Source organism: Paenibacillus sp. 4624, assembly GCF_050435065.1.
Taxonomy (GTDB): domain Bacteria; phylum Bacillota; class Bacilli; order Paenibacillales; family Paenibacillaceae; genus Paenibacillus; species Paenibacillus amylolyticus_D.
The window spans coordinates 115,344-173,014 of record NZ_JBNDJR010000006.1; the positions used below are offsets into that span (position 1 = coordinate 115,344).

The window sequence follows — 57,671 nt, forward strand, 5'->3', positions numbered from 1 at the left end:
ATATGATCTGGCAGCACTGCTGGAACAGCATCTGACCAAGGAGGATTTGCAGCAATTCCGTCAGGTGATTTTAGACAAAACGGCTTCGTTACATAGGGATGCCTTCGTATTCATACCGATTCATCCGTGGCAATGGGAGCACGCGGTGGAATCTATATTTGCCAAACAACTCATGGATGGAGACATCATTTATCTGGGGGCTTCGGCCTCGGCCTATCGTGCGCAGCAATCCATTCGTTCCCTCTCGAATCGTGAAAATCCAGAAGCACCTTATATCAAGCTGGCTTTGAGTATAACGAATACATCTAGCACACGTATTCTCGCAGAGCATACGACGCAAAACGCACCCCTGATTAGTGACTGGCTGAATCGACTGGTGCGCGAGGATGAGGTGTTACAGCGGGAGCAGTTTGCCATTTTAAAAGAAATCATGGGTCTGTCGTTCCGTTACGAACAATTACCTGTTACGCAGTACGGCCGTGCTTACGGCACCCTGGGTGCGATCTGGCGGGAAAATGTATCTGTTCACCTAAATGCGGGCGAGACGGCTTGGCCACTGAATGCTCTTATGCTGGTGCAACGAAACGGCGTTCCTTTTATCCAGGAGGCGATCGAGCGACATGGGGTTCAACCATGGGCAGAGGCCTTGGTGCGTAAACTCACATTGCCTGTCATTCATCTTTTGTATGCGCACGGAATTGCGTTTGAATGCCATGCACAGAATATCATTTTGGTGCTGGAAAATGAGTTGCCGAAACGCATCATCCTGAAAGATTTACATGATGGCGTTCGTTATGTCCCGGATCAGCTATTACACCCGGAACGTGCACCGAAACTGCATCCTGAACCGGAAACTCATCGCAAATTCAATCGATATTCGTTCATCTATGCCGGAGATGTGTCGGAGGTACGCGACTATACGTACGATGCGTTCTTTTTTATCTGCATGACGGATATTGCGCTGTCGCTGGAGCCGTATGGTTTGTCCGAAGAAGCCTTTTGGCAGCTGTGTACTGGTGTAATTCTGGATTATCAGCGGCAACATCCCGAGTATGCCGAGCGGTTTGGCATGTTTGACCTTTTGGCAGAGGATGCCTTGATTGAAGAGATGACGAAGCGGCGTTTGTATGGGGATGGAGAGTTGTATTTTCGCAAAACAAACAATCCACTCCGGCTAGCAAAGGATATGCTTGAACAGAAGGAAGAACTCACACAGAAGGATGAAGACGAACAGAAGGCAGCAAACCGATGAGGAAGAATATACTTCAGGAAAAGATTGCTCGCAAGCAGCAGGTATTTGGTCTATTTGTATCGATTCCACATCCGATCATCATCGAGATGATTGGTCATGCCAATTATGATTTTGTCATCATTGATCTGGAGCATACGTCAACGTCGATGGAGTCGGTCGAAGAGTTGATTCGTGCAGCCGAATTGGTTGGTATTACACCGCTTGTACGCATTGCTAAGGTCGAGCGCACAGAGATTCTAAAGGTACTGGACTGCGGGGCACAGGGGATCGTGATTCCCCATGTGGAGACGCTCTCGCAAGTGAAGGAAGCCGCACATCATGCATATTACCATCCATTGGGTATGCGCAGTCTTAACAGTGGACGTCCAGGTGTGTTCGGTAAATTCCCGCTAACGGAATACATTACGGAAGCCAACTCGCAGGTGATGATCGTGCCGATGATTGAAAGTGTGAAAGGGGTGCGTCAAAGCGCGGAGATTTTATCTCATCCGCAGGTGAGCTTTGTGCTGGAAGGTGCAGCGGACTTATCACAATCGCTTGGTGTGCCTTGGCAGACCGATCACCCGGATGTAAGAGAAGCAATAGGCGTATTGCACGAGAACGCGCAACAATTCGGCGTACCTTATGCAACAGTCACAAGAGGCATCGAAGATATGGCGGTATGGCGTGAGCGTGATGTGCACATCTATGTGCTTGGAGATGATCGGAACACGGCATTTCGGGCCTACGCCCAAAAGCGGAATGACTACGGAAGCGCAGGTGGACAGTAATGAAAACCAGTGTACAGCAAGCGTTATATGCGATTCAACGCGAAATGCATGAGCCGATCTGCGCGTACATTTACGATCTGGCAGGTATGCAGGAGCAGGTACGCAGCATGTTGCAAACGATGCCATGGAATACGAAGTTATTTTATGCTATCAAAGCCAATCCCGATCCACGTATTATTGAAGCGTTACTTCCAGTGGTGAAGGGTTTTGAGGTGGCGTCCATTGGCGAGCTGCTCAAGGTTCGGGCGGTGAGCCGTGAAGTTCCGATTCTGTTTGGCGGCCCGGGCAAGAAGGAAAGTGAGTTGAAGCTGGCGATCGAGCATAACGTGAGTTATATCCATGTAGAGAGCCTGCTGGAGCTGCGCCGCATTATTGCGATTGCCAAAGAGAGAGAGCAAGGAAAAGTGCAAGGAAAAGAAATCAGGCAAGGTGGAGAGGAACAGGAGCAAGCACAAGCGAAATCGCAAGCGAAACAGGGGCAAGAGCAGTCAAGAGAAGCAAAGCCCGAGGTGCGTGTGCTGCTCCGTATCAACTTGCGAAGTAACACTTTGCCACAAACCAAAATTGTGATGGGCGGTGGCCCCAGTCCGTTTGGTATCGATGAAGAGGCAGTGGAGGAAGCGATTGAGCTGATTCGTGTGGAAGGTACGGGTGCGGTTCGGTTATGCGGATTCCATTTCCATTCCCTGTCCAACAATATGGACGCAAGGCTGCATGCCGAGATGATTGAGCTATATTTGCAAAAGGTGGAGCACTGGCAACAGCAATATAACTTGCAGGTGGACGTGGTCAATGTAGGCGGAGGCTTTGGTGTGACGTATGACGGGAGCCCGGGGTTTGACTGGTCTTTGTTTACCACGCTTTTGCAGCAGAGTGAATCTAGAAATCGTCTGGCTATCCGAGGGGGAGAATTGTTTTTTGAATCAGGTCGCTTGTTAGTGGCGGATCACGGTTATTATGCAACCGAGGTGACGGATATTAAACGTTCGCACGGACAGATGTTTGTCATTTTAAGGGGAGGGACACATCATCATCGGCTGCCTGCGTCATGGGGACATAATCATCCTTTTCACATTGTATATACGGATCGATGGAAGCACGAGTTTACAAGACCCGAGGTGCGAGGAGAGCGAGCCCATATTGTAGGTGAATTATGTACGCCGAAGGATCGTATGCACTCCGATGCAGAGATTGACCGTTTAAGAGTCGGCGATGTGATTGTGTTTGAGAAATCCGGTGCGTACGCCTGGACAATCTCGCATCATGATTTCCTGGGGCATCCGCACCCGGCATTCCACTATTTGATGGAGGGTGATGAACATGTCAACGTTAATGCAACGTTCCAGTCGGCAAACTGCTGAACAGCAGGTGATGTCCGATCTGATGAATAGTCTGCTCGCTGAGCAGTTACTTCCGCTACAAGGTCATCGCTTTGTTGATTTTGCTACTGCACCTGCACAGCTTCGACAGTTATATCAGGGGATTGAAGCGGATTGGGAAAAGAACCATGAGAAAAAACGTACAACTCATCAAGTATCTGATATGCAGAACTATATTGACTATAACTTAAGTGAGTTCAACTCCAGTGAGCATAACTCTATGGAGAATCACTCCAATGAGAATAACTTCATTGCGAGCAATTACAGTGGCAATAACTTCAACAACAATAACTCAAATAATAACAACTTCAATAAGGTTGACTCTGCTCGGGATACATCCGCAGTTACGCTGCCTTACAGTCTGGGTTTGCATACCGAAGGCGTACTTTGTCTGGTTGCAAATGGTGTAAGGCAAGGCATTCAGTGGGTTCAGGGATCACCGATCTATCAGCAAAATTCAGACGGTAGCTGGACGATGCTTGATACTCCGGCGGCCGTTGGGCGTGCGGTGTTGCAACGGGCATTATCCAAAGATGCATACGGGCAACCAGGTGTGGCAGACTTTCTGGCAAGTTTGGACCTGGCTGTAGAGCAGTATGAACTTGGCTGGGATCAGGTAGAGACGTTGTCTGCTTACCATCCGAAGTCTGCGTATGAATGGTTTGTGAAAAGTGAGCGCATTGCTGCGCTCCGGGATCGCCCGTTCCATCCGACTTCCAAAGCGAAGGTTGGATTCAGCGCCGAAGATGTTAAGGCATACGCAGCCGAGTTCGGTAAGGCGATTCGATTGCGCTGGGTGGCAATCAAACGGGATGCTGTGCAGCAAGGATGTGAGGACGGCTTGTCCATTCTCGATATGCTGTATGATGCCCAGCGGGAGGAAGTTCAGGAGGAATGCTCCCGCAGAGGCTTACCGATGGATGAGTACTTGCCTATGCCCGTGCATCCTTGGCAGCTGGAACACGTCATTTTGCCGCGTTTTACGAAAGAAATCGTAGAAGGAAGCATTGTGGTGTTGGATGTGCAGATTGGAGATGTATTCGCTACGTCATCTCTACGGTCGATGGCTCAAACTGCTGAGTCTGCACTCATGCTCAAGTTGCCGGTTAGTGTGCTGTCACTCGGTGCCGCGCGATATCTCCCGGTTGTTAAGTTGCTGAACGGACTTGTGGGAGAAAAGATGTTAAGGCAGGCAGTGGCTTGTGACGAGACATTGAAAGAGAAAGTGTACATGTGCGAGGAGCAGAACTGGTGGGGCTTCATGCCGGAGTCCATGGGATTGTTCGACGATCACCCGCGGCATCTGGCGGCACAGATTCGTGTCTATCCCGCAGAGTTACTGGACGATGCTTACAAAATTGTTCCGATGGCTGCACTTGGCGTAAATCTGGATGGGCATCATCTGCTCACCGAGATAATGGGCAGGAATCTGAGTGCAGGGGATGTCTTGGAGTTCTACAATCAGATTGCGGCTACATTCTATGATATCGTGATGCGTTTGTTCCAAGTGGGTGTTGTACCGGAGATTCATGGTCAGAACTGCTGTCTGGTGTTAGAGCATAATGAGGTGAAGGGACTATTATTCCGGGATCATGACTCTGTGCGTTTGCATCAACCATATTTGGACAAGCATGGGATTGCCGATCCGGGATATCATATTCGTCCGGGGTATTCGAACAGTCTCTATAATGAGACGATCCAGAAGCTGATTTTTTATGTGCAATCCCTTGGAACGCAGGTGAATCTAGCTGCGATCATGGAGGCGATGAGCGAAGTATACGACATCCCGGAAACGAAGTTCTGGGAAATCACGGAGCAGGCCTGGCGGGAAGCGCTGCACCAGGTGCAGCTTCCCGAGACGGATCGGGCCACGCTGGAGCGCGTGATCTTCGAGAGCGAGGCGTGGCCTGTGAAGTTAGTTGTCCGTCCGCTGCTGGAGGCGGACGGTGTGCCAGGCGCGATGCCATCGGGCAAAGGCCAAGGGTGGAACCCTTTTTACAAGGCATAGGATTGGGTGGGGAGTATTCTTCCGATACCTTAAAAACGCTAACGATCTCAGATGAGCTTATTTGAGTGATATAGGGTTCTCTGGAATTCTAACGTTCACCAGGAAGCTTATTTCGCAAAAAACACAGGAATATCACCTATTTTTGCTTCGTTCTTCCAAATTAAGCTTCCCTGTGATCGTTAGAAAATAAAACGGTGTGATTTTGCCCAAATAGCGTCTCTGGTGATCGTTAGAAAAAGTGACAGGTGGATAGGGGAGGGGCTGAAGTTAGTGAGGCTTAATTAGAGAGGTAAATACGTTGAGCTTAAAGACAGAATTTTAACTGGTATCAGCCATTAAGAGGTGGCCCGTGCGCGGGTTGCCTTCTTTTTTTGCCTTTTTTTTGATGTTGGTTTCGTCGTAGATCGTGAGATCAGATTTAGGCAGCATGCGATAAAAGATGAATGTTAGACATGAAAACGTTCACTTTTTTGTTTGGATCTTTAGATTAAATTACGTTACAAATATGAGACAAATGATATAATTATTGTATTGTTAACTAGCGAGAAGTATCTTACTTTTAATTTTCGAAAAGGTTTTCGATTAAAAGTAAAATAGGGCTGTTTTAACGTAATAACTATTCAACCAGAAGAGAGTGAGAAATGACATGAATGTGAAGAGACTTTTTAATGATGGATGGCAATTTGCCAAAAGTGACTTGAGCGTTACAAAGCTGACGGAGCCTAATACAGGTACTGTTCTTACTGAAGATGCGGATGTTACTGAGCAAACGAATCTCACTGAGCGAACGAGTCGTATTGACCCTATTAATGCTAGCGATTCTAATGAAGCTATTGATGCTACTGATGCTACTGATGCTACTGAACTTACTAACTTTACCGATCTTCCCAATCCTACTGACCTTACTGCTGCTACTGTTGTTACGAATGCTACTGAACTTACCAAACTTATTGATTTTAATAAGCTTTCCTTCGAGGCGGTTGAGCTCCCTCACGATTGGCTGATCTACAATACGCTGGATTTATATGAGAACAGTATGGGGTGGTATCGCAAGACGTTCGAATATACGAAGGATGAGCAGCAGGTGATTCTGTGTTTCGACGGGGTGTATATGGATTCATCCGTTTATGTGAATGGGCAGTTTGTTGGTGAGTGGAAATATGGTTACTCTGCGTTTGAGCACGAAATTACGAATGCATTGTTGGACGGGGTTAACGAAATTTTGGTCAAAGTTGTGCATCAGAGCCCAAACAGCAGATGGTATTCCGGGGCTGGGATTTATCGTAATGTGTGGCTGAAAACGAGGAATCGCAACCACATCGTAACGGATGGCATCTATGTCTCCATGCGGCAGCAACCGGAGGGTTGGCAGGTGGAGGTCGATACAGAGCTGTGTCTGAAACAAAATCAGCGTGCCCAGTTGATGCATACGATTTTGTACAACGGTGAGGTCATTGCATCCTCTCAGGCGGAGATTGTGGAGAGCGCTACAGATGGACGCACTGAAGCACATGAATATCCAATACAGTTTACAAACGGCCAGCAACTTAATGTCCTCAATCCAATGCTATGGAGCCCGGATGTTCCCCATTTATATGATCTCGTAACAGAGTTGCGTCTGATCTCGGAGGATCAACCTGAGAAGGTTATCGAGTCTGTCCCACAGCGAATCGGGTTCAAACAGGTCAGACTGGATGCCAGCGAAGGCTTCTATCTCAACGGTGTCAAAATGAAATTGAATGGTGTCTGCGAACACCATGATCTCGGGGCATTAGGATCTGCGTTTAATGTGACAGCGTTGAGAAGAAGGTTTGTTTTACTGAAAAAGATGGGAGTTAACGCGATTCGAACCGCGCATAACATGCCGGCGAAAGAGTTCATGGAACTTGCCGATGAGATGGGCATGCTGGTGGTGTCCGAAGCCTTTGATATGTGGGAACGGGCGAAGACGCCGTATGACTATGCCAGGTTTTTCACCGAGTGGGCGTATGCCGACGTACGAAGTTGGGTGAGACGTGATCGGAATCACGTCAGTCTGATCATGTGGAGTATCGGGAACGAAATCTATGATACCCATGCGGATGAGCGCGGCCAGGAAGTGACACGTATGCTGATGGAGTATGTACAGGAATTTGATCCGAAAGTTAACGCACGTGTGACGATTGGTTCGAACTACATGCCTTGGGAGAATGCTCAGAAATGTGCGGATATCGTGAAGCTGGCAGGCTACAACTACGCTGAAAAATATTATGACCAGCATCATGCCGAACACCCGGACTGGATTATCTATGGCAGTGAGACCTCTTCGGTCGTGCAAAGCCGGGGCATTTATCACTTCCCGTATGAACAACCCGTTCTGGACGATGATGACGAGCAGTGCTCGGCACTCGGAAACAGCACGACCAGTTGGGGAGCGAAATCGCCGGAATATTGCATCATCGCTGAGCGAGATCATCCGTTTTCGTTGGGGCAATTCCTTTGGACAGGATTCGATTACATTGGCGAACCGACGCCGTATCATACGAAAAATTCGTATTTTGGACAGCTGGACACAGCCACGTTCCCGAAAGACTCTTATTACATCTATCAAGCCGCATGGACGGATTATAAAAAAAATCCAATGGTGCATCTATTCCCGTACTGGGATTTTAGCCCTGGTCAGATCATTGATGTACGTGTGTGCAGTAATGCGCCCAAAATTGAATTACAGCTCAATGGTGAAACAATCGGCTCATATGATATCGACCATGCTCATGGAACCCAATTGTCCGGCTGGTGGAAAATACCCTTTGAAGAAGGTGAGCTGAAAGCCATTGCTTATGATGAGCATGGTAAGGTGATTGCAACCGATGTACAGCACTCCTTTGCACATGCGAAGAAAGTGCGCCTGTTGAAAGATCGTCAGGAGTTGCAGGCTAACGGAAAAGACCTCGTTTTTGTAGAGATTACAGTGGAAGACGAAGCAGGCCATCCAGTGCACAATGCCAATAACCGTGTGCAGGTGAAGGTGTCCGGTGCGGGACGTTTGCTCGGTCTGGATAACGGGGATAGCACAGACTATGACCCGTATAAAGGGCTTAGCAGAAGGTTGTTCAGCGGTAAGCTGATGGCGATTATTGGATCGACGAATGAGGCAGGAACAATCCAGGTCGAAGTGTCTTCGGAAGGATTAGATGGAGCAACAACAACATTCGAATCTACAGTAGCGGATGAAGGGCTCGAATTCACAACAGTGGGTGAGAATCGGGACAGAAGAGAAAGAGGAAGATGTGTACATGTGCATGCTGATTCGAACCTACAACAACCTGTTTTCATGAAAAATGAAGAACTTCCGGTACTGACGGGCAACGCTCAGGAGATTCCTTTGCGGAAAATTGAAATCATCAGTGAATCAGGACAGATTCTTGATGCCTCTAACCCGGAAGTGATGGTTACAGCCAAACTGTACCCGGAGAGTACTTCCTATCGGGATTTGGAATGGTCTGTTGTAAATGATGCCGGCATCGTGTCCAATATTGCCAAGGTGGAAGTGATCACTTCTGGAATGGGTGACGAGCCAGGTTCACAGAGTGTAGACGTAGACGAGAAAAGCCATGTGGTCAGAGTATCAGCTATGGGCGACGGGGCGTTCCGCCTGCGTGCAACCAGCAAAAATGGTACAGACAAACCCAAACTCATCTCCCAACTGGAGTTCAAAGCAGAAGGTTTGGGTACAGCCTATAAAGATCCGTATGGATTTATCTCAGGTGGTCTGTATGACTATACCCAAGGTGATGTGGGCAACGGTAATGAACGTGGCGTAGCTACCAGCAGAGACAGCGAAACTCATGTGGGCTTCCGCAATATCGACTTCGGCCCATACGGCTCGGATACGATCACGATTCCCATTTTTGCGCTGTCGAGTGAACATTACTTTATTCAGATCTGGGAAGGCATGCCAAGTGAAGAGGGCAGTACGATGATTGCCGATGTCGTATACGACAAGGAATCGATATGGAATGTATACCAGGAGGAGACGTACCGTCTATCCAAACGACTCAGCGGCATTACATCGATCTGCTTTGTGCTGAAACAGAAGATTCATATTAAAGGTTTTTCGTTTGAACGCCAAAGCAGGGCTTTTGAAACCAATGCAGCTGCATCTTGCGATCATCTGTACGGTGATACGTTCACGATTGAGGACGGCCGTGTGGCAGGCATCGGAAATAACGTTTCGCTGGAGTTTGAACAGATGAATTTCACAAGTGAAGGCACGTCAAAACTAGTGATCTATGGCGCTTCAGCGATAGACAAAAACACGATTCATATTCGCTTCTCGGGTGCGGACGGGCAGAGCAACCAACTGGTGGAGTTTACTCAATCCGAAGGGTACGAGGAGCGGACATTTGAATTAGAGCCGGTATACGGGGAGCAAAAAGTAACCTTTATTTTTCTGCCCGGAAGTCAGTTTGACTTTGGCTGGTTCCGGTTCGAGAAGTAATAAGGAAGAGCACATATACACAAGTACACATGCACAAGTATACGTACGAAATATACGAGCATATAAATAATAAAAAACACCTCTAGCAACAATAAATAAATAAATCCTCCTGAGATCTTAGATGCTGGTTCTTAACAGCCAATGATTTCAGGAGGATTTTTTCAGTTCGTGTGTATGCTTAGCTCTCTAAGCCTTCTACAAGTGTTAATTAATTTGTCCATGTGCGGGTATTATCTTCCGCTATTTGACTTCATCAATCGTTACTTTGGCGGTGTTGCTGTCCCAGGTTACGTTCAGCCCAAGCCCCTGTAACATGTCATACGGTGCTGTGGTAGCCCCCGAATAGATGCCAATGGGTTCACGTAGTGATATGACCTGTTCTTCTTGCGGGTCAAGCTTATTCAAGCTAGATACTGTGTATTGGAGTTCATTCGGTTTAATCGTAATGATCCGATCGTTATATTTTAAGGTATAGTGACTTATTAATCCTTCTGCGGTGTGCACCTCAAATGTTGCTCCAAGTGCTAACGCAATCGTTTTGATCGGAAGTTGGAGCGTTTCGCTCGTTTCTACCGCAGGATATATGGATTGCAGCAGTCTGCCGTTCACATAGATATCTGTGCCTAGCTTAGCTTGAACAGGGGTGTACACCATGCCTCCCGAAGATGTGGCCGGCGCACCTGCCTCCTGATATTTGTCACCACCCCATCCCCAGACGTTTCCATCGGAGGAAAGTGCAAGACTATGGTAGTAACCAGCAGACACATTGGTGATATCCGACAACTGCTTTATTTTCCCTTGTTTGCCCGTTACAGTGTTCCCGAAGCTGTATACCTCGCCTTTTGTAGTCACCAGAAGTACATAATTGGAGCTTGCATCCAACGTTTTCACTTTAAGTTCGTGGTGATATGGAATCCGTTTTCCGTGCACATCCATTCTCCAGACTCTACCTTTCGAATCGAGCGCCATCAGTTGCCCGCCTTTACTCGTGATGAACGTGATATTGGTCAGGCCTTTGACTGGCTTTGCTTTGGACGGGGGACTGTCCGCGTTATCCGCTTCTTTCCATGTCCAGACAGAACCGTCTTTTTTCAACGCATATCCATCGTAACCAGAAAGCGTGGTTTGCACGACATTTTTCAATCCGCTGATTCGGTGCAGGGTGGGCTTGTTCCCAGCATCCTTATTCATCGTGTTAGGAAGCTTCTGAGGCGGGGTCTGCCAGGATTGAATGGTCCCATCCCGAAGGAGGGCTACACTCATGAAAGATCCTGCAGTAACATGTTTAGCATCGGTAATGCCAGGAACTTGACTGGGGGTTCTGCCATCACCCCACTGCCACACGGTTCCGTCTGCTTGAACAGCTAAACTGTATCCCCCACCGGAGTTAGAGATTGCTGTGACAGTGGATAACTGCGGAATACGGACAGGGCTGAATGTATGGCGATACCTCACCGTGTCGCTGATTCCAAGCTCTCCTAACAGGTTTCGTCCCCATGTCCAGACAGAACCGTCACTTCTTAACGCCACCGTGTAATAGTACCCCCCTGCTACTTGAGTGTAGTGGAGCTCCTGAGCTGTATTGGAAGTTTGAGAGGATTTAGGGGAGAAGCCCGAAGAGAAAGCCGAGACTGCTCGATCCGGAACGCTCCCTGCAAAAGCTTGCTTGTCATTGGCTGCATACGTAGTAGACACCGAAGAGAGCGTAGCTATGAGCAGACTAGATACAACACCAGCTGAAAACATGATTTTACTGAAGCGGCGAAGGGATGTACTTTGTTGCTTGCACGCCGGTTTGACCAGTGAGGAAGAGGGTGCTTTTTCTGTTGTTACATGACTAACTTGATTATCGGAACACATAAGATCGCCTCTTTTGGAAGGATAATGGTAAAAATGGCTGTACTGTTAAATAAACGTAGGAACTAGGATGAAGGTTACACCACATAGAGAGATTTTTTTACTTGTTTGACTTGGAAAGTTTCAGGGCTAAGTTGTACATACAGACATCCATTTTCAAAAATGTAACCTATCCAGTCTTGGTCACGTTGTACATATGAGGTGATTGCAATGGGAAAATATTTTATTATGTTGTGTTTGGTAGCTGTACTCGCAACAGGCTGTAGTCCGAATGATCCACAGCAGACTGCCGATCCGGTAGAGAAAAGAAGCCCTTTTCCTGCCATAGTTGAGCCGCATAAAGCGGAGCAAGCAGAAGAAAGTGGAGATGTTGTCTTTATTTTGGGGGAGATGCGAAACCGAGATAAGTGGGAGTCTTTTATGCAAAAAGTGAAAAAGAATCAACCGGATCACGTCCGGGTCACCATGTATACGATTGAAGGCGATCCCATCATCCATGAGCTAATCTATGACGGTACTCTGTTTCAATCCACCTATGATGCCACAAGAGATAAGTATGGCTCCAGAGAAGAGATTACGACGAATACTTGCAAGGGATTGGAACTGACCAAAGTCGAGCGAGGAGAATCAGTGTACGTTTTAACCGATTGTGAAAAGCAAAATGGTTTCTACATTCCGAACATGTAGAAGGAAGAAAAGACTTACGAATGATGAATCATGGATGTGGATGGAAGGACTCTGAGAGGATGAAAATTGAAAGGCGCATCGATGAAAAAGAGGCGCTTGGTTGGATTCTTTTGGGATATGAACAGGTTTATATAGAGTAGGGTAGATCACTGGAATTTTATTTTCACCTATGAAAGGGGTCATCACATGAGATATGTACTAACAGATGGACATGCTTCATCTCAGTTCTATCATTCGGTTCTTGTCCAGAGACAGCTGGCCCCGATCTTGCAGGAGGCATGGTTGAAGCAGCTTATGAAACTGATCATGTGGGTGCTTCTGGGCATCATTGTTGTTCAATTGCTGTTATGGGTGAGGGGGCGCTTGAGCAAGAGGCCGTTCAGAGACGAAGAGGTGGAGCAAGCAGATCCATTGTTTCTCGCCTATTTGCGGAGCAAGGGCAGGCTGAAGTTGAAGGACACTCAGGCGACCATGTTCCAGTTAATTCGTAAAGGCATATTGTCCATGACAATTGTGAAAATCAAGGGGCGATACCGGAATGATCCGGGGGAAAGCAATCCTCAACTTAGACCCAAAACAACACTGGAGTACAGTGTACAATCCTCTGCTGTTAACGGTACGCCGGATGAACAGGGTCTGCTAGATTGGTTGTTCTCTACCTATGGTTTCGGTAAACAACGGCTGAGGCTAGATGCTTTGGCTGGACCAAGTAACGGGGAAAGTAAGCGGAGAGAGGCCATGAAATACTACCAGCTTAAAGAAAAGGCGCTGAGCAAAGGCGTTCAGTCGTGGAAGGAACAAGTCGTAGAGACGAGAGACTGGGGACAGCTGATTCGAACGCCGATGCTTTTGCGATTGCTTGTCTATGTTATGTTTCCTATTCTGATGCTTCTGACAGGTATCGTATGCTTTGCAGAACGTGTGTATGTGTCAGGTGTGATGGGTCTGGCAGTTACAGTGGTGATCTGGTTCTTGGTTATTCGGAAAATTCATGTGCGTTTGCTCTATCAGGCGGCTTGTGTAGGATTAATGATCAGCCTCACCGTGGCGATCGACGGCAATTCAACGTTTACTTCATCGCTGTACGGTATTATTTTTCTGTCCATTTTTGTTCGTCTGTTCTTGCCTGCAAGAGAAGTGGCTCCGTCTGCGAGAGATTGGGAGGCATCGATGCGTCACTGGCGTAAACGATACAGAAAAGGCATTCCAGTCGAGCGCCTGAGGGAGTCGGCAGAAGTGCTGGAACAGATTATTCAGACTGCTCTGGTGCTGGGCATTGGATCACGATGTGTGCGCAAAACGGATTGGTCCGTACTACAGCAACACCATGATCCAGAGCTCAGACGCCTTGCAGATCGTAAACCTGCATCAGATAATAGTGTACCTGGATCAACAACATTAAAACATACACCTCTATTGGTGCTAGCTTTGCATCTGCGAGGCATATTCAGGCCGATGTTTGCGGCAGAGTTTCCGTTTGATCGCACCAATTATGTCTTCGCCACGATATTCCCTGAATCGGGTGGAAGCGGAGGTCACGCGCCGGTATATACGGATAGCTATAGCGGGGGCGGTCATCATCACGGATCAGACAGCGGGGATTCCGGCGGAGGCGGGGACTCGGGCGGTGGTGGAGATTAATTATCATGGATTGAAATGATGCCTCCGCTGGATGCCTGATCTTCTTGTGGATAAGACAGAATAATATAACAAATGGGTATGCGTACATGTGCAAGCTTGGCTGACTAGAGTAGTTACCTAATTACCGAATTGTTGAGGGAGAAAATGATCCTTCTGTTCAATTCCAAAGACAATTTCCATTTGTTAAAATTTAGGTATAAAAACTATGAACAGGTTTGGTGGTGAAAACGGCATGTTGCGGATTCAGGTACACCCCGATGAATTGGATGCCAAGGCACGTTATGTTCAGCAATGTAAATTGGATTTGGACCGAATGGTTCGTGAACTGGATAAATCTCTGAATATGCTACAATCCGAATGGTCGGGGGTTACGCAAGAACGATTCTTCTGGGATTTTATGGAGGTCAAGCATGTTTTCCCGTCAACACTCGGCATGCTGGATAATATTCAGAAGGAGTTTACCTTCATTGCAAATAATTTCAGGACGACAGACAGCACAGGTGAGGTGGCTCTGTACATCCCCAATGAGTTGAAACCAAGTTTTTTCACTGGAGCCGTGGACAAAGCCATTGGTGACACAGTTACAGGCGTAGGCGAGACAGCCGAAGCACTCATTTATAATCCGTTAAGCACATTAGGCAGTTTGGCTTATGCGATGACTCTAGGTAAGGTAGTTGACGCTGGACGTGGACTCGCCTTTGCTTGGGATGCGGCCTGGGGCAACGGAACAGCAAGGTCTGATATCGAGCAGTTTGTGGATGATAAGAAGAAACAACTCGATGAGGACGAGTCAGGTTATGTTAAAGGTGCGATGGTCGGCCAGGCCCTCTCTTATTTTATCTTCGGCAGAGCCTTACACCCGAAGGAACGTCATGAATCGGGTGGAGGTGGGGGAGGTAAGAAGGAGCAGGAGAAAGGTAGCGTAGGTCATGGAGATCTGACAGAACCTTCACTACCAAAAGGAAGTAAGCCAACGGGGAATTACGGTGTAGGTGATTCCCATGGGATAAAAAAACAAAATGAAACAGCTAACTTCTTAGCTGATAAAGGTTATGAAATAAAAATGTTAGACGAAATAGATGGTGGGAATGGATATGGAGTTAAAGCAAACTCCAATCCTGACTTTTTAATACAAGGGAAGGTTTTTGACTGTTATTCTCCTATGAACGATGCAAATGTAGATAATATTCTTCGAAACATAGCAAAGAAAACTAAAACTCAAGCTGAAAGAATTGTTGTTAATCTGGATGAATTTCCAACTGAACTAGTTAGTGAAATTACTCAAGGCATTATTAGAAAAGCTAACCCAAATGGGGATCTGAAAAATTTAAAAGAAGTTTTATTTGTTAAAGACGGTAATATAACTAGGGTATTTGGGGAGGATTAATGGATGGATTACGAGTTGTTTTTACAAACTAAGCTTGACCGTAAATCATTAGGTGAATTGATTCATCAATATGTTACTGAAACGGTTAAGGAGAACAGTTCACTCCAAATTAACGAAGATGAAATCGTAGTTGGCTGTAGATTTTTCACATTTTTCATCGAGATTGAGGATATTTCTGATATCACGTTTGTTCAAAAACATTATAATCTGGTTTTGAATGTATGCATTAGAATTCAATTGTTTGGTCGTACTTTTAATGATGGTATCGGCCATTTGTTCAAAGTGATTAGTAAACTTATGAAGGATACGGAAGGGAATTTATTATTCTTAGAAGATGGTTCTACTCAGTTACTTAGAATGGAAAATGGTTCTTTAACGGTCAATAATCGATTAGATAAGTATCAAACTAAATATTTTACTCCAAGCCTGCTGAGTATCCTTAATTATCCTTATATTGAAAAAGAGCTCTCAAGCTAGAAATGTAACGGAATCCTCATTTTTGACTGTTAAAAATAAGATTAATAATCCACAGTGTCACCTTTTTGTTAAAGGTGACAAAGAAAGCTTGTCTATCTTTGTTAGAGATAAATATATTGTTTTATACGCGGTCAAGGAATAGATGCAGCCAAGAAAAGGGGATATCAGCTAGCGGTGCTAAGTCTTCTAATGTAAAGGAGGTTCAAAGAAAATTAGCTCAGTAATAATTCTAAAGAAAATATCAAATTATTCTCCATAGCAGGCTCTTGAGAACTTCAAGAAGGCAGCGCAGAGAGCTAATATGTACTGTTTTCACATTACAGTTGAACTTGATACAGATCAGAACTTTCAATCTGCAGAAGGCAACTCTATCCGAAGTAGACGAAGAGACTCTGTTGGGTTCCGAAGATGAAGATACAATTAGGTACTTTACGTTTAACGTAAACAAGGTTGTTGAAAGTTCATATGATAGTTTCACGTGGCTCACTCAATCAACGGATTATTTTTGGGCATTGGATATTGTGAATATCAATCATGAGTATGAATTCATTTACAAGTTTGTAGTAGAGTATTTTAAAGATAATCCAGAAGATTACTTGTGGTTTGATGCTGCCGAGTGGTACTACACGGCTGATGATATCTTAAGACTACGTCAAAGACCTTATAATCCTAAGTGGTGTAGTGAAAAAGTTATTTGAGTTAAGAGGGATGGAGAATAAATGAGTATCTCATCTTTTATCGTATTTGAATGTAAAAACAGCCCTTCGGCATGCAATCTATTGAATAGTATTAGAACCCTATGTACAAAAGAAAACATGTTCTTTGACAGTGACGACGAAAAATATGACATTGAAGGAGAACTAAAATACACTCGGATATACATTAGTGATAAGCCGTTTAAGGAAGATTACGTAAGAACGATCAGCTTTAGTGTGTATGATGAACCATATGATTTTCAGATCGTTACTTTTGATTGGGGAAAATTGAAAAATGAGTATTTTAAAGCGATAGTTTCTGACGATTTCGATGGTAACGAGGATTTATTATTTCAATTCCTATTTGCTCTCTTACACGAGTATTCAGATGCAAAAGTATGGATTGAGGAAGATTGGTTCTATACTTTGGATGATCTTAAAAGGATAAAAGATCCGTACAATAATAGTTGGTGTTACATGGACCCGAGAAACATCTAGATGAAATTTCACAACTAAAATTTTGAAAGACAGAAGGCACTTCTACCACGTAAACGTAGAGGTGCTTCTTACTATAAAATCCAAGGAGAATATCTCGCCATGATCCTTAATAAAAAACGACTTTTGATGATCGGTTGCTGCCTTGCGTTTGTGATCTTGCTTGTTCTAACCTACAGTTTCTACAAAGAAAAAAGAATGTATGAACAATACCTAACCTCGAATATCCGTCAAGATTTGGTTGATATGAAAAGTGCGATCATCACGAATGATCGTATTTTTAACCGCATACTGGAGGATGGCAAAATCATAAACGAGATGGTTGAGGACGGAGAGCAGGCAAGGCAGCTTCATGTTAACCTCAGAGCTATGTCACAGATTATTGATAAGTATAACTTGATGAATCTTAGTTTTAGTCAGGAAAGCAGTTGGCTCGTAAAACCCGCACCACTATTCATAAACGATTTGGGAGTAGAGGACATATGGCCACATACACTTCACCGAATGCATATGACGTTCGATCCGTTGGATCAAACCAATCGTATGGTATCCCCAAAACTAAAAGCCAGAATACAGGAGTACCAGCAGTTAAATCATCGGTGGTTGAATATCATTGGTGACTTTGAATCGACAATGATCGAAGAGAAGGACTGGCCTCAAATCCTATATGATCTGGAGCAAGAGACAAGAACTTATTTTAAGGAGAAAAATGTTGATTTTGTAGAGAATGACGTCTGGAGAGAGGCGTTGAGTCCCAGGTGAAATTGAAGAAAATAAGGGTAAAGCAGATAAGAGGAAGGACTATAGCAAAAGTTGTAGTTCTTTTTTATTGGGCTGCGGTCATAGTTATTCGCACACTCTCCGCATGTGCTGAAGACATAGTATAGGGCATATACTGTGGTTTACTGGCACTGGCCTAAGGAGTGTGGCGACTTTGAAGCATACGAACAAGGTGAAAACGACTCTTCACTCATTAAGAAAGAGACATTCTTCAACGAAACGCTGTAACGATATTCCGAAAAAACGTAAAAAACGTTATGCCATACGTAAAGCTTTGGGAAGAAAAAGATGTGCTTACAAGCAGCGCGTGAGACAAAAGAAAGTATCCCGCAGACACAGAAATATTGCATTACCTGGAAGAGGCAATGTTCCTCTCGCCTGTCCTGAGCCTACTTTGGAAGCTGCCCCCACTAAAATGGAGGAAATAAAAACAGTCAGTCTTCCTGAAACGCAGGGACTGCTCGCACAACAAGGTTCCCAAGGCTTGACAGGTCCTCGAGGTGAGCGGGGTGAAGCAGGCAGTTTAGGAGTACAAGGTGTCGCTGGTCCTCGCGGTGAACGCGGTGAACCAGGAAGCACGGGAGCCCAAGGCCTGATTGGGCCACAGGGTGTAGCTGGTGAGCAGGGGCCTCCCGGAGTGCAGGGACCTGCTGGTCCTCGCGGCGAACGCGGTGAACCGGGAAGTGCGGGAGTTCAAGGTCCGATTGGCCCTCCGGGTGTAGCTGGTGAGCAGGGGCCTCCCGGAGTGCAGGGACCTGTTGGTTCTCGCGGTGAACAAGGCGAACCGGGAAGTGCGGGAGTCCAAGGTCCGGTTGGCCCTCAGGGTGTAGCTGGTGAGCAGGGACCTCCCGGAGTGCAGGGGCCGACAGGGCCTCCGGGTGAGCAAGGCCCGCCAGGCAGTATCCCCGGAATTCAGATCATTCCTACATCGGACCGCTACTTTTATTTCCCTGACACTGATTTGGATTTGTCGAATTCGGTTACAGTTTCTGCTAGTGAATTTGTTAATGATGAGGGAGGAAGTATATCTCAATTTGTGGGGATAGGCATGACGAGTTATTACAATCTTTATATTAATGGGATCGTACAACCTGGCAATTCGTATGTGTTAACTGCAGATGGATTATTTATTCCATCTCAAAGCGGTGTCCTGTTTGCTGAAACACCAGTCATTATTGAAATTGTTCAATTAACAGCGGTAATCCTAAACAAATGAAAATGGTTATATCATCTCATCCCTCTGCCTTCACTACTCTCAAATCTACTACATATACTATGTCAGGTAGGAGGTGAGAAACATGCCGCTTGTTACACCATTTCAGAACAGTTTAAGATTCGCCGCGACTATAGGGGATGGAACAGGAACCGGAGCAACGTTTGCAATCGCTGCGACGGCTTTTACGAACGATGCAGGTACAGCCGCAACAGCTTTTCCAGGCACGTTTAATTACTACAATCTCTACGTTAATGGCCTTATGCAAACAGCAGATACATCCTCAGTTACCACCACTACACTTACAATCCCCGGTGGAGATGCATTAAATGATGGCACCCCAATTGTCGTACAATTTGTAGTGTCATAAGGATTGCTTGAAGTGATTTAACAAAGCATTGTACGGCTTCTATCTGTGATAGGAGCCGTTTTTCTTATTTTATCTATCAGAATAAAGAGGTGTAAGAATCCCGTAGATGCGTGAGAAGTTGAGGGATGAATCCGGATCATAAAGAAATATCCCCCGAATAGGACATTCTAAAGAGTTAATTCATGGAGATCATGAATTAACTCTTTTCTTTCTCTAGCACAAGTTCGAATGGGATAGAAATGTTATGTTGTTCGGCCGAGTTCGGACGTGCTTTAATCTCAAAAGTAAGATTCAATGTTTCTGGTAGATCGCGGACTTGATCAGTTCTTGTTGTAATGTAATAATGTTTGTCTCCGAGCTTTAGAAGGTCGCCACTTACAGTTTCAGCGAAAGGTTCACCTTGATTATAGAAGGTATATCCCAAATCGTTCTCGGACTGTCCGCCTCCCTTTATCTCATATCCAATCTGCAACTCGCTATTGTTATACGTTGCATTGAGTAACGTGATCGTGATGCCATTTACTGTTTTGGTTTGAGTGGGAATATTAGGTTCAGGCAGCGCTGATTCTTCCGATGAGCCAGTAAAAAAGTAAAATACAGCGGGAAGAACCAATATAAGGATACCAAAGATTAGGGCAATGACTATGCTCTTTTTATTCATAAAAATTTCGTGCTCCTTTCATGAAATAAAGAGTGTACAGTCTGTACACTCTTTATTACCCTAACTATATTAACATAATTACAACTTCAGGCTAAAATACGGAGTAGGAGACTCAGTAACATACGAACTTTCAGAGGATATACTCAAGCCAACTGACAAAGGGTAACTTACAGATGGCGAGACAGTAAGCTTGCTAACTTTGTGTTTATAGTAACCTTCAACAGATGTTGTAAGCTCCGTGGAGTTACTCACAGAAGTGTGGTAACTAAGATACCCTCTATATGCAGCAAGGGAGTATGCTAAGGAACTTTGATCAAGCCGAAAAGTTACAAAGCTTCCGCCACTATCTGTCTTTTTGCTAATGGGAGTAATATTAGCCTCTTTTATAGGTTGCCCCGCCGTCACATAATTATATTTACCAGTAAAGACTAGGTCATCCTGAGTACCTGTTTGGACTAACCCAGGTCCATGCCCCAATGCAAAGACATCTATGCCTCTGTTAACTGGCATTTTCAACCATTCAAATCTCAAATTCAATTGATAATCTTTACTTCCCGTTTTAAATGCTTGCATAGTGTATTTCATATACCCGTCAGGTATTACATAATCCACTTCAGCATTTGCTGCCCGTAGAGAAGTAGGAGAGTTCTGTTTCTTACCTAGTTTAAGTATAGCTTGTGGGTTCCCTTCAGCTTTTTCGTATTCTTTCATTTCTTGATAGAATTCTTCTTCGGATAGAAGAACTCTTTCTTCAGAGCCTTCTACTGGAGTAAGTGTTGGCTCTGGTGTTGATTGTAAGGTAGACATTGCTTTACTGCTTTGATCTACTTTTACTTTAATGGTTTGCTTAACAAAATGAGTAGTTGTATCTGAAATTTCACCAGAAGCATATTTTTGAATCTCATCTTCTGATAAAAGGTCATTAATCTCTTTTTGTGACCATCCTGAATTCAATAATACCTCATTACCTTGGACTTGAGTCGATGCTGCACTAGAGACAGGCGTAAATAAGGATACTGACAAAACAATGGAAAGGGAACATTGAGCCCAATTTTTTAATATTTTATTCAATTACTTTCTCCTCACATATAGGAATTTGTATAACAGTTGTTCATTGTATATACAAATTATGCACATGTAAAATGTGGAATATAGGTGTATTTTGACATATCATCCTGTTCATCTTAATGGTAGTGCTGTATCCACACCCTATCTTAAACTTGCTTCCATATGCTCCCTTATATTGATAGATATTATTTAAATCATAAACTATAATGAAAAGTTCTCTTCATTTGTCGATAATAGTATAGAAGCTTTTAAAGATATTACATATGGAGCTCAACTACATATCCACAACCATTCTAACCCTCGCGAGGTACATTCATGAAACAAGGCATATATGAACAGCTTATCAACACAATCACCAGGCAGGAGATTTCGGCGCTGGACCCGGATGTGTATCACATTGGGACCGAGAAACTGGATGCGGAGGAAGCGCATAAACTGCTGTCCACATATTTGGCGGCGGTGACTCGGCGAGCGCTCAGATTGTACGGGAACAGACGGAAGACAAGATGGCCGTATTAGAGCAGATTCGAACATGCAATGAGATTATTGCAACCCTGAAAGGCACGTTGGGGGAAGAGGAGTATAACGACTTGCAACTGGATGAGCAGGGTGAGGTGCTGACCCATGTGTATTCCAAGCTGAACAGCATTCGTGCCATTCGGGATACCAAAATCATTCGTCCCGATACGCCAATTGCCCAAAGCTCGTTATTCACAGGTGCCAAATCTGAACCAAGTATGCTGCTGGAGTTGCAAAAAGAGATCGTGACCGCCGACCGGATCGATTGGCTGGTGTCTTTTATCAAATTCAGTGGGCTTCGCCTGTTGCTGGAACAGCTTCAGCAATTCACATCGGGTGGGGGCAAACTGCGGATCATTACAACCACCTATATGGAGGCAACCGACCTCAAAGCGATTACCGAACTTAGCAAATTACCGAACACCGAAATCCAGATTTCGTATGATACCAAAGTCACCCGGCTGCATGCCAAAACGTATATCTTCCACCGCGATACGGGATTCACCACTGCTTATGTTGGCTCTTCGAACCTGTCCAACCCGGCCCTGACCAGTGGCATGGAGTGGAATCTCAAGGTGACGGAGAAGGATTCCCTGGATGTGCTGCGCAAGATCGAAGCGACCTTCGAGAGTTACTGGAATGACCGCGAATTTACGAGATACATTCCTGAGGATCAGGAGCATGAGGCACAGCTGAGAGCAGCTCTGAACCGCAAAAAAGACCCATCCGGACACTTCCACCTCGACATTCAGCCTTACGATTATCAAAAGGAAGTGCTGGAACAGCTGGACGCCGAGCGCACGCTGTATGGACGAAACCGTAACCTGATCGTCGCCGCCACAGGCGTTGGCAAAACGGTCATCTCTGCCTTCGATTACAAGCGATTCCGCGCAAGCCACGCGGGAGCAAAGCTTCTTTTTGTCGCCCATCGGGAAGAGATTCTGAAACAAAGCCGGGACACGTTCCGGTATATCCTGAAGGATTTTTTGAGTGATTAGAAAGCGAGTAACTTTTGTTATTTTAATAGAATTTTGTCAAGAATTATGGCATTTTTAGTTTAGTTGATTATATTAAATAAATTAGAATTGGGGCAAAGAATTGGATATAAATATTCTGGGAATTTCTCAAGATTTAAGAACTAATACTCCAGTTATATATGCGCAAATTCCAGTTACTGACTATCTTAATATCATAGGTGACGACTTTGGGGATTTTTTTATACAACGAAAACGAGAGAATCATAAGGCATATAAATGATTAAAGAATGATATTCTGGCTGGGACTGTGCTACCTTCAATAACACTAGCAGTTAAGCCTGATTATGTTGATAAGCTTATACCTCACGTTGAAAATAATAATTTTGAGGCTCTAAAGAATGAATTAAATAAGTGGGAATTGTAAATATCTTAGATGGTTTACAACGTACCTACATTCTTAATGATATAAAAAATTCCGATAAAGAATTCAAGAGCGGCCAAAAGTTAACACTTGAGTTTTGGTTAGAAAAGGATATTAAACATTTGATTTACAGGATTATTGTACTAAATTCTGGACAAAAACCAATGTCAATGCGGCATCAGGTAGAATTGTTGTTCTTAACTTTAAAAGAAAAACTTGAGAAGTCTATAGATGGCCTTGAAATTTATGCGGAACGTGACACTGAAAGAAGAAATAAAGCCCGAAAGTTTCCTCTAGAGAGGCTGGTTACAGCTTATCAAAGCTTTCTCTCTAAAAGTCCTGAAATTAAGAGAGATAATATAGTAGCAAACAAGTTAATAGATAACGATATTTTAGACTCAAATGAGGATGAATTGGGGGACAGTTTTATACTATTTGAGAGATATCTTAAGACTTACACAGATCTGGATTTTGAGGCGCATAGAATTTATTCTAATGGTAGATCAAATTGGTTGGCAGATGAAAATGTTATTAATTCTTTTTTCTCAGCTTTATCTGATTTTGGAAGGGGCAGTGGGCGTACAGAAAGAATTAATGTATCTCTTGAGTCTTTACTTACTACCTTAAAAAGAGCAGAAAAAGGTGATGATCCACTGGACTTAGAAGTTTTTAATGAGCTTAAAGGTGGTTTGAACCCTAAGACAGATAATATTGGGTATGCGACAAGAAAGCTTCTTCATTCTGGATTTAAAGAGTTTTTCAGAGAAGAGGGTGAACTAAGTCTCGAGGATTGTTGGCTCATGGAGGCACGTTAAATAAATGAATCTTTTTGATATAAATCAGTTAGATGTTGATACACGTGAAGTCTTACCTTTTTCTTTGGATTGTGTTGAAGATATCAATGGGCATTTATGTATTAATGGAAAAGTAGCAATTCCAATAACTCAAATTAATCGGGTATTTGATAGAACAAAAGTAATAAATGTGGTAGATGAAGAACAAGAAAGCTTAGGCTAATCTACTTCACTTCTTCTAAATCTAGTTTCAATCTGGAGAACTTAACTGAGGGTGAATTTATAGCATATCTAACAGAAGTGAGTAGTGAATTATTTCTGATGGAGGAGTATCGGTTTCTATATGATTATATAGTACTAGATAAAAGGTCACTAAATCGTTACATGGAAAAATTCCATAATACTTCTGCTATTTGGGGACAATTTCTACATAAAGAACAAGATAGGCTAAGGTCGCATATTCGTGAAGTAAGTCAAATCGTTGCTGTGAGTGATATTGAGTTACCTACAATGTATCATAATGAAATTGCTACTCGTTTAATTAAAGAACCATTTGCATTTGAAAGATTTCTAAAAAATTATCATTTGATCGAATTGCTATTCGATTATGACTTAGTTAATAACATAAAAGATTTGGATGATGATCTCAAGGGAATAGGAAAACTACTCTCTCAATATAATTCAAAAGAGTTTAATAGATTAATTTATGTTCTAGGTGGAAGAATAAATTCTATACCATCTCTGGAGGTACAATTAAACAATATTGATAATTTTATGTCGAAAGCAAAAGTCATTTTTATGATTATGGTAAGGACTACAACCCACTAAAGATTGAAGATTTTGAAAGTATTAATCTTCAAGGGGGATTTTCATTCGAGGTAGTAAAAAATGTTGTTAATAGAAATATGGATTATGGAAAATACAAAGTTTTTCTAATAAAAATAACTTGTTATTGGATTTATAGGATACGTTGTTGTATAGCTCATAATAAAATTGGAGAATTTATTTTCGACTCTAGTGACGAAGAATTTGTTTCAGACTTCGGAGAGTGTCTAGTTGAAGAAGTTATAAAACAATGTTTTAAAAGAGTAAATTAAAAAAGCCTATGAACAAACATTAGCAACATGTTTGTTCATAGGTTTTTTTACCTTTAAATTAACTGTTATAGCAGGTGTTTTAATGGAAAAAATAATTGTAAATTATAGATACAACGATGAAAGGAGAGTTGCTGTTGGACATCAAGTATGAGTTTGGCATAAACGTAAGGAGAGAGAGAGAGAAGAGGGGATGGACAATTGAGAAATTAGCAGAAAAATCCAATCTAAATGCTAATCATTTAGGTTCAATTGAAAGAGGGAACGAGAATGTAAGTTTGGATACGATATTTAAAATATCTTTAGCACTAGATATAGAAGTAATGAATTTATTTAAATTTGATTAAAAGAGGTGCAATATGAAGAGTTCAAACATCATTGAACACTATTTTGAAAATCCATATATGTATGAAGATTTTTTTTGTAAAATCTTAACGAAAAATGACGATAGTGGCCGTCACGGAGTATTAATACCCGTTTATGCTTACAGATTATTTCCTGAATTTGAAGGTTTTGATACATTGAGTGAAATTAATTACGAGGCATCAATAATTACATATTGGTTTAAAGAAGGTAATTGGATTGAGAAAAAAAGTAAGTGGAAACATTATCATAGATATCCAGAGAGAAGAATGACCTCCCTTTCTCCGGAGTTACTAAATAATAAACCGGAAAATTCAATAATGCTATTTGCGAAACTGAAAGAATCATTCGAATATTATTGTGTGTTAATTCCTCCGAAAGACAAGGCATATAATGAAATTGCAAATTTATTCAGATTTAATTTAAATCAAGAAAAAATAAGTGGACTTTCAGCGGTATTTGCTTACGAGGATTTGAAAAAAGCTATTAAAGAAGAAACTACGCCTCTGGATGAACTGATAGAAATGGTGAAGGAAATAGAAAAGAAGCAATTTATCTCTACTTTAAGAGCTGGAGATACTGGTATAGGTTATACTTTTGAAACCTTGATAGGAATTTCAGCAAATAGTAGTAAAATACCGGATTTCAAAGGTATAGAAATTAAATGTTCTCGCTCTAAAAAACCTAAAAGTAAAAGAACAGCTCAAACAGGCAAGCAAACATTATTTTCATTGATACCAAATTGGTCTGCCATAGAGAATAGAAGGAGACTTGTAGAGGAGTTTGGAGAAGAGGATCTTGAGAGAGAGAGATTAGCGATTTACTGTACTATAAAGGTGAATCCCAACAGAAAATTATGGAGTTTAAGTGTGAGTGAAGAAGATAAAAGAATATACATTTTACACAAGGGTATAAGGGTTGTTTATTATTCTTTTGAGGATTTAAAGAACGCTTTGGAAAATAAGCATAAAGAAAGTGCTTTTATTATAGCACATGCTAGAAAAAATTCAGAAGGTAATGAAGAATTTCACTATGATACATTAATACATGCTAAAGAAGTTTTATTTGAAGAGTTTGTAGCTCTTGTTAAAGAGAATATTATTGGGATAGACTTTGCTATACATCTTAAAGCGGGCAAAGTAAGAGATCACGGATTTTTGTGGAGATTAGAGAATAAGAAGCATCTCCTGAGACTATTTAAGTATGTACAGGAAGTAATATAGAAGAAAAGTACAATTGATCATATGATCAATTGTACTTTTTCATTAGCTAAGATAGCTTTCTTTATTTCAATAGCTATTGCTTTGGCCAATAAGGGGGGGACAGCATTACCAACTTGAGAATATTGTGGCACCTCTACTTTCCTACGAGGTCCTCCTGTGGTTCGTTTTCCAAGGAATTGAAAGCTATCATCAAATGATTGAATTCTAGCCATTTCTCTTACAGTTGGTATTCTATTTTCAAATGGAGTTAAGTAGTCATCAGGTAAAGTAACCATAGTTGGTGCTACACTAAATCTGGCTAACCTAAATCGATTACTCTTCTTAGTCAATAAAGCTTTAATTAAATGAATATCAACATTCCCACTAAGGAATTTATTTCGAATTTCTTGTTTCGACAGTTCAGGTATTTTTTTATGACACTCATTCAAGAGATTTGGATAAAGTTCAAGATCAATGCCCTCATTTAATATTCTTTTAGTGAGATTAGTAGAACTTTCTCCTTCTCTATAAAGAGAAAAGCGTTCGGTAACGATCGAATCATGTCTTGAGAACTCATGGTTATAAACTTTGTTTGTTGGAGCTATAGTTTCACCTTTAAGTGTTTTGGTTCTACCATATCTTGATTCTAATTGATAACTAGAAATTTCCTGTTGCTTTATAACTATCCCCTGTATTAAGTCTCCAATCGCATCTTGAACTGTAATTTTACTTTCGGGTAATTGACTTGTAGGTTCAGGATATATCGGTGGAGCAACAGAGTCTAAATGTGCAATGAAAATAACGCGTTTACGTCTTTGAGGCACACCAAAATCGGATGCATCCAGTACTTTGGGAGGTAGAGTGTTGTAACCAATCTCTGTAAACTCACTTTTGAGGATATCTGGAACTAGCATATTATCTTCATAAATTCTCCCTTTTACTCCTATAAAACCATCAAGCTTAGTATCATTAAAGCCTTCTACATTTTCCATAACTACATAGTTAGGTCTAATATCATTTATAATCCGTAGATATTCCTTAAATAACACATTTCTTGGATCATCCTTTTTTCTTTGGCCAGCTCTACTGAATCCTTGGCAAGGTGGCCCACCGAAAATAGCGTCAATTTTTGGGAAAGCCTTTCCTTTTAATATGTTCAGACTACTTATAGCCGCTTTTATTTCAGCCGAAGGTAGTTCTCTAATATCTGATCTATTAAAAAAAGTGTTTACGCCCTGATAAAGACCAAGTTGTTCATGACGATTTCTATAAGTTCTTTCTACATCTTCGTTTATGTCACTTGAATAAAGAATGTGGAACCCTGCCTGCAGGATACCTTCACTCATTCCGCCTGCTCCACAGAAAAGATCAATTGCATAAGGTTTCAAAAAATCACCGCCTTGTTATATCTAATTTATATTATGCCCTAAAAAAAATAAAATGTCCAGGTGGGAATATATGTTCTAGTATAATATATTCTATCAAAAAGAAAAGAGGTAATTTTATTGTAAAATTCCAAAAGAAGAGCAATTGTGTGGTTGGTAATTATTTGGATTATTTAAAATAAAGTAAAAAAAGATGACATTCATTTAAGAAGTCATCTATAAACAAACTTATCAAGTTTGCAAACATCGTTACTACTTATTATCCAATAGTATTTGTTTTGTTACATTTATTATCAAACGTATACTAACTGGATTTGCACTTCTAAGTATATCCACAAGTTCATTAATCAATGTTTCAGTTTCGGTTACTTCAAATTCTTCCTCCACATACGCAAATAATTGAATCAAATTAACATCCAGTGACTCAGCAATCTTTGCCAAGTTGACCAAAGAAACGTTCTTTTCACCACGTTCAATCTGACCTATGTATGAAAAATGAAATCCGCCTTTTTCTCCGAGGGATTCTTGTGAATACCCTCTTTCTTTGCGTAGTGCACGAATTCTGGCTCCGACCAATTTTAAAACTTCTCTATCCTCGTTCATGGTATTCACCTCTCTATGTTAAAAAGTGTAGTCAATTTTCCTAAAGGTAAACACCAAATGAAGAATATATGGCATGACTTGGTGAATTTGCTAAAGAGCAATGAGGAAAGTGCGATAGCATTTTTAGAGCAAAGTAAGGAAACGGAATTGTATTGGTTATGTGAGATATTTGAGGATTTGTCTGCCGAATTTCAGAGTCAAGCATTCATACATTGTCTGTTAGAGCTGCAAAAGAAATATCCCGACCTGGATATGAAGCAAGATATCGAGTACGCGATTCAATCCATAGAAGAATAACGGATTGGAGTGAGATCATGAGAGTGCAGCTTAAAGATACAGTAACATTACAAACCAATTTATCATTGGATCAAAGCTATATCGTATATGAAATAGAATCTACGGCTTCAGGAAATACGTACTATAGAATTGAAAATGATGCGAAGCAGGTTGTTCCGTATGATGCTGCTTTATTTGATGTAGTTTCAGATAAACTATATGGTGAATGGACGATCTTAAACAAGTCTAATCAATCATCTGCCAGAGTTCCCGGAGAGTTCGCTTATATCACATTTTGGGAAGAGTTTTATAATGATGACCCAAGGGCTCTACGCGCTTTTAGACAAGTTAAGGCCAGATTTTATCTCGCAGAATTAGAAGCGTTCGAAATTAAAGATATTCTGGAGAGTAACAACGAAGATGGGATTTACTTTGTTTTAAATATGCTAATACGCGCGAAGTGTGACACGTTCATATACGAAGTAATTCAATTCGCCAAAACAAGGCTGGTAGAGCATACCTATTCAGAGAATGATTTGTTGATAACTGCATTCGAGTATTTGAGTTTATTCAAAGAAGAACATATCCATGCATTTTTAATAGGCTACTTGACCAATATTGAGCTTGGAAATGATGAACTAACAAAAATTGTGAGTAATTACTTTGCTTCATAACATAAATGGCAAGTGAATATAGGGAAGTGTGAATCTGCTAGAGGTTGGTGGGAAGTGTGGCAAAAAGTATCTATCTAAAAAACAAAGATGAGTTATTACCAGAGGAACTTATGGCTTATACATTGGCCAAATTAGGATCTTACGCATGGAGTAGGACAGAGATGTACAAACCGAATCGGATGTATGAGCGTCCTGCTGGTTTTTATTTCAGATTTCACAATGCCGATCAGGTTTATGAACAATTAGAGCCATGTATTGAGGAGTTCAAAGGTAACTTGAAATGGATAATTCATGTAAGGCCTGTAACCAGACATCAAAATTATGTTGTTGAACCTGCTGATGTATACTATGCGAAACAAGCCGAGACATATCGGGTAAATATGGAGCTGCGGGACGTGCTTCAAGCATCGTATAAGGACATCTGTGAACTGGCGATTCAAGATATTCCTCTATTATGCAAACATATTGAGCAATGGTTTGAGCTGGAGCATAAACAACTCTATCCACCTACCATACCCAATTAGTGAGTAGGGAGAGATTCTTTTGTCACAAAGTGCAATTCGTTATAATCAGCGAACACGTTATATACAAGATGCTCAATTAGGTGCAGTCATTCAGTGTGTTTTTCAAATTGTAGATCATAATGCCACGAAATTTCCTGACGAAATCGAGTGGTTATTGCATGCAATAGAGGAGTGGTGGAGTGATTTTGAAGAGTTGCCACCAGGGTTAAAGGATATTGAATTAGATAAGTGGCTGACAAAGGGAAGCCGTAAAGAAATCTTTGAAAACTTGTTAGAAGATGCTCTTAAACAATGTGATGAATCCTTAAAAGATGAAATATTCAAATGGATGGAGATATTGAGAGATTGATCTAACAACACGGAATTTCAGTCCATGCACCGTAAACTTAACTAGAGTCATTCTGGACGCAATGATTTTTAATGCATTTTTACTGGCCAAAGGAGTTTTGGACATGGGAAAGTATGTATCAGTTAGAGGTTGGCTGGAGTGTGATGAGAATACAGTTAACGAAGTGAAAAAGATAAGGGATGACTTCACAGCGAGTTCTAATCAAGGTTTACTAGATGAAGATAAATTGGCACTGTACCAGTCGGGCTGGACATTCCCGGATAGGCAAATGAATTGGACAGCCTATGTTTTTTATGGGGCAGATATCAGAGAGTATCACCTTGATTTTATGAAAAAGCAGCTTTCTGAGATGGCTAACATTCAGGACATAACAGGATATTTTTTGATAGATGATCATGATGGAGACTATCATTTGTGCTGGCAGATATATGAGAATAAAGTTTTTGAAAGTGAACAGGAGAATATCGTGTTTAACAAATAAATATTATTATAAGAAGCCCATTTCACTTTTAATAGAGGAGTAATGGGCTGTTTTGTTTGGAGGTACTGAAATAATGGCATCCGCTTTTGTATTGGTAGAAGAGAACAGCGATATACCCATAGATCGTTTGGTGGAAGATATACGACAAGTCTGTCTGGAATCAAACCTGCACTTAATTGATGGAATTCAAGATGTAGATTCAGAACAGAACATGAAACATTGTGCCTTAGGCATTTCACTTTCAAACCAAGAAGAGTCAGACCATGGCAAGGTAAATAATACGATCAGAGTCGACGTGTACGATGAACCTGCTCTACATCAATACAGAGAGTTGGAATGGAGAGAGGATGGGCAGGTATACTTTAACACACTTATTATTGATGAGGTTTATCAAAATGAAGAGGTCACGCTGACCTTTCTGTATCATTTTCTTACCAGATACCCACAGATGATAGTTTGGATAGAGGAAGATTGGGTGTATACATTTTCTGATCTCGATAAAGCTTTGAAAACTTCTAATCTGTCTGATTGGTGTTATGTAAACCCGAACTCCTTTTAGGTAACAGGAATTTGGAGGTGCTTCCTCCAATTTTTCGACTATCCTTCTGGCATAATGATAATTTTCAGGATTATGAGATAACATTATTTTGTAGTGGGAGGATTTTTTATGAGAAGGACTTTTGTATTGATTCTGACTTCTATGCTGTTACTTGTGGCATGCTCAAACTCAGGGCATAATGAACTTCAAAGTTGGGCATTTGATGTCGTAACTTGGAAGAATGGGGTTTACAAGGTGACAACTGACACTGTTCCTACAACTGATGTGGAAATCGAGATTGGAACAATTAAAAAACACTCTACAAATGAGAGCGATAAATTACCAAATCTGTTCTCTAACAAGTATAAAAAAGGGACAAAATTATTTAAAGTAAAAAATGTAGAGACAAACGATTATATTACAGTAGAAGATAGTGAGACTTACTATAGAGCAGTAAAGAGGGATGGAATGAATACAGAAGCCGATTAAGGCCGCTGTATTCATTCCATCATTTTAATATGTAGATTCCTCTACAAGTTATAATTCAGAGATGATCTTAAGATTTTGTGAATGTATAAGCTACTCATTAGTTCCCACTTTAAAAATACTCACGTCCTCATTGATTGGAATATACTCATTGTCGCACATACGTATTTGGAAAGAGGATAGGCACTACATTACTTTAAACAAAGAAGGTTTATCTTACTTCATTCTGTTGAAGTGGATAAGCCCTTATTTTTTCCTATTGGGATTCGGAAAATCTATTGGTCAGATGCTGGTATAAGCCTCTCCGCAATGTGGATTAACTCTTCCAGTGGAACCACACCTTCTCGCACACCAAGCGTATAGTGGTATGCATACTTGGTTTCAGGATCCTGATAGACCCACATTAATTCTGTGAAGTCACCGCCGTATGTTCGCGCAATCACATCTTGCCCGTGAATTTTTATTTTGCGACTGGTGGTGTTGAGATCCTCATCATATGAAGCGATCAGTGGTTCGTTATCCTTGTTATTCATAATACTTAGCGAGATTTCATTCTGTCCGCTAACGTAGGTCAAGGAAGTAAGCCAGAATTGATCGGTTACAGGCACAGGCATTAGCGCATGATCCTGGCCAGAAGTTTGAGCTTGAAGGCGCAGCTCTTGAACCAGGGCTTCTCTTTTTTCATCGGAAAGCTCATACAAATCCTGTTTGTACTCCATACGCACACTAGCCTTCTGGAAAGCATATTTACGTGAAGCACCCGTAAGCTCTTGGGATAGCGGCATGCCTGGGACATGAAGCATCTGGTTTAATTTCTCAAAATTCTCAACGATAAGCGGATTCGCTCGGATATCCACGATGTGCTCAGGATTATTCGGTACCACGTAGATCATTGCGGCTTCACCGGGTTTGATCTCATTCATCCAGATTTCGTTCATACGTTCCATGCGTTTCTGCTCTTGTTCCGATGGATGGGGTACAGGATCAGCAGATAGTGGTTTTTCTTCCAAAAGCACATCCCCATTGTCGGTGAATAACGACTGATAGTTCATCGCCGCAAATCCGGTGGAAGCTGTGAGCAACAGGCCGACAACGAGTAGGATGCCAATGCGATGTTTCACGATGAAACGTTCTTTCGGTACGGATTCTTTATTAATTTGGCTCATGATCCGATCTTGCAAGGTGGTACCGGAAGGTTCAACTTTTTGAAATAGTGTTTTTAGATCGTGATCGGGATCGTTGTGACTCAATTGGCATTTCCTCCTCGTATCTGACATAGTTTTTTCTGAACTTTTCAGCCGCTCTCTGAAATTTTTTCCGTAAATAGGCGGCATTCTGATTCAAAATAAGACTGATATCCTGGTAACTCTTATCCTCGACACAGTGCAGGATCAGCAAGCTGCGTTCCTCTGCGGACAGTACAGCGAGAGCATGTAAGACATCGGGATTGTAATATTTGTGATCGATCGCTTGGTCGACATGATTGTTATCTCGGTCATTTTTGTACAGGAAAGGCAGTAGCCTCGTAACCTTGCGCTTGCGAAGCACATCAATGGAGTGGTTGTAGGCAATCCGATACAGCCATGCTTCGAAAGGACGGTCGGGTTGATACGTGTGCAGTCCGCGATAGGCCTTCAGGAATACTTCCTGACTACAGTCCTCTGCTTCGCCGTAATCCCCCAGCATGTGGTAACAATAATTGAAAATAAATTTCTCACAGCGGATGACGATCTGGGCGTACTTCTCTTTATTCCCTTGCAACACATCTGTGATAATCTGTTGAATTGGTTCTTCCAAGTAATTCCCCCCTAACATATAGTATGACGGAATGAGAGATACAAAATGTGACAGGTAGGATAAAAAAGAACATATAGAGAATAACTTTAGGCGCCCACTCGTTTGAATAAAAGAAAAAACACCCCGGAAAGGAGGTGTTACAGTTCACAACATCTAAGATTAGTTTGTTTCAGAAATTACGATGAGTAACTCGTGATGAATGTAAAATGTTTATTGATTAAAAACTAAGATGGGGGTGTCTCCCATTTATTAGACAAATTCGCTTTTATTTTGACCGCATCATGAATCTGGCGTTCGAACATCACTCGATCCGGATCATCTGGGGCCTTGTCCATCATCTTCTTTACACTATACCCTGTGATCCCATCCACAGTTATCGTTCCACTGTTCTCAATAAACAAAAATGGTACGTAAACGGCTTCGCCATTACTTTTAATAAACCAGGCATTCGCTGTATCGTCATATTCATGGAAATTCACCAAATATCCTTGCACATGATCCCAATCCTTTGCTTGTTCACCACTTTTCATATCAATTAAAAATTTCTCCAAATAGTTGATGGCAGCAGCGACCATCTTATCTTTATATGGTGAATCGCCATAATTAGGTTGATGCGGCTCCTGGATATCTATTTGAGTGTAATGTTCATCAGAATCTTGATTTATGGTTGTGCAGGAAACAAGCTGAGTACTAATAAGTAAAAATAGCATAAAAAGGATCTGTTTCAATAAGATCACCTTCCAGTAGATTAGATAAACATAGGTGAAACGGACACATACCCCTAATGTTAAAAGGAATTAGTGGAAACTACGTTTAGTATCATACATTACTTCATAAAGAGTTATTTTTGAATTTCAGTACTACCTCTTCGAAATGATTGCTCGAATGTTTATAAATGGGTAATAATAAAACTAGAGCTAAATATTTCTATAATCATTATTCTACTATAATTATTCGTTTATAGAATACATACATAAATCTGCAAAATATTATATTTTTTCTATGAAACTAAACCTGTATTGATAACGTTTACCACAATAGAGAGGTTGACAATCGAAACAGAAACAGAAGGGATGACATGCTATGAAAAAATGGATACTGTTTGCTACCGCACTATGCGTTGTCACCGTAGCCGGAGCACTGTATGCTTCAGCAAACAAAGCCAGTGCAGCGGCGTCCACACTCGCCTACACCTTAACCGTGAACGGCAAAGAGATACAGACGAGTAAAACGGGACTGATGCCTTTCGAGAATAAAGGAACCGTCTTGGTGCCTTTGCGTGCGACGGCAGAATCTCTGGGGTATGAGGTGAGCTGGATCGCAGCGGATAAAGCCATTCGTGTGGAAGACCGCATCCAATCCGTTATCGTGAAAGAGGGAAGCAAACAAGCCAAGTTTACGGGCAAGTTGAAAGTCATCAATCTGACTCAGGATGTAGAGTTGCCTGTACCCGTTCAATCCAGAAAAGGCGTAACCTATGTGCCTGCTTCATTCTTTGAACCTTTCTTCAACGAGGTGGTTGTAAAAGAGGGGAACGTGTCCATCTCGGCGCAAATGTCGAGCATTCAATAAGGTTAAGCGAATGACAATCGATGTGTTTAGCTACAGTATGGGTTGACGTATGCGACATGTTCATTGAAACCCGATCCATCCAAATCCAAACCTTTGAAGACTTCCTTCCCTTATGGAATAAGAGTCTTGAAGGTTTTTTTCTTTTTATCAGGCAGATTCCACCGCACCTTATAACACAACCAAACAGACTAAAGCATCTTAGCCCGTATATTACTAACGTAAAATACTGTAATCAGCATGTATATTACCTCAGCTTTTCAACGAAAATATGGAAGAAAATACACCATTAAGATTCATATTCCATAATCTCATTCAAGCTAGGGATTACGCATTTTCCCAAATGGACACATGTTTCAAAAAACGCTTCCAAAATTTCAATTCTGCCCTACCTTTTCGGCTCAGAAGCTGAGATAATGGGGATGGCTAATCCGATGAAGGATTTTAGACGACATAAGGGATAGCGGTTACATGCCGCTTGCATATGAAATGGGAGGAATAGAGATGACCACACAGGTAACAGAACTCATTCAATCAAAACAGGGACAGGCTTTGCTTGCGCAAATGTACGGACCACAGCATGTAGAGGAGCAGGGTGCCCGTTACGAGAAGCTGGACGCTTCGTTCCGGGAGCACTTTGGCGAGCAGGAGCATATGCACTTGTTCAGTTCCCCGGGCCGCAGTGAGATCGGCGGTAATCATACGGATCATAACCATGGTAAAGTGCTCGCGGGAAGTATTACGCTGGATACGATTGCCGTGGCTGTGCCGACAGGCGACAACGTGATTACGTTCTACTCTGAGGGATATGACAAAAAGTATGTCATCAACCTTGCAGACTTGAAGCCTAACGCAGAAGATGACGGTACAACCGGATTGATTCGTGGTATGGCTGCGGGCTTTGTGGAGCTTGGTTTCAACATCGGCGGATTCAAAGCGGATATCTCCAGTAACGTATTTGCGGCTTCAGGTGTAAGTTCTTCTGCATCCTTCGAAATGTTGATCTGCACGATCCTGAACCATTTCTATAACGATGGCAAGCTGGATGTCGTGACGCTGGCTAAAATCGGACAATATGCCGAAAATCATTACTGGAACAAACCGTCCGGCCTGCTGGATCAGATGGCCTGTGCATATGGCGGTCTGATCTCCATCGATTTTGCGAATCCGGCTGAACCTGTGATTGAGCCTGTGGAGTGGAATTTCCAAGAAAACGGATATTCCCTGGTCATCGTAAATACAGGTGGCAACCATGCCGACCTGACAGAAGATTATGCTTCTGTGCCTAACGAGATGAAAGCTGTTGCGAAAGCACTTGGCGCCGAGTATGTTCGTGAGATTTCAGAAGAAGATATTTATGCAAAATTGCCTGCGATTCGTGAAGCAGCCGGAGACCGTGCGGTATTGCGTGCATTGCACTTCCTGGCTGAGAATAAACGCGTCGATGGACAGGTTTCCGCTTTGCGCGAAGGGCGTTTTGCTGATTTCTTGTCACTGATCACCGCATCGGGTAACTCCTCATGGAAATGGCTGCAGAACGTGTATCAAGGCGGGGCTTCCCGTGAACAAGAAATCTCCGTTGCGCTTGCCTTGACCGAGAACTATCTGAGCAACCTTGGCGATGGCGCATGTCGTGTACATGGCGGTGGATTTGCAGGTGTTATTCTGGCGATTGTGCCAAATGAGAAGGCAGAAGAGTATATGAACTGGATGCGCGGTATGCTGGATACGCCAGTTATTGTCGTTAATGTGCGTCAGCACGGTTCGATCTGCTTGAATGCAGAACTGAATTAATCAGGCTTGACTATAGCTATAAAAAGACAGAATAAATTCAAAAGCGGACTCGGGTAGGATATTCCTTCCTGAGTCCGCTTTTTGTTTTAAGATCGAGGTCCACGAATAGTCTCATGCAACAACGTTGAGATTGTCATTGTTTTGGAAGGATTCGGATCAACGATATGTTTATACTGACGATTGCTGCTGTTTACTGCTCAGCTACATTGCGCATTTTGGAAGCAAACAGGAAGCAAGCAAGGATGTAAACCACACTAAGTAACAGATAAGGCAATTGCAGCGAGAACACACGGTCGAAAAAGGTTTCGCTCACACGAACGAGTAATCCGCCCAGCAAGGTGCCGATTGCACTGATACCAAAGGACAGGAAACGGAATACACTGCCTACACGTCCGAGCAGTTCGTTTGGAACGGAGCGCTGCAGGATCGACGAACGCACCACGTTATAGACAACAATGAAAAAGGCTGCGCAAAAGTACAGGCCACCGACCACATACGAATTGGACGTCAGGCCAACAGCCCCATAGAGCAGACCCATCGACAGGATGGAAAGCAGAATGAGCTGCTTGGAACTCCACCGTTTCCGCATATAAGCCACAGCCTGACTGCCCAGAATACTGCCGATGGTCGCAATGGAAATCAGAATACCGAAGGCATACGCTTCCAACCGTAATACTTCACGTACAAAGAAAATTTGAGTCACCAGAATCATCGAGAACATTAACGTAATCGTTACCGACAAGATGGCCAGGCCGCGAAGAAAACGGTCTTGAAACACATACCGAATGCCGGACCACATCTCGCGTTTCCAATTTTTCAACGGGCGAGTTTCCTCTTCCGATTCATCCTGAGTCGTTTGTTTGGTAGTTTCGGCTGATGATTCCTGAACCTCGGATGCGTTTGATTCCGCGGGATGGAAGCTGCCGCGTAAACCCATGATAAGTAATAGCGAGAGTACAGCGGTTACCGTGTCGATAGCAAATGGGTAAACGATATGCATCGTAATAATAAAACCGCCCAGCGCCACGCCGAGAATATCACTGGTGATCAGTTGCCCGGCAGTAAATTGGCCGTTGGCTTTTTCCAGCTTTTTCTCCTCCACAACCTGAGGAATAATCGTCTGCACGGTGCTGTCAAAGACAACGCGGCTTAGACCAATCCCAAACATAAACAAGGCAAGCAGGGGGATGCTGATCCAGCCTCCCCAGATACATATCGTTAGGAACAATAGAAATATCATCCGGGTAAAGCTGGCTCCAACCAGCATATGTTTGCGTGAATATCGGTCGATGAGTACGCCAACCGGCAGGCTGAAAATCAGCCATGGCAACCGCAGGGCAGTCATCGTAATGGATGCATATAATGTATCCGTTGTTAGGGTGGAGACAAGCCAGGGTACGGCAGTGAGAGTTAATCCATCTCCTAGAAAAGCAAGGGAAAAGGCACCGAACAGCTTGGAGTAGTTTGATTTTGATTTCATATATTCCTCCGTTCGTGATTAATTTAAAGATTTTCTATAGTACAAATTTATGTCATTTATTAGAAATTTTCAAATTTTGGAGATCATATGATTCTTGTTTTCTTCAAGAAGTGTCGTTCATATATGCATTTATTGTCGAATTACAGTGTCGAATATTGTAATAAAATGTAGATAAAATGAAAAAAGTACGAATTATATTAGAAAAAAGTATGAAGTGGTATAAAAGATTGGTTTTTGTTTTTTATTGTAGAAAATTGGCACGGAAAAGAGTATAGTTGAGGAAGAATTTAACTGTTCATTTCTGACATTTAGGTTGTAAACAATATACTGGAATTTTACAGTATATTGACCGAAATAAATACATTAATTATGAATTTAATGGAGGGTACATATGAGTTCTTTTAAGAATTGGTTGAATTCAACGAAACAGGGGTTAGAAGATCAAGTTAAGCGATTCAAAAACAAAGATTTCATGGATGCTGTAGTAGCTGGCTGTGCACTGGTTGCATTTGCAGATGGCTCCGTTGATGCCTCAGAGAAGAACAAGATGGCAGGGTACATTAACCTGAGCCAGGAATTGAAGGTTTTTGATATGACAACGGTAATTGAAAGATTCAATCATTATGTGAATAATTTCGAATTTTCCCCTGAGATCGGGAAGCAGGAAGCTTTGAAGGCGATTGCCAAGTTCAAGTCCAAACCTGAAGTGGGGCGTGTCATTGTAGGAGTATGCAGTGCTATTGGTGCTGCTGATGGTAACTTTGATGATCAAGAGCGTAGAGTAGTGACGGAAATTTGTACCGTTCTGGGCCTGAACCCGGGTGAGTTTAGTCTGTAATGTCCGTGTGATAGATAAGCTGAAAGGAGGTGAATATTAGTGGCCGGTATTAACTTGGTAAAGGGACAGAAAATCGATTTAACCAAAGGTAAAGCTGGATTAACCCAGGTGATCACCGGTTTGGGTTGGGACCCTGTAGCCTCGAAGGGGTTTTTCGGAAGAAAAAAACAGGCCAATATCGACTGTGACGCTTCAGCTTTGCTATTAGATGAAAATGGAAAGTTAACAAAAGAAACGAATCTGGTTTGTTTTCATAACAAACAGAGTTTATGTAGATCCGTCGTTCATTCCGGAGATAATTTGACGGGCGAAGGTGAAGGGGACGATGAGCAAATCAAAATTAACCTCTCCATCGTACCTGCTGATGTTCATAAAATTCTGATCGTCGTGAACATATATGATTGTGTTAATCGTAAACAGGATTTTGGAATGATTGAACGTGCTTATATTCGTATCCTGGATGGCGGCAGTTCGCAAGAATTGGTGCGTTTTAACCTCTCCGATAGCTATGCGGGTATGACGGCTCTCATCTGTGGAGAACTGTACCGACATGGTGGCGAATGGAAATTCTCAGCTATTGGTGAAGGCGCTCATGCTGTACATATCGATGAGCTTGCTCGTCGTTATACGTAAATATAAGGATTATCTGAAATGAATTTAGCTTCTAAAATATTATAGTGAGCGGAGATGAATCTTGAATGGCTATTAATTTGTCTAAAGGTCAAAAGATTGATTTAACAAAAACGAACCCGGGACTGGCTAAAATTACTGTAGGTTTGGGCTGGGATACAAACAAATATGACGGCGGCAAAGATTTTGACCTCGATGTCTCCGTATTCTGCGCTAACGCTGACGGTAAAGTGGACGGGGAGAAAAACTTTATTTTCTTCAATAATCCGCAAAATGAGAACGGTTCTGTCGTGCATACAGGTGACAACCGCACTGGGGAAGGCGACGGCGATGATGAGCAAATTAAAATCGACCTGCCTAACGTTCCGGCTAACGTTGAGAAAATCGCGTTTACCATTACGATCTATGAAGCTCAAGAACGCAGCCAGAACTTTGGACAAGTATCACGCGCTTACGTGCGTATTGTAAACGAAGCAAATTCCGAAGAATTGATCCGTTTTGACTTGGGCGAAGATTTCTCTATTGAGACAGGTGTTGTCGTTGGAGAGTTGTACCGTCATAGCGGTGAGTGGAAATTCAGCGCAATCGGCAGTGGTTACCAAGACGGTCTGGTTGGACTGACTCGGGATTATGGCTTGCAATAGAATTGTTAATCAAGCTGTGAATGTATAGTAAGACAGGAAAGCCGTCGATCTGACGGTTTTCCTTTTCATTACATGAAAATCTTATTTTGAAAAGAAGGGTGGAAGAACAGATGACGATTAGCTTGGCTAAAGGACAGCGAATTGATCTTACGAAAACAAACCCTGGTTTGACTAAAGTTGTCGTGGGCCTGGGATGGGATACCAACAAATACAGTGGCGGAGTCGATTTCGACTTGGATGCGTCAGCTTTCCTGCTTCATGAGGACGGCAAAGCCAAAGGAACAGACGATTTTGTCTTTTATAACAATCCAACAGGCGGCGCAGGATCTTTGACTCACACTGGAGATAACCGTACGGGTGAGGGAGAGGGTGATGATGAGCAGATTATCGTAGATTTCAGCAAGATCCCTGCAAACATCACCAGAATTGGTATTACAGTAACGATCTATGATTATGAAGCACGTGCACAAAATTTTGGTCAGGTATCCAACGCTTTTGTTCGTGTTGTGGATGCCTCCAGTGATCGCGAGGTTTTACGTTACGACCTGGGCGAAGACTTCTCCACCGAGACGGCTGTTGTTTTCTGTGAATTTTATCGTTCGGGTGCAGACTGGAAGTTCCAAGCGATCGGCAGTGGTTTTGCTGGCGGACTCGCCGCGTTATGCCAGAATTATGGACTAGACGCGAAATAAGATAAGGATAGGAGAATCTGTTATGGCTGTAACCGTCGTCAAAGGGCAAAAAACAGACCTCACTAAAACGAATCCCGGGCTTACCCGGCTTACGGTGGGCATTGGCTGGAATTCTTCTCCTGCGCTTGAGCTAGACACATCTGCATTTTTACTCGGTGCTAGCGGAAAGGTATCGGGCGATGAAGATTTTATCTTTTATAACCAGCCAACAGGCGGATTTATTACCTACAAAGATACACCGCAACAAACGGATAAAAAGCAGTTTGAACTTGATCTGAGCCAAATTCCTGCGCGTATTGAAAAAATTGCATTCAGTCTGACGATCTATGAAGGTGAGTCTAAAAACCAGAGTTTCAGCCAGGTTCAGAACACCTATATTCGTTTTGGTCATGCGAATAGCGGACAGGAAGCGTTACGGTATGATTTAGCCAGTGGTTTTACTGTGGAAACGGCGATTGTTATCGGCGAGTTATACCGACATAACGGAGAATGGAAATTCAACGCTGTAGGTGCTGGTTTTTCTGGTGGACTGGGTGCACTATGCAGTAACTTTGGCGTGAGTGTGGAGAACGACACTTCCTCTTCACAGCCCGTCCCTCCAGTGCCTCAGCCACCTGCACCGAAACCTCCAGCCCCACCTGCTCCACCACCTCAACCCAAGATTGAGTTGAACCTGAGCAAGATTGAGCTGAAGAAGAAGGGCGATACCATCAACCTGAAGAAAAATGCAGGTGGACTTGGTGAGATTCTAATTAATCTGAACTGGAATCAACAGACGAGCAAGGGATTGTTCGGGCGAAACAAAAGCGTGGATCTGGATTTAGGCTGCCTTTTCGAAATGAAGGATGGCAGTAAAGGAGTGATCCAGGCGTTAGGTGAATCGTTTGGTTCTTTGAATCGGTATCCTTACATTGCTCTGGATGGGGATGACCGGACAGGTTCAGTGAAAACGGGAGAGAATCTGCGTATAAATGGTGCACGTATTTCCGAAATTAAACGACTTCTTGTATTCACCTACATTTATGAAGGGGTTACGAATTGGTCGCAAGCGGACGGCGTTGTCACCATTAATCAGAAGGACGGCCCGGATATTATCGTGCGTATGAATGAACATGGAAGTTCCTTAGGTATGTGCGGAATCGCTATGTTCAGCAACGTGAACGATGAAACATTCAGTATTGAGAGGATTGTTCAGTTCTATAATGGACACCGCGCTCTGGATGAAGCCCATGGATGGGGTATGCGCTGGACTGCCGGCAGTAAATAACAATTTGAGTTAGCGGAGGCTCTCTGTTCATGTTTAGTGATTTCTTTAGAAGTATTAGTGAGAATTATGGTCATTTTTTCTCTTGGACCGAGATCGTAGCCACACTCTCTGACCCTGTAAGTTGGGGAATCATCGGCAGTTTGATCTTGCTTGAAGGGCTTTTGTCCGCAGATAATGCGCTGGTACTTGCTGTTATGGTTAAGCACCTGCCGAAGGAGCAACAGAAGCGCGCTTTGTTCTATGGTATTTTAGGTGCGTATATTTTCAGGTTTATTGCCATAGGGCTTGGAACATTCCTTGTCAAGATTACCTTGGTCAAGGTACTCGGAGCGTTGTACCTTCTCTATATTGCTTACAAAGGACTATTCAAGCCTCAGGAAGAGGAGAATCAGGAAGGAAAGCAATACTCGTTCTGGAAAACCGTACTTATGGTCGAACTGATGGACATTGCCTTCAGTATCGATAGTGTTATTGCTGCGTTTGGTATCAGTGAGCAGATTTGGGTGTTGTTCCTCGGAGGAATTATCGGGGTACTCATGATGCGGGGAGTTGCCCAAGTGTTCCTCAAACTCATTGACAAGTTTCCTGAATTGGAAAAAGCGGCATTTATCCTTATTGCCATCATTTCCGTAAAAATGATGTTGAGTGCTTTTGGCTTCCATATCCCTAACGTACTCTTCTTCTCGTTACTGATTGTTGTATTTGTTGGAGCGATGTTGATGAGTTCCGCTAGAAAGAAAAAGGAAAATCAAGGCCAGGCCTAGTTTTAAAAATCACCACACCTATTATCAATCCCTCCGCATCTTGGAGGGATTGGTTTTTATACCCCGACAGCATTCATTTTATTGATGCAGACTGACTTCTAGTCAGAAGTGCAAGGAGGAGAATAACCTGAAATATTTTAGTTTTTTGAATGCAGAGGAAGAAGAAGCTTTATTTTTCTCTTCGCCCGTATCGTTTAGTCATCGAACCTCCAAAGAAATACTGGCATACGCTGTTGGGGCTGCTTTATACATGCCGGCCACACGTCCGCATATAGCAGACGATATTTTACAACGTAAACATGAAGGGCTTACAACCATCGTTATCGATCTGGAAGATGCGGTAGGCGACGAGCAAGTCGAATTTGCGGAACAGTGTCTGTCTCAGCAACTTGGACTTATTGCAGAGTATATGGACACAGGGATTTTGTGCTCCAATCACATGCCTTTATTATTTGTCCGGATGAGATCACCCGAACAGCTGGAACGCTTGATAGAAATGCTGGGAGAAAAAATCTCTTTATTAACTGGTGTTGTATTGCCGAAGTTTAGCTGTGAGAATGGACGTGCTTATTTGCAGCTTGTTCACCAATATAATCAGCAGAAAGAACGCTCACATCCACTCTTATATGCAATGCCCATTTTGGAAACGGCAGAAGTGATCTACCGCGAGACACGTTGGCAGACATTAATGGATCTGAAACAGATTGTGGATGAGTATGCACCGTATATATTGAACATCCGAATCGGAGCTACAGATTTCTCAAGCCTGTTCGGTCTAAGGAGAAGCCCGGAACTTACAATATACGACATTGCAACGATACGTGACTGCATAGCGGACATTGTTAATTTATTCGGTCGTGCAGAACAGGGATATGTAATATCCGGGCCGGTCTGGGAGTATTTTAGCCAGCGTGAACGTGTATTTAAACCCCAATTAAGGCAGACGCCATTTGAGGAATCTCTTGGCAAGACAGGCCGAAATCTCAGAATGAAATATATTACGAATTCCATGGACGGACTCATGCGTGAAGTGATGATGGATAAGGAGAACGGTATTGTAGGTAAAACGATCATTCATCCGACGCAGATCAAGCCTGTTCAGGCGATGTATGTGGTTACGCATGAGGAATTCATGGACGCACAGGGGATTGTCGCTCGAAATGATGGAAGCCTGGGGGTTTTTAAAAGCACGTATACCAATAAAATGAACGAAATTAAACCGCATTTAAGTTGGGCTAAACGAATCTTGATCCGATCACAAATATATGGGGTGTTACATGAACAGCAGCATTTTGTCGGGCTCCTGCCCAAACACGAACAGACTTACGTTTCCTATTCTTGATCAGTTCGAGGTCATGATCGAGTCTACACATAATCCGCTCGCAATTCCATTGGAAAATCTGTTCTCCATGGCGGCACGCCTGAATAAAAAGAGATCATTTCTCTTTGTCAGTAAGCTGCTCGGCAAGCATATTGCCGTTAATCCGTATACTTCACTTTTAAGTGGTGCTGCTCTGGCCGTTCTATTGTATGAGCATGTAACGCATGGACAAGACAAGCGTACTATAGAGTGGAAGCAGCAAATGGTCCGTGGACTGATTGATCCAGAGCGGGCCCGTGAAGCTTATGAATATCTGTTGGGTGTGCAGATGAGTCTGCCTGAAGATATTCGCTTCGTTGGTTTTGCCGAAACAGCTACAGCGCTGGGACACAGCATGTACGAGCTATTTGCGGACCGTGCAACGTACATTCATTCTACGAGAGAATACCTTCCCGAGATTGAACCGGATATTCAGTTTGAGGAAGAGCATTCCCATGCGATGTCTCATCGCTGTTATGCACTGGATTCCAGCTCGCTTGCAGAGGGTGGGCCACTTGTTCTTGTGGATGATGAGATTACAACAGGCAACACCACGTTGAACATTATTCGGGATATTCAGCGTAATTTTCCGCGTGGGCAATATTATATTGCTTCTTTACTGGATTGGCGTACGGATGCTGATGAACAACGGTTTGCTTCATTAGAAAATGAACTCGGGATAACCATCACCCCTCTCTCTTTGTTGAAAGGGAAAATTCAAGTGACGGGTGAGCCGGCGATCGAGGTCTCGGGAAAGAAGCAGGTTTCTGAATCCTCATCTGTGATAAGTACTATCTCTGTAGCAGGCGAAATGGAGTCTTGGGATGCAGTATCCGCAGATTCGGAAGGGAATCGCTGTCCACTTCCTTACCTGAAGTACACAGGTCGATTCGGCATTTCATCGGCATTTAATTCAACATTGGGTGCGGGTATCTCAAGGATTGCATCCATTTTACGTGAGAAGAGGAAGGGAAAACGAACCCTTGTCATGGGAACGGGTGAGTTTATGTATATCCCGATGCGAATTGCAGCTGAGATGGGGGATGGTGTTCTCTATCAGTCTACGACTCGAAGTCCAATCTATACCGTCAATCGCCCCGGATATGCTGTTGTTTCAGGTGAAGGATATGCCTCTCCAGAAGATCCGGCTGTTCGAAATTATATTTACAATATATTGCCTGGGCAATATGATGAGATTTTTATTTTGATGGAAAGACATATGCCAGAAGAACGTATGCGGCCTATGCTTGATGTGTTGTTACAACTCGGATGTAAGCAAATACATGTGGTGTACTGCGGTGCTGCACAGGAAGGCTGAGAAGACAAGCGATGAACTTACCTGCAATTGAAAGCATATTAAAGAACCAAATTAAACCTCCTGAGCCAATGGGGAGTTATGACCCGTCCGATGTTATATTTCTGTTAAAGGATTTAAGTAATATTTCGTTAGAAAAAGAGACCGGGGAGCGTGAACGTGCTATTCAGTCGGGCGTGCATTATTCAGAGATGCTGCCTGTGGAGTATCACCCTTCGGATGAATATATTGAGTTGTTTCACGAGACATTAGCACAATCTGCTCAAAAAGTAGCCAGAGCTGCCGCAACGGTAGCGGAGATTATTGTGCGCAAGCGGGGATTGAACACCGTTCTTGTCTCGCTGGCTCGTGCAGGAACACCGATTGGCATTTTGGTCAAACGTTATATTTCCATGAAATATAACGTGGATATGCCTCATTACAGCATTTCCATTATCCGTGGAAAAGGAATAGATGAGAATGCCATTCTATATATCTGGCAACAGCATGGGCTGGATATGCCGATCCAATTCATCGATGGCTGGACAGGCAAAGGGGCCATTCGCAAGGTGCTGGTCGATGCCTGTGACAGCCTGGATCAACGTTATGGTATTCGATTGGATGACAATCTAGCCGTACTCGCTGACCCTGGTCATTGCTCAGATACCTACGGCACCCGAGAAGATTATTTGATTCCAAGTGCTTGTCTGAACTCGACTGTATCGGGGCTGATGAGTCGAACGGTGCTGCGGGATGACCTTATTGGACCGAATGACTTCCATGGAGCCAAATGGTACAAGGAATGGGCTTCTTCTGATCTGTCGACGATGTATGTAGACAAGATTTCAGAATATTTTACCAAAGTTGAAACGGAGGCCTCGCTTCAAGCAGAGGATGCACTAGCCCATCCTCCAGAAGTCACGTGGCAGGGGATGAAGGATATTCAATCCATTCAGCAGACGTTTGATATCCAAGATGTAAATCTGATCAAGCCAGGGATTGGAGAGACGACACGGGTACTGCTGCGCCGTGTGCCTTGGAAAATTCTGATCGACCGTCCGAACAATCCTAACCTGAAACATATCATGCTGCTTGCTCATGACCGTGGAGTTCCCGTAGAGGTGTTCCCTGGGCTAAGTTATTCATGCTGCGGCATTATCCGATCTGTAAAGGGGGGCGGCGAATGATCTATGCAAGTGATTTGGATCAGACACTGGTCTATTCTCGCCGTTCTATGGGTGTTGCCGAGGATGCGCCCGGATTGGTTCCTGCAGAATGGATTCGTGGTGAGTTATCTGCCTTTATGTCAGCTGAGACGTTGAATCAACTGATGACACTTCCCAAGGATATCCTGTTCGTTCCTGTAACGACACGGACAGTGGTACAGTATCAGCGGATACAGATCTTTCAGCAAGAGGTTATTCCGTCCTATGCGATTACTAGCAATGGTGGCAACATTCTGATGAATGGCAAGGTCGATCCCGCTTGGAACGAGCATGTTCGTTCCAAGCTTCAAAAGCATTCAGCAACGGCTGCCGAGGTGCGCCAGATATTTGACGATGTACTGAACAAGGATTGGGTTGTAGGAGAGCGGCTATGTGATGAGTTGTTTTTCGCTTTTGTCATCCATCGTGATCGCATGCCGGCAGAAGAAGTTACAGAGAAGATCAAACGTGTGGAATCCCTGGGCTGGGAGGCTTCCATTCAAGGCCGCAAGTTATATCTGGTTCCTTCGGCGGTGAATAAACGAGCTGCGGTAGAACATATTCGCCATCAGATTGGCGATGTACCCGTTGTTGCGTCCGGTGATTCTTTACTGGATCGTTGTCTGCTCGATTTTGCAGATTATGCTATTGTGCCTCGGCATGGCGAGTTATACCGCGAGAAACAGCGGAATCCTGAAACAGTTCACTACCAATTCACCGAACATTCCGGTATTTTTGCCGCTGACGAGATATTAAACTATGTTCGCTCTATACACCACGCTGCGATAGGAGATGTTGTCTCATGACCAAGACTCGTATTTATTTTAATCGCTGGTTTTCGGTGGCGTATCACTATATGAATATGATTCGAAACAACGAAGATGGGATGCAGTTCGAAATTTATGGCACACATTCTGATCCGAACAACATGGCGCTTCAGGCATGTGATCATGCAGAGCTGGAGCCGAAGGTGACAGGAAAAGAGTATATTGATTTCTGTGTTGATTTTTGCCGCAGACATCAGATTGATCTATTCATCCCGCGTCTCCACATGCTGGATATCAGCCGGAATACACACCTCTTTGAGGAGGTTGGGACCAAGGTCTTGGTTTGCAGAGATATAGAATTAATGGAAAAGTTGATGGAGAAGGATCACTTCTATGAATCTGTTCGTGAACTCGGAATTATGAGCATTCCCGATTACTTTACGGTCAGCAATGCATCTCAATTCAAACATGCTTATGAAGCACTCACTAACGCAGGACATGAAGTTTGTTTCAAGCCTTGTAACGGTGAGGGCGGTATGGGATTCAGGGTGATTGACAATAGTCGTAATCCCTTGGAAGAACTGTCTGGACATACGCAGAATCGCATATCATTTGAAGATGCATTTCGAGCCTTTTCCTCTGTAGAATCTTTTCCGAATCTTATGGTCATGGAGAGACTTCAGGGATATGAGTACAGTATCGATTGTCTGGCTGACAGTGAAGGGAATCTGCTGGCAGCTGTGCCTCGCCGCAAAGCAGGCGGGCGTTTAAGAAAACTTGAACAAAATGCAGACCTGTTGAACATCGCGAGTGAGGTGGCCAGCGCTTATCGCATTCCATATAACTTCAACATTCAGATGAAATATCAGAATGAAACTCCCAAACTGCTAGAGATTAACCCAAGGATGTCTGGAGGACTACATGTGTCTTGTCTTTCAGGAATCAACTTCCCTTATCTGGCTGTAAAGCTGGCTTTAGGTTATGAGGTAGGGCCTCTAAATCCGCAGTATGGCATACTGGGAAGTCATGTAGAGCAGCCGCTCATTATGGATGAGCAGAAGGTTAGGAATCATTAAAGAACCGTTGCCAAACATTGACACCTTCTGACTGATTTTTTTACAATACGATTATATAGATGATCTTGACAGGTACACCGCAGCGAAGTGATCAAGTGTAGTCTTCATTTGTTCATTGTATACGATAGTGTTGTTACAGGCAGGAGGAAAACAGATGTTACGCAAAACAAAAATCGGATTAGGTGCACTGATCGGGTATGGACTTGCCGCTGTAAGCAGCTTTTTTGTCCCTGATTTTGTAACCTGGGCCATCCCGGCTTTGGCTACAATGGTTGGTGCCTTGATTCCATCCAGGCCACATGAGCCCGTAGTGAAGACATTGGATTCAAATCGATACCCTGAACCTTCAGCGTTGAATAGCGCATCCAGTGAGCAGGGGACAGTTGACCGTTCGGCTAATCAGCGAATCCATCCAACAACTGGACAAGTAGAGATGACTAGCGCTTCCGAAGACAGTTCAAAGCATAAACAGACGGATATGGACCCTGTTTTTGGGCCGGTCATTGAGTATCTTGAAGTGCTGGAGGATATGGTGATCTCCGAAGGGCAAAAAAATGAACTGGACAATGAAATTGTGGAAAAGTCATTAGCTTTGTTTGCCAGATTGCAACGAGTCATTCCAGCGCTGAAAGAGTTAAACAATGGTGATATTAACCATACGATGCGAAGATTGATTTTGAAAGATCTCAATGGATTTATTAATCCCTTCCTGCGTTTGAGTGGAGAAGCGAAGCGCAACAATCGCCGGATGTTGTTAAATGGCTTGAAGGATGTGGATTCCAAGGTTTCAGAGATTGTATCTACGATTGAGCATAAGGATTTAATGGAGCTTCAGAATAAAGCAGAGCTTATTCATCAAAGGTATAGTAGCTCCGAATTATAGGAGGAGGTTTAGGGATGGCAACGGAATATATTCAACTGAAGCAGGATGATCAGCAGCGAATTAACCAGGAAGCAAGCCAATTAATCCAGAAAGTATCGCAGACGGATGTTGTTCAACTGGATATGCTAATGGATGATATCGGCAAACTGGGTGTCAAGACGCAAGAAAAAGCCGGCCAAACGCTAAAAATGCTGGACCGGCCTGTGAATGATCTGATGTCTGGCAATCGGGCAGAAGTGTCGACGATGATCTTGAAGCTACGCGATGAGTGTGAAAGCTTACAGCAGAGCAAAAATGTTAGTTTTGTAGGACGATTACTGCGCAAAAGCCCACTGAAAAACTATGTCTATCGCTACCAGTCTGTCAGAACCAACATTGATAGTATCATTAATGGTTTGAGAGATGGTAAGGACAATCTGGAAGAGAGCATTGTAAGCATGCGTCAATTAAAACGCTCTTCTATTCAGGAAATCTATAACTTGCAAACCAAAATTGTTTTTGGTAATCAGTTGAAGGAACTATTCGAGGCGGAGATTGCCAAGCCGGAAAATGAGAACCGCAAGGCTCACTTGGAACGTGGCTTGCGCAAGGTCGTTACGCGTACACAATCCATGACCGAGATGATTATGCTCTATAATCAGGCCATTGCGGCTACCGATATTATTAATGATAACAATGATAAGTTGATTGATTCCGTGAACAACGCGATTGATAAAACGGCTAATCTGATCACGGTATCGGCTATGATTGCAATGGCTTTGAATGATCAGGAGAAGGTCATTTCGGCTGTGGAAGCCACGAATAAAACGATTGAAGAGCAGTTCAAGGAGAATGCAAGATTGCTGCGAACCACGACCGAAAAGACAAATGATCTGTTAGCCAAACCGGCGATGTCGATGGAATCGGTTAATCAGGCTATTGGAGATTTGATGTCAGCTCTGGATCTTTCGGAGCAGTCGAATCGCCGTATTATTGAAAGTTGCAATGATTATACAGCGAAGATGACTGCGCTCAATGCAGGCATGAGTGAACGGTTAGGTCTGGAGGCTCCCAAAGCGGGCAGTATTCAGGCTAAAAATCAACCGGATGCGAACGCGTTAAGCTCTTATTTGGATTAGTTCGATGCTTGGCTGCTAGTAAGTTAGCTTATGTATTTATCATAGTTTGTAAAAAGAGAGGCGCCGTGGCGTCTCTTTTTGCTGTTCTGTAGTTGCATCGATGAGAAGAAACTCTCAAGTCCGTAATTGGCACAGGTTTATTCCAATCTCATATGGACGATACTGGGCATACATTGAAGTTTATTGCATACACTGTGAACATGTACATCTTCATCGTGAAGGGGGCAGGACATGTTATCTCTTATTATTGCCGGTATCTTGGGTGTTCTGATCGTCGTAGCAAGCAGTGAAAAGGCAGAGTCCATCGCGGAATTAAATGAACGTTAATATGCTGTATTTTCCGGGAAGTCTTTGATAAGATGAAGGTAAACTTTGGAAGTCGAAGAAGGAGCCGCCCAACATGCTGGAGTTTACTTTCGAAATCATTGATGAGGCCAAAATTAACATTCAATACAAGTATGGTAGTCAGTTTTTTAACTTTAATCTGTTCTGTTCCAATGGAGAATGGAAGCTGCATCCGTTTGATGGCATTCTGATTGAGAACCGGGAGATGTGTCGTCTGGTCGTTTCGGATCTGTTACAAAACAAGGATTTTCATGTGATGCTTGCCAAAGAAAAAATCGTATTATCGCGTCTGCGGACCACGGTTAATCTTCAATCAGATGATTCGGAAGAGTTCGAGAGGGATCATCGGTGGGATGATCGATCATCACAGAACGATGAGTTAATGGATTACATAGAGAATCATAGTTTTGAAGAGGTGCTTGAAATCGAGAAGCAACAGTTAGGGGCAAGAGTGGACTTTTTTCAACAGATCATTCAGAGAATGTTTATGGAGGGAATCGGGCCTGAAGATCCTGACTTTCGCAAGGTTCAGTCCCTTATTAAGATCTATAAAGATACCATAGAAAGTCTGGGTGATATTAACGGCCATCATTTTGGAGATCATCCGCGTAAGAGATGGTAGAACCACATGTGAATTAACTTGGATTGGATAAAATTTTAATAGGCCTGAGAACAATATAACAAGCCCAGGAACACTTGGGCTTTTTTCTATTTTTTAATGTTGAACTTATTGCTCATCGACTTATATTTTTTATGAAATGGACCAAACTTTAGGGTGGATTCGTTTGTTGAGTAGGTATAGGAATCATGATTTGGGGAGGTTAGAAGATGAGTAATCCACATATAGAACAAACAAGTCAGGAAGAGGCACGTTTATATGAAGAACTTCGTTGTGCATTGGAAGACGTGCCGCAGGGGAAAGAACGGGAGCAAGTGATGCAGCGAATGATTCATCAGTTAAAGTCCCCGAACTGGCGCAATGGACGTTTGAATGGGATTAAGGAGTATTGGAGCAACGCTAGACCGGCTAAGCTATGGATATGGATTACCGCTGGAGCACTGGCTCCCGTTGTATTTTTCTGCTTATTTATTTGGGCATCCCTTTGGGTGGAGTGAAGCCCAGTGCGTCGTTGAAGAAGCAGGATTGACATAGCACGTGTAAAGATGAAATTGATATTAATATTCTGGTAACAACGTCCTATGAATAAATCAAAAAAATTAGGTTTAGATTAGGAGGTTCACAATGACCTTTTACTCATTTATGGGCGTTGTTATACACGATATGTATTAGATGATCTATAATGATTCTACTTCTTTGGAAAATGCAGGATAGGTGCAAGCCTATACGTTTATACCAAAAAGAGCCTGATGGAGCATCAGGCTCTTAAGTAGGGTGAAGCTGGTAGATATTATATTCTATTTAGAGGATTTGATCTCATCAGGTACTGAACCGGTTTTTACCGTATACGTATCATAATCAACCATTGCAAAAATTTCCTGATCTTTGTGTCCTTGTACGTACCCTGTCAGTGAAACCGTATGAGACAGATCCGCGGGGATGAACTTATGATCTGGAAATACAACGTCAATGTCGTAGGTTTCCTTGAAATAAACCAAGCTTACTTCCTCAGCATTTTGGATGATCTCCTTTTTTTCGCTGGACATGCAACCACAAATTAGGGTGAGACTCATGATAGAGAGGAGTAGCCAGAGGTAAGGACGAAAACGATAAGATTGGATTTCTAGCATCAGCTTCCCGTTATAAATTTTAGAGCCTCTTAAACGTTGAATAGATTGTTTACTTGATTTTCTTATCTAAAAGTTCTTTGGGGACAACAGCTGTTTGTACCTCAAACGTATCGTAATCAATTAGTATACTGATTGATACTTCTTGATTATCTTTAACGTGTCCACTCAAATTCACATTGTGACTAAGATCCTTTGGCATAAATTTATGATCTGTGAAATTCACTTCTGTATTGTAGTGGTCAATGAAATATTGATATCCCACTTGTGTGGCTTTTTCAACAACCTGATCTTGATTGGGAACGGTATTACATCCTCCGACTATAAAGGCCAAGATGATTAATAAAGTTGATATATATTGAATTTTTTTGAAAATATTCTTCAACCCCCTATATGTGTGAACTTGACACTTAAATAATATACTTTAACTTTTGGAATCAGTAAACACAGGAAGGATAAGCTTATGGATATATATATCAGTGATAAAACCTATAAGGAAATCTCGGAGCTGGCTTATCTTAATATGAAGGCAGGAGATTACCCGGATACACTTGACTCAGCGAATTGGAAAGTGATTGAACCGGATGGAGCCAAACTTCATAGAAGATCCGGATTCGACGCTGTTGTTTTGAAGAATGATCAAACAGACCAGATTGTTATAGGTTATCGTGGAACAGAACCAGGAGGTAATGTTACTGATATGGCTGCGGATTGGGAAACAGATGCCTTCGATGTTTTAGGTGGCAGAACTAGAAGACTCGAAGATGCAGTAACTGACCCGGAACGCCATAACATTTTTAAAAATAGTCCCTTCAAACTTCTTATGGATAAAATGTCTTGGGAGAACAATCAGTTTCACCAAGCCGAGGAACTATATGAGGTGGTACAGAAAGCATATCCTGACTCCGATATTACGGTAACAGGTCATTCTCTCGGTGGTGGCTTAGCTCAATATGTTGCCGCACGGAATGATGTATCCGGGATGACCTATAGTGCCCCAAGTGTGATGAATCTGCTGGATGATGCCAGTATTGCCAAGGTTAACGAAGGATACTTCGATAACAAAATACTTAATGTTGTTCATCCCAATGACTCTGTAGGTGCGGGTGGATTAGTTGAATATGAAAGACATGTCGGTGTTACCGTATATAAAGGGCAAGATTTCGAGTCGGCCAATGCCATGTATCAAAATTGGAAATTCCAAATACAGCTGAAAATCCCGTTTCAACCTCTGGGGGCTGGATCACCAATATTACTGCATGATTTAAAACTCGGTTTTGATCTGAATAAACTGCAAATGGGCAACATTGTCAGACTCATGGATTCCTTTTCCAAGGATGAGGGGAAAGGGTATCACTCCATGAAACAATATCGTTTTGATGAAAAAGGGAACTTGATTGGTCCATTAATTGATCGGAAAACAGGGGCTACCATCGATATTTCTCCTAGGTGGACTGCGCACCAAGAGGCTCTTGCGGCCTTCTCTAAGATTACCTCAGGAGCAGTGGGCACTTTGATATCAGCTATTGCTGGCAATCAAGGAGGACTAGGCGGAGGAAAGATACAATTAACACCGGAAGAGTTAGCACAGTCTGCTCGTGAAATGAGAATGAGTCTAACTGGGTTTTCCAGTGATGCGCAAGCTTCGATTCAGATGTTTCAGACGCATATTTCCACAAGTGAAAGTCAGTCTTTTACTCCGATTGCCTATAACGCGACAGCTACCCTGCAACGGATCAATCGTTGGTACCAGGAATCCATTAGTGAGATCGCAGATTATATTGAGCGTAAGCGAGAAGATTTTGTGATTGCAGACCAGCAGTAAGGAACAAGGTATCTTATCAGACTAACAGGAGGAAGGACATGGGCAGAATTTCCGTATCCTTATCAGACTTAAGAAGAGCAGTTCAGCAATGTGAACAGTTACAACAACGGCTTATGCAACAGGAACAGAAAATGCGAACGATCCATGGAAGATTAAAGCAGGATTGGGTAGGGGTATCGGCAACCGAATTAACCTCCAAAATGCAGTCTTTTGTAGAAGGAGCCTCCACTAAACTTGCCGAACTTGAAGCCCATAAAGAGGAACTCAAACGATATATTCGTAAGATGGAGGAAGCAGATCGGGAAGATCGCAGAGCAAGACGAATGTCTCATTAACCATGGATATGACGATAACGAAGAAATAGTTAGAATCGGCAGATCAAAGGCTCCGAGTCTAACTATTTATAATATATGTGGCTGGCCTGAGATAAAAGAGGCTTGTTGTTACTTATTCATCACCTTGACCTGACCTTGTACATATTCATGGTAGTCACGAAAACTGTTGATGTGTTGCAGGGCATCTGTCTTCGCAGACTGGATTTTAATTTTTCCGGACGGAGGATTGTTTTTCATTTCGGTGACTGCATTTTTGGAGCCCTCAATATCTCCTGACATTTCCTGAATTCGTTGTAACAAAGCAGGGTGGCCTTCATATTGGAGCATCTCGGCGAGTGGTCTCATTTCTTCAAGTTTTTGACTTGAACGCTCCAGCGTTGTCATGACCTGATCGCCATCCGTGTTGACGCTCAGAGAAACCATGCGATGGATATGATCTTTCTCCATTCTTTCCAGGGCTTCTAGGTGAGAAGCTTCTAACCGTTTGGGATCTCCCCAGCTTCGGGTTTGTTGTTCGTTCGGGTTCGTTTGCTCGGCAGTAGGCATGTTATTGCTGTTGTTGCCGTTACCGCATCCCCAAACTAGAGATGTACATGCCAGAATCGCTCCAATAGCAACGATGCGTTTTAAACTCATGTTGTCACTCCTTCAATAATTTCCTGAAGGTAGTATGAGCTATTTTTTCCAAAAACATGCCTGATTTTTAAAGGATACATCCTTATTCGGAATGATAGAAAGTAACCAGGCAGGGCATCGATGTTCAACATAGGTTAAACAAGGAGGAGGGCGGGCTCCTGATTCTCGTTACTCGATTGCGAGTGATGGACTATTATTGGAAGTAAACCGGGAGAGGAGAGGATAGAATGAAGGCGATCAAACGCATTAACAAGCCGTATCTTATCTTCCTCGTATGGAATGTGCTTATGGTTTTTGCCGTAGATGGAATGACCATTAAGCATGAATTGGGCAAAGGGGTATCTGGGAATGGCAATCTGGGTATTTTGGCATTATTTCCATCCGTACTTACCTTTCTGATCTTATGTTTCTGGACGGCGTATGTAACGAAATGGTGGTTCTACGACCAACGTGAGTACTGGGGGAGATGGGGCAATGCGGTGGTCAGTGTTGTAGCCGCAGCATTGTGTGTATTGTCTGTCTTCTGGGAGATCTATATCTTTGAAGACTTGCGTGTGCAACTTAACGGTTATACACATGACCCGGAATCGGCAGTGTATCGTTTTGGCTGGCTGAACCAATATACAAATACGCTATACTACAACTTCCCGATTTTACTGTTTGGCGTATCTTTCGCAGTCATCATCGGTTGGGTGCTGGAGCAGGTGCAACGTTTACGCTCCGAGGCTTGATGACAACGGTTGTTGCTTGCCCGGCTGCAGGACTGGATTGCACATCCCCTACCTACATACCCATATCTACGCTGAAAAGACGATGTTTAAATGCCCTCCTGCTGAACATGTTTGGTTATCAGCAGAAGGTTTTTTTCATCACACTTTCCTCTTGTATTTCCCAGTATACGGAATCGTCAGGTGAATATTTAAAGTTTCAATCGAATCCTCCGTGAGAATCAGGTTTTCCCCATTCCCGGATAACTTGTGCCACAGTTTTGGGTTTTTGCGATACAGTTTTTCTTGTAGACCATATACATCGACTCCCCGTTTTAATCCATTTCGATAGGTCTTCATGATCTGCTCTTTCAGTGTATCCTCGCTTACTCGGGTCATTTCGTCATATGTCATGGGGACGAGATATTCATACAGTGCAGTCAGATATTTGGCATCAATTCGAAAGGTAACTTTCTCTCCCCGAATGATCGGTTCGATTTTTATTGTGGGCAGACCGACACTGAGTGCCCCATAGATTACACCATTTTTTTGAACCAATAGAGGAGCCCGGCGCATGCCTTTAATCAACCAGTGATAGCCAGACAATTCGTCTCGCGACAAAAAATTGAACTTTTCTCCCATCCTTTCGAAATAAGCTCCTTCAATCAGAAACAAGTCATGTTCCTTTTTATTTTGCAGCCATAAGTCCTTGTTTAAGGCAATGACAGGCAGATACGTCGTGGTTGCGGGATCATTGTGCTTGGCAATCAGTTCAAAGCTGAGTACAGGTGCAAACAGCGAATTTTCCAGGTAGCTGGGCAACGGATTGTGCAGGATGCTGTCCAGTGGAGACAAGTTGTAGATCGAAGCGGTGCTCAGAATATCCAGCAAAGGCTCCCGTGTACCGTATACCCATGTGGTATATCGTGCTTCCGGGAATCGTCCGAGCATGTCAAACACATCCTGGATGTGCCGATTGTTCAGCACGCTCTC

59 protein-coding genes and 1 pseudogene (2 of these 60 cut by a window edge) are annotated in these 57,671 nt (G+C 42.9%); 47 read left to right on the plus strand and 13 right to left on the minus strand.

The features are described 5' to 3' along the window. From ABIE27_RS15340 to ABIE27_RS15360, 5 genes are all read left to right on the plus strand, one after another. Window positions 1–1,252, plus strand: partial view of an IucA/IucC family protein gene (locus tag ABIE27_RS15340; RefSeq protein WP_429350872.1) — the 3' portion only. It extends 779 nt beyond the left edge of the window; the window shows 1,252 of its 2,031 coding nt (coding positions 780–2,031); its start codon lies off the left edge, out of view; its stop codon occupies window positions 1,250–1,252. Beyond that, entirely contained in the window at window positions 1,249–2,022 is a 774-nt protein-coding gene (locus ABIE27_RS15345; RefSeq protein ID WP_429350873.1) for an HpcH/HpaI aldolase family protein, read from the plus strand. The genes ABIE27_RS15340 and ABIE27_RS15345 overlap by 4 nt, the downstream gene beginning before the upstream one ends. Then, window positions 2,022–3,383, plus strand: a complete 1,362-nt coding sequence (locus ABIE27_RS15350; protein WP_429350874.1) for an alanine racemase — start codon at window positions 2,022–2,024, stop codon at window positions 3,381–3,383. The genes ABIE27_RS15345 and ABIE27_RS15350 overlap by 1 nt, the downstream gene beginning before the upstream one ends. After that, window positions 3,343–5,409 carry an IucA/IucC family protein gene (locus ABIE27_RS15355; protein WP_429350875.1) on the plus strand — a complete coding sequence of 689 codons (2,067 nt, stop codon included), beginning with the start codon at window positions 3,343–3,345 and terminating at the stop codon, window positions 5,407–5,409. Before ABIE27_RS15350 ends, ABIE27_RS15355 begins: the two co-directional genes overlap by 41 nt. Window positions 5,410–6,055: 646 nt before the next feature. Beyond that, complete coding sequence (locus tag ABIE27_RS15360) at window positions 6,056–9,889, plus strand: glycoside hydrolase family 2 TIM barrel-domain containing protein (protein WP_429350876.1); 3,834 nt, start codon at window positions 6,056–6,058, stop codon at window positions 9,887–9,889. A gap of 240 nt (window positions 9,890–10,129) precedes the next feature. Here ABIE27_RS15360 and ABIE27_RS15365 read toward each other — a convergent pair whose 3' ends face one another. Further along, entirely contained in the window at window positions 10,130–11,749 is a 1,620-nt protein-coding gene (locus tag ABIE27_RS15365; protein WP_429350877.1) for a stalk domain-containing protein, read from the minus strand. Window positions 11,750–11,956: 207 nt separating this feature from the next. Here ABIE27_RS15365 and ABIE27_RS15370 point away from each other — a divergent pair, with 207 nt between their 5' ends. From ABIE27_RS15370 to ABIE27_RS15410, 9 genes are all read left to right on the plus strand, one after another. Continuing rightward, a complete protein-coding gene (locus ABIE27_RS15370) occupies window positions 11,957–12,433 on the plus strand; it encodes a DUF4362 domain-containing protein (RefSeq protein ID WP_429350878.1) in 477 nt (158 codons plus the stop codon). 186 nt (window positions 12,434–12,619) lie between these two features. Then, window positions 12,620–14,074, plus strand: a complete 1,455-nt coding sequence (locus ABIE27_RS15375) for a DUF2207 family protein (RefSeq protein ID WP_429350879.1) — start codon at window positions 12,620–12,622, stop codon at window positions 14,072–14,074. A 205-nt stretch (window positions 14,075–14,279) separates the two neighbouring features. Continuing rightward, complete coding sequence (locus ABIE27_RS15380) at window positions 14,280–15,461, plus strand: WXG100 family type VII secretion target (RefSeq protein ID WP_429350880.1); 1,182 nt, start codon at window positions 14,280–14,282, stop codon at window positions 15,459–15,461. A 3-nt stretch (window positions 15,462–15,464) separates the two neighbouring features. After that, on the plus strand, window positions 15,465–15,938 hold the full coding sequence (locus tag ABIE27_RS15385) for a hypothetical protein (RefSeq protein WP_429350881.1): 474 nt from the start codon (window positions 15,465–15,467) through the stop codon (window positions 15,936–15,938). 395 nt (window positions 15,939–16,333) lie between these two features. After that, window positions 16,334–16,636 (plus strand): hypothetical protein, encoded by a 303-nt coding sequence (locus tag ABIE27_RS15390; RefSeq protein WP_429350882.1) that lies wholly within the window; start codon window positions 16,334–16,336, stop codon window positions 16,634–16,636. A gap of 21 nt (window positions 16,637–16,657) precedes the next feature. Then, window positions 16,658–17,131 (plus strand): hypothetical protein, encoded by a 474-nt coding sequence (locus ABIE27_RS15395; protein ID WP_429350883.1) that lies wholly within the window; start codon window positions 16,658–16,660, stop codon window positions 17,129–17,131. Between the two features lie 99 nt (window positions 17,132–17,230). Further along, the gene (locus ABIE27_RS15400) at window positions 17,231–17,890 is read left to right on the plus strand and encodes a hypothetical protein (RefSeq protein WP_429350884.1); all 660 of its coding nucleotides are present in this window, start codon (window positions 17,231–17,233) and stop codon (window positions 17,888–17,890) included. Between the two features lie 325 nt (window positions 17,891–18,215). Continuing rightward, window positions 18,216–19,124: a DUF4183 domain-containing protein gene (locus ABIE27_RS15405; protein WP_429350885.1), complete on the plus strand. Its 909-nt coding sequence runs from the start codon at window positions 18,216–18,218 to the stop codon at window positions 19,122–19,124. 82 nt (window positions 19,125–19,206) lie between these two features. Beyond that, window positions 19,207–19,491 (plus strand): DUF4183 domain-containing protein, encoded by a 285-nt coding sequence (locus ABIE27_RS15410; protein WP_090917548.1) that lies wholly within the window; start codon window positions 19,207–19,209, stop codon window positions 19,489–19,491. 196 nt (window positions 19,492–19,687) lie between these two features. On the opposite strand, the gene ABIE27_RS15415 is transcribed toward ABIE27_RS15410, so the two are convergent. After that, a complete protein-coding gene (locus ABIE27_RS15415; RefSeq protein ID WP_429350886.1) occupies window positions 19,688–20,152 on the minus strand; it encodes a hypothetical protein in 465 nt (154 codons plus the stop codon). A 78-nt stretch (window positions 20,153–20,230) separates the two neighbouring features. Then, on the minus strand, window positions 20,231–21,223 hold the full coding sequence (locus ABIE27_RS15420; RefSeq protein ID WP_429350887.1) for a hypothetical protein: 993 nt from the start codon (window positions 21,221–21,223) through the stop codon (window positions 20,231–20,233). Between the two features lie 312 nt (window positions 21,224–21,535). Here ABIE27_RS15420 and ABIE27_RS15425 point away from each other — a divergent pair. From ABIE27_RS15425 to ABIE27_RS15450, 6 genes and pseudogenes are all read left to right on the plus strand, one after another. Continuing rightward, window positions 21,536–22,722: pseudogene (locus ABIE27_RS15425) on the plus strand (DEAD/DEAH box helicase family protein); the annotation flags it as partial. Between the two features lie 405 nt (window positions 22,723–23,127). Beyond that, window positions 23,128–23,952 (plus strand): hypothetical protein, encoded by an 825-nt coding sequence (locus ABIE27_RS15430; RefSeq protein ID WP_429350888.1) that lies wholly within the window; start codon window positions 23,128–23,130, stop codon window positions 23,950–23,952. 4 nt (window positions 23,953–23,956) lie between these two features. Further along, a complete protein-coding gene (locus tag ABIE27_RS15435) occupies window positions 23,957–24,154 on the plus strand; it encodes a hypothetical protein (protein WP_429350889.1) in 198 nt (65 codons plus the stop codon). 98 nt (window positions 24,155–24,252) lie between these two features. Next, a complete protein-coding gene (locus tag ABIE27_RS15440) occupies window positions 24,253–24,759 on the plus strand; it encodes a hypothetical protein (RefSeq protein ID WP_429350890.1) in 507 nt (168 codons plus the stop codon). A 403-nt stretch (window positions 24,760–25,162) separates the two neighbouring features. Further along, complete coding sequence (locus tag ABIE27_RS15445) at window positions 25,163–25,372, plus strand: helix-turn-helix domain-containing protein (protein WP_429350891.1); 210 nt, start codon at window positions 25,163–25,165, stop codon at window positions 25,370–25,372. Window positions 25,373–25,384: 12 nt separating this feature from the next. Continuing rightward, entirely contained in the window at window positions 25,385–26,611 is a 1,227-nt protein-coding gene (locus ABIE27_RS15450) for an MvaI/BcnI family restriction endonuclease (RefSeq protein WP_429350892.1), read from the plus strand. Between the two features lie 17 nt (window positions 26,612–26,628). On the opposite strand, the gene ABIE27_RS15455 is transcribed toward ABIE27_RS15450, so the two are convergent. After that, window positions 26,629–27,936, minus strand: coding sequence for a DNA cytosine methyltransferase (locus ABIE27_RS15455; protein WP_429350893.1), 1,308 nt, complete (start codon window positions 27,934–27,936; stop codon window positions 26,629–26,631). A gap of 291 nt (window positions 27,937–28,227) precedes the next feature. Then, on the minus strand, window positions 28,228–28,578 hold the full coding sequence (locus ABIE27_RS15460) for a helix-turn-helix domain-containing protein (protein ID WP_429350894.1): 351 nt from the start codon (window positions 28,576–28,578) through the stop codon (window positions 28,228–28,230). 57 nt (window positions 28,579–28,635) lie between these two features. On the opposite strand from ABIE27_RS15460, the gene ABIE27_RS15465 reads away from it, so the two are divergent. From ABIE27_RS15465 to ABIE27_RS15495, 7 genes are all read left to right on the plus strand, one after another. Further along, entirely contained in the window at window positions 28,636–28,875 is a 240-nt protein-coding gene (locus ABIE27_RS15465) for a hypothetical protein (protein ID WP_429350895.1), read from the plus strand. A 17-nt stretch (window positions 28,876–28,892) separates the two neighbouring features. Further along, a complete protein-coding gene (locus ABIE27_RS15470; protein WP_429350896.1) occupies window positions 28,893–29,528 on the plus strand; it encodes a hypothetical protein in 636 nt (211 codons plus the stop codon). A 56-nt stretch (window positions 29,529–29,584) separates the two neighbouring features. Continuing rightward, the gene (locus ABIE27_RS15475; protein ID WP_429350897.1) at window positions 29,585–30,052 is read left to right on the plus strand and encodes a hypothetical protein; all 468 of its coding nucleotides are present in this window, start codon (window positions 29,585–29,587) and stop codon (window positions 30,050–30,052) included. Between the two features lie 19 nt (window positions 30,053–30,071). Continuing rightward, window positions 30,072–30,401 carry a hypothetical protein gene (locus ABIE27_RS15480; protein ID WP_429350898.1) on the plus strand — a complete coding sequence of 110 codons (330 nt, stop codon included), beginning with the start codon at window positions 30,072–30,074 and terminating at the stop codon, window positions 30,399–30,401. 103 nt (window positions 30,402–30,504) lie between these two features. Continuing rightward, complete coding sequence (locus tag ABIE27_RS15485; RefSeq protein ID WP_123062995.1) at window positions 30,505–30,882, plus strand: hypothetical protein; 378 nt, start codon at window positions 30,505–30,507, stop codon at window positions 30,880–30,882. Between the two features lie 73 nt (window positions 30,883–30,955). Beyond that, complete coding sequence (locus ABIE27_RS15490; protein WP_429350899.1) at window positions 30,956–31,441, plus strand: hypothetical protein; 486 nt, start codon at window positions 30,956–30,958, stop codon at window positions 31,439–31,441. A 108-nt stretch (window positions 31,442–31,549) separates the two neighbouring features. Further along, window positions 31,550–31,909, plus strand: a complete 360-nt coding sequence (locus ABIE27_RS15495; RefSeq protein ID WP_429350900.1) for a hypothetical protein — start codon at window positions 31,550–31,552, stop codon at window positions 31,907–31,909. Between the two features lie 272 nt (window positions 31,910–32,181). Here ABIE27_RS15495 and ABIE27_RS15500 read toward each other — a convergent pair whose 3' ends face one another. The 3 genes from ABIE27_RS15500 to ABIE27_RS15510 form a co-directional block, all read right to left on the minus strand. Beyond that, window positions 32,182–33,156 carry a DUF4367 domain-containing protein gene (locus tag ABIE27_RS15500; RefSeq protein ID WP_429350901.1) on the minus strand — a complete coding sequence of 325 codons (975 nt, stop codon included), beginning with the start codon at window positions 33,154–33,156 and terminating at the stop codon, window positions 32,182–32,184. Beyond that, window positions 33,104–33,703 carry an RNA polymerase sigma factor gene (locus ABIE27_RS15505; protein WP_429350902.1) on the minus strand — a complete coding sequence of 200 codons (600 nt, stop codon included), beginning with the start codon at window positions 33,701–33,703 and terminating at the stop codon, window positions 33,104–33,106. Before ABIE27_RS15505 ends, ABIE27_RS15500 begins: the two co-directional genes overlap by 53 nt. Before the next feature lie 224 nt (window positions 33,704–33,927). After that, window positions 33,928–34,431 (minus strand): hypothetical protein, encoded by a 504-nt coding sequence (locus ABIE27_RS15510; protein WP_429350903.1) that lies wholly within the window; start codon window positions 34,429–34,431, stop codon window positions 33,928–33,930. A 355-nt stretch (window positions 34,432–34,786) separates the two neighbouring features. On the opposite strand from ABIE27_RS15510, the gene ABIE27_RS15515 reads away from it, so the two are divergent. Both ABIE27_RS15515 and ABIE27_RS15520 read left to right on the plus strand, forming a co-directional pair. Next, window positions 34,787–35,275, plus strand: coding sequence for a copper amine oxidase N-terminal domain-containing protein (locus tag ABIE27_RS15515; protein WP_429350904.1), 489 nt, complete (start codon window positions 34,787–34,789; stop codon window positions 35,273–35,275). A gap of 501 nt (window positions 35,276–35,776) precedes the next feature. Beyond that, window positions 35,777–37,066 carry a galactokinase gene (locus ABIE27_RS15520; RefSeq protein WP_123063003.1) on the plus strand — a complete coding sequence of 430 codons (1,290 nt, stop codon included), beginning with the start codon at window positions 35,777–35,779 and terminating at the stop codon, window positions 37,064–37,066. Window positions 37,067–37,256: 190 nt separating this feature from the next. Here the strand turns inward: ABIE27_RS15520 and ABIE27_RS15525 are convergent, their stop codons facing one another. Beyond that, window positions 37,257–38,546, minus strand: coding sequence for an MFS transporter (locus ABIE27_RS15525; RefSeq protein ID WP_429350905.1), 1,290 nt, complete (start codon window positions 38,544–38,546; stop codon window positions 37,257–37,259). A 391-nt stretch (window positions 38,547–38,937) separates the two neighbouring features. On the opposite strand from ABIE27_RS15525, the gene ABIE27_RS15530 reads away from it, so the two are divergent. The 15 genes from ABIE27_RS15530 (at window position 38,938) to ABIE27_RS15600 (ending at window position 52,545) form a co-directional block, all read left to right on the plus strand. Continuing rightward, window positions 38,938–39,384 carry a tellurite resistance TerB family protein gene (locus ABIE27_RS15530; protein ID WP_123063005.1) on the plus strand — a complete coding sequence of 149 codons (447 nt, stop codon included), beginning with the start codon at window positions 38,938–38,940 and terminating at the stop codon, window positions 39,382–39,384. 39 nt (window positions 39,385–39,423) lie between these two features. Further along, complete coding sequence (locus ABIE27_RS15535; protein WP_123063006.1) at window positions 39,424–40,017, plus strand: TerD family protein; 594 nt, start codon at window positions 39,424–39,426, stop codon at window positions 40,015–40,017. Window positions 40,018–40,082: 65 nt separating this feature from the next. Then, on the plus strand, window positions 40,083–40,658 hold the full coding sequence (locus ABIE27_RS15540) for a TerD family protein (RefSeq protein WP_123063007.1): 576 nt from the start codon (window positions 40,083–40,085) through the stop codon (window positions 40,656–40,658). A gap of 110 nt (window positions 40,659–40,768) precedes the next feature. Further along, on the plus strand, window positions 40,769–41,350 hold the full coding sequence (locus ABIE27_RS15545) for a TerD family protein (RefSeq protein WP_123063008.1): 582 nt from the start codon (window positions 40,769–40,771) through the stop codon (window positions 41,348–41,350). A 22-nt stretch (window positions 41,351–41,372) separates the two neighbouring features. Next, window positions 41,373–42,617 (plus strand): TerD family protein, encoded by a 1,245-nt coding sequence (locus ABIE27_RS15550; protein ID WP_429350906.1) that lies wholly within the window; start codon window positions 41,373–41,375, stop codon window positions 42,615–42,617. Window positions 42,618–42,646: 29 nt separating this feature from the next. After that, entirely contained in the window at window positions 42,647–43,381 is a 735-nt protein-coding gene (locus ABIE27_RS15555; protein WP_123063010.1) for a TerC family protein, read from the plus strand. Between the two features lie 145 nt (window positions 43,382–43,526). Beyond that, window positions 43,527–44,723 carry an HpcH/HpaI aldolase/citrate lyase family protein gene (locus tag ABIE27_RS15560; protein ID WP_123063011.1) on the plus strand — a complete coding sequence of 399 codons (1,197 nt, stop codon included), beginning with the start codon at window positions 43,527–43,529 and terminating at the stop codon, window positions 44,721–44,723. Continuing rightward, complete coding sequence (locus tag ABIE27_RS15565; RefSeq protein ID WP_123063012.1) at window positions 44,659–46,059, plus strand: phosphoribosyltransferase family protein; 1,401 nt, start codon at window positions 44,659–44,661, stop codon at window positions 46,057–46,059. The genes ABIE27_RS15560 and ABIE27_RS15565 overlap by 65 nt, the downstream gene beginning before the upstream one ends. A gap of 11 nt (window positions 46,060–46,070) precedes the next feature. After that, window positions 46,071–47,222, plus strand: a complete 1,152-nt coding sequence (locus ABIE27_RS15570; protein ID WP_123063013.1) for a cysteine protease StiP family protein — start codon at window positions 46,071–46,073, stop codon at window positions 47,220–47,222. Beyond that, a complete protein-coding gene (locus ABIE27_RS15575) occupies window positions 47,219–48,046 on the plus strand; it encodes an HAD family hydrolase (protein WP_429350907.1) in 828 nt (275 codons plus the stop codon). Before ABIE27_RS15570 ends, ABIE27_RS15575 begins: the two co-directional genes overlap by 4 nt. Continuing rightward, complete coding sequence (locus tag ABIE27_RS15580) at window positions 48,043–49,083, plus strand: ATP-grasp domain-containing protein (RefSeq protein WP_429350908.1); 1,041 nt, start codon at window positions 48,043–48,045, stop codon at window positions 49,081–49,083. Before ABIE27_RS15575 ends, ABIE27_RS15580 begins: the two co-directional genes overlap by 4 nt. 154 nt (window positions 49,084–49,237) lie before the next feature. Then, window positions 49,238–49,966: a hypothetical protein gene (locus ABIE27_RS15585; protein ID WP_123063016.1), complete on the plus strand. Its 729-nt coding sequence runs from the start codon at window positions 49,238–49,240 to the stop codon at window positions 49,964–49,966. 14 nt (window positions 49,967–49,980) lie between these two features. Next, window positions 49,981–51,084, plus strand: a complete 1,104-nt coding sequence (locus ABIE27_RS15590) for a toxic anion resistance protein (protein WP_123063017.1) — start codon at window positions 49,981–49,983, stop codon at window positions 51,082–51,084. Between the two features lie 400 nt (window positions 51,085–51,484). Next, window positions 51,485–52,051 carry a hypothetical protein gene (locus tag ABIE27_RS15595; protein WP_429350909.1) on the plus strand — a complete coding sequence of 189 codons (567 nt, stop codon included), beginning with the start codon at window positions 51,485–51,487 and terminating at the stop codon, window positions 52,049–52,051. Window positions 52,052–52,257: 206 nt separating this feature from the next. After that, window positions 52,258–52,545, plus strand: coding sequence for a hypothetical protein (locus ABIE27_RS15600; protein WP_123063019.1), 288 nt, complete (start codon window positions 52,258–52,260; stop codon window positions 52,543–52,545). Between the two features lie 300 nt (window positions 52,546–52,845). On the opposite strand, the gene ABIE27_RS15605 is transcribed toward ABIE27_RS15600, so the two are convergent. Together ABIE27_RS15605 and ABIE27_RS15610 are read right to left on the minus strand one after the other, a co-directional pair. Then, window positions 52,846–53,094: a DUF1433 domain-containing protein gene (locus ABIE27_RS15605; protein WP_429350910.1), complete on the minus strand. Its 249-nt coding sequence runs from the start codon at window positions 53,092–53,094 to the stop codon at window positions 52,846–52,848. 133 nt (window positions 53,095–53,227) lie between these two features. After that, window positions 53,228–53,560, minus strand: coding sequence for a hypothetical protein (locus ABIE27_RS15610; protein ID WP_429350911.1), 333 nt, complete (start codon window positions 53,558–53,560; stop codon window positions 53,228–53,230). A 78-nt stretch (window positions 53,561–53,638) separates the two neighbouring features. Between ABIE27_RS15610 and ABIE27_RS15615 the strand changes: the two genes are divergently transcribed. Together ABIE27_RS15615 and ABIE27_RS15620 are read left to right on the plus strand one after the other, a co-directional pair. Beyond that, window positions 53,639–55,000 carry a lipase family protein gene (locus ABIE27_RS15615; protein WP_123063022.1) on the plus strand — a complete coding sequence of 454 codons (1,362 nt, stop codon included), beginning with the start codon at window positions 53,639–53,641 and terminating at the stop codon, window positions 54,998–55,000. A gap of 38 nt (window positions 55,001–55,038) precedes the next feature. Beyond that, a complete protein-coding gene (locus ABIE27_RS15620; protein ID WP_429350912.1) occupies window positions 55,039–55,335 on the plus strand; it encodes a WXG100 family type VII secretion target in 297 nt (98 codons plus the stop codon). A 108-nt stretch (window positions 55,336–55,443) separates the two neighbouring features. On the opposite strand, the gene ABIE27_RS15625 is transcribed toward ABIE27_RS15620, so the two are convergent. Continuing rightward, window positions 55,444–55,971, minus strand: coding sequence for a hypothetical protein (locus tag ABIE27_RS15625; RefSeq protein ID WP_123063024.1), 528 nt, complete (start codon window positions 55,969–55,971; stop codon window positions 55,444–55,446). Between the two features lie 227 nt (window positions 55,972–56,198). Here ABIE27_RS15625 and ABIE27_RS15630 point away from each other — a divergent pair, with 227 nt between their 5' ends. Beyond that, window positions 56,199–56,702 (plus strand): hypothetical protein, encoded by a 504-nt coding sequence (locus tag ABIE27_RS15630; protein WP_123063025.1) that lies wholly within the window; start codon window positions 56,199–56,201, stop codon window positions 56,700–56,702. A 138-nt stretch (window positions 56,703–56,840) separates the two neighbouring features. Here ABIE27_RS15630 and ABIE27_RS15635 read toward each other — a convergent pair whose 3' ends face one another. Further along, window positions 56,841–57,671, minus strand: the 3' portion of a protein-coding gene (locus tag ABIE27_RS15635; RefSeq protein ID WP_123063026.1) for a Ger(x)C family spore germination protein. Its footprint extends 333 nt past the window's final position; the window shows 831 of its 1,164 coding nt (coding positions 334–1,164); its start codon lies off the right edge, out of view; its stop codon occupies window positions 56,841–56,843.

Coding starts and splice junctions, on each gene's coding strand:
- ABIE27_RS15345 (WP_429350873.1), top strand. CDS start 1,249: ATGAGGAAGAATATACTTCAGGAAAAGATTGCTCGCAAGCAGCAGGTA.
- ABIE27_RS15350 (WP_429350874.1), top strand. CDS start 2,022: ATGAAAACCAGTGTACAGCAAGCGTTATATGCGATTCAACGCGAAATG.
- ABIE27_RS15355 (WP_429350875.1), top strand. CDS start 3,343: ATGTCAACGTTAATGCAACGTTCCAGTCGGCAAACTGCTGAACAGCAG.
- ABIE27_RS15360 (WP_429350876.1), top strand. CDS start 6,056: ATGAATGTGAAGAGACTTTTTAATGATGGATGGCAATTTGCCAAAAGT.
- ABIE27_RS15365 (WP_429350877.1), bottom strand. CDS start 11,749: ATGTGTTCCGATAATCAAGTTAGTCATGTAACAACAGAAAAAGCACCC.
- ABIE27_RS15370 (WP_429350878.1), top strand. CDS start 11,957: ATGGGAAAATATTTTATTATGTTGTGTTTGGTAGCTGTACTCGCAACA.
- ABIE27_RS15375 (WP_429350879.1), top strand. CDS start 12,620: ATGAGATATGTACTAACAGATGGACATGCTTCATCTCAGTTCTATCAT.
- ABIE27_RS15380 (WP_429350880.1), top strand. CDS start 14,280: ATGAACAGGTTTGGTGGTGAAAACGGCATGTTGCGGATTCAGGTACAC.
- ABIE27_RS15385 (WP_429350881.1), top strand. CDS start 15,465: ATGGATTACGAGTTGTTTTTACAAACTAAGCTTGACCGTAAATCATTA.
- ABIE27_RS15395 (WP_429350883.1), top strand. CDS start 16,658: ATGAGTATCTCATCTTTTATCGTATTTGAATGTAAAAACAGCCCTTCG.
- ABIE27_RS15400 (WP_429350884.1), top strand. CDS start 17,231: ATGATCCTTAATAAAAAACGACTTTTGATGATCGGTTGCTGCCTTGCG.
- ABIE27_RS15410 (WP_090917548.1), top strand. CDS start 19,207: ATGCCGCTTGTTACACCATTTCAGAACAGTTTAAGATTCGCCGCGACT.
- ABIE27_RS15415 (WP_429350886.1), bottom strand. CDS start 20,152: ATGAATAAAAAGAGCATAGTCATTGCCCTAATCTTTGGTATCCTTATA.
- ABIE27_RS15435 (WP_429350889.1), top strand. CDS start 23,957: ATGAATCTTTTTGATATAAATCAGTTAGATGTTGATACACGTGAAGTC.
- ABIE27_RS15440 (WP_429350890.1), top strand. CDS start 24,253: ATGGAGGAGTATCGGTTTCTATATGATTATATAGTACTAGATAAAAGG.
- ABIE27_RS15450 (WP_429350892.1), top strand. CDS start 25,385: ATGAAGAGTTCAAACATCATTGAACACTATTTTGAAAATCCATATATG.
- ABIE27_RS15455 (WP_429350893.1), bottom strand. CDS start 27,936: ATGAGTGAAGGTATCCTGCAGGCAGGGTTCCACATTCTTTATTCAAGT.
- ABIE27_RS15460 (WP_429350894.1), bottom strand. CDS start 28,578: ATGAACGAGGATAGAGAAGTTTTAAAATTGGTCGGAGCCAGAATTCGT.
- ABIE27_RS15465 (WP_429350895.1), top strand. CDS start 28,636: ATGAAGAATATATGGCATGACTTGGTGAATTTGCTAAAGAGCAATGAG.
- ABIE27_RS15470 (WP_429350896.1), top strand. CDS start 28,893: ATGAGAGTGCAGCTTAAAGATACAGTAACATTACAAACCAATTTATCA.
- ABIE27_RS15485 (WP_123062995.1), top strand. CDS start 30,505: ATGGGAAAGTATGTATCAGTTAGAGGTTGGCTGGAGTGTGATGAGAAT.
- ABIE27_RS15490 (WP_429350899.1), top strand. CDS start 30,956: ATGGCATCCGCTTTTGTATTGGTAGAAGAGAACAGCGATATACCCATA.
- ABIE27_RS15495 (WP_429350900.1), top strand. CDS start 31,550: ATGAGAAGGACTTTTGTATTGATTCTGACTTCTATGCTGTTACTTGTG.
- ABIE27_RS15515 (WP_429350904.1), top strand. CDS start 34,787: ATGAAAAAATGGATACTGTTTGCTACCGCACTATGCGTTGTCACCGTA.
- ABIE27_RS15520 (WP_123063003.1), top strand. CDS start 35,777: ATGACCACACAGGTAACAGAACTCATTCAATCAAAACAGGGACAGGCT.
- ABIE27_RS15525 (WP_429350905.1), bottom strand. CDS start 38,546: ATGAAATCAAAATCAAACTACTCCAAGCTGTTCGGTGCCTTTTCCCTT.
- ABIE27_RS15530 (WP_123063005.1), top strand. CDS start 38,938: ATGAGTTCTTTTAAGAATTGGTTGAATTCAACGAAACAGGGGTTAGAA.
- ABIE27_RS15540 (WP_123063007.1), top strand. CDS start 40,083: ATGGCTATTAATTTGTCTAAAGGTCAAAAGATTGATTTAACAAAAACG.
- ABIE27_RS15545 (WP_123063008.1), top strand. CDS start 40,769: ATGACGATTAGCTTGGCTAAAGGACAGCGAATTGATCTTACGAAAACA.
- ABIE27_RS15550 (WP_429350906.1), top strand. CDS start 41,373: ATGGCTGTAACCGTCGTCAAAGGGCAAAAAACAGACCTCACTAAAACG.
- ABIE27_RS15555 (WP_123063010.1), top strand. CDS start 42,647: ATGTTTAGTGATTTCTTTAGAAGTATTAGTGAGAATTATGGTCATTTT.
- ABIE27_RS15565 (WP_123063012.1), top strand. CDS start 44,659: ATGAACAGCAGCATTTTGTCGGGCTCCTGCCCAAACACGAACAGACTT.
- ABIE27_RS15570 (WP_123063013.1), top strand. CDS start 46,071: ATGAACTTACCTGCAATTGAAAGCATATTAAAGAACCAAATTAAACCT.
- ABIE27_RS15575 (WP_429350907.1), top strand. CDS start 47,219: ATGATCTATGCAAGTGATTTGGATCAGACACTGGTCTATTCTCGCCGT.
- ABIE27_RS15580 (WP_429350908.1), top strand. CDS start 48,043: ATGACCAAGACTCGTATTTATTTTAATCGCTGGTTTTCGGTGGCGTAT.
- ABIE27_RS15585 (WP_123063016.1), top strand. CDS start 49,238: ATGTTACGCAAAACAAAAATCGGATTAGGTGCACTGATCGGGTATGGA.
- ABIE27_RS15590 (WP_123063017.1), top strand. CDS start 49,981: ATGGCAACGGAATATATTCAACTGAAGCAGGATGATCAGCAGCGAATT.
- ABIE27_RS15595 (WP_429350909.1), top strand. CDS start 51,485: ATGCTGGAGTTTACTTTCGAAATCATTGATGAGGCCAAAATTAACATT.
- ABIE27_RS15600 (WP_123063019.1), top strand. CDS start 52,258: ATGAGTAATCCACATATAGAACAAACAAGTCAGGAAGAGGCACGTTTA.
- ABIE27_RS15605 (WP_429350910.1), bottom strand. CDS start 53,094: ATGTCCAGCGAAAAAAAGGAGATCATCCAAAATGCTGAGGAAGTAAGC.
- ABIE27_RS15615 (WP_123063022.1), top strand. CDS start 53,639: ATGGATATATATATCAGTGATAAAACCTATAAGGAAATCTCGGAGCTG.
- ABIE27_RS15620 (WP_429350912.1), top strand. CDS start 55,039: ATGGGCAGAATTTCCGTATCCTTATCAGACTTAAGAAGAGCAGTTCAG.
- ABIE27_RS15625 (WP_123063024.1), bottom strand. CDS start 55,971: ATGAGTTTAAAACGCATCGTTGCTATTGGAGCGATTCTGGCATGTACA.
- ABIE27_RS15630 (WP_123063025.1), top strand. CDS start 56,199: ATGAAGGCGATCAAACGCATTAACAAGCCGTATCTTATCTTCCTCGTA.